This window comes from Microcoleus sp. PH2017_09_SFU_O_A (assembly GCF_020738625.1).
Taxonomy (GTDB): domain Bacteria; phylum Cyanobacteriota; class Cyanobacteriia; order Cyanobacteriales; family Microcoleaceae; genus Microcoleus.
Window position 1 is genome coordinate 64,725 of the sequence record NZ_JAEQCF010000003.1, and the last position, 57,671, is coordinate 122,395.

Here is a 57,671-nt window from a genome sequence, read left to right on the forward strand (position 1 = left end):
AATCAAGAGCGCTTAAGCGCAACTACATACCTAAATCAAGAGCGCTTAAGCGCAACTACATACCTAAATCAAGAGCGCTTAAGCGCAACTACATACCTAGAAATTAACCTCGCAGAAGACTGCAAAAGTTAAAATTCGATCGCCAGCCCAACTCCTCGATCGCGCCATGCCGATTTATCCCCTCAACCACCCAGCAGCCGCCGAAATTTTCAGCAAACCTCGCCTGCGAACAGTTCTGATTGTTCCCTTTGTGTTGCTAACAGTCAGCGCTGTCGGGCTAGTGGGTTATCTTTCTTTCAAAAGCAGCCGGGAATCCGTCGAGGATCTAGCACAGCAGTTAATGGAACAAGTAGGAGAGCGAATTGGCGATCGGCTCAGCAACTACCTCAACGCCCCCCAGAATGCCGTAGCAGCCAACCGTCTAGCAGTAGAACAAGAAATGCTGAACCTCAACAACACTCAGCAACTGCGACAGCAACTTTGGCAGCAAATAATCTTCAACCCCGCTCTGCAATCGAGCTTTTTTGTCAATGAGCGAGGAGAACAAATTGGGTACGGGCGCCTGATGAGCGAGGAATTTGTGCAACAAGTCACAAAAGAGACAGGGGAGAAATTCTCAATCGGTACGCGTTTTTTTTGCAGTATGAAAAGTACCGACTTGGGTAAAATGCAATACTACTCGGTTGACTCCAAAGGCAATCCCCTAAAACTGCTCTATAGCATCCCTATGGATAACCGCGAAACAGTTTGGTTTCGCCAGGCCAAAGCCTCCAACAAACAAACTTGGTCGCCAATTGTTGTTTTCAACGCTATGCCGACGTTAGGAATTTTTGCGGTGTCTCCCATCAAGGATGCTGGCGAATGGCGGGGGGTTTTTACTTCAAATTATGCGCTGTCGGCAATTAGCAGTTTTCTCGATCGCCTCTACTTCTCTAAATCGGGACAGACTTTTATTATGGAGCGATCGGGCAATCTGGTTGCTACATCCACCCTAGAAACACCCTTTGTCAAGCAAGAAAAACAGCCACCCACGCGATTGCTAGCCACCAACAGCCAGGATACCCGCACCCGAGACATTGCTCGGCAACTCACCAACCGCTTTACCAACTTAAGTTCGCTGGATAGAGCTCAGCAATTTACCATGACGAGTAATGGATCTCGGCAGTTTGTCAGCGTCGCTCCTTATGGAGATGCCTATGGCTTGGATTGGTTGATTGTGGTGGTGGTACCAGAGTCGGATTTCATGGCTCGCATTGAAGCGAATACCCGCAATACATTGGGGTTGTGCGTCGGTACGCTGGTGTTGGCGATCGCGATCGGATTGTTGACTGCCCGTTGGGTAATAAAGCCAATTCTGCGCTTGAATACCGCCGCCAAAAATCTAGGAAAAGGAGAATGGCATCAACCTTTAGAAATTAGACGCTTCGATGAACTCGGAGACCTCACCAATTCCTTCAATCTGATGGCAGAGCAACTGCAACAGGCTTTTTCCGAACAAAAATCTTTAACAGAAGCTTTAGCGCAAAGCGAGAGCCAACTCAAGCAATTTTTAGAAGCCATACCAGCCGGGATATCTATCCACGATGCCTCGGGTAAAGTCGTCTACTTAAACGAAACTGCCAAGCGTTTGAGCGGCGTACAAAATATTCCCGATGCGACTTTAGAAAAAATGGCAGAAGTTTATCAAATCTACCACCAAAACCAGCTTTGTCCAACTGAAAAAATTCCTGCCTTCCGAGCGCTGCGGGGTGAAACGGTACTTGTTGAGGATTTAGAAATTCATCGAGATGGGGAAATTATTAAGCTTGAGGTGCGCGCCACACCAGTTTTCGATGCAGGCGGCAAGATTATTTATGCCATCAATGCTTTTAGTGACATCTCAGGGCGCAAACAATCTGAAAAACTATTAACTGACTACAATAGCACTTTAGCCACCAAAGTTGCAGAACGTACTGCTGACCTAGCTCGTGCTAACGAACTATTACATGAGGAAGTTGCCGAACGCAAATTGATAGAACAAAAACTTGACAGTTCTACTCAAAGAATTCTAAAAATATTTGAGTCAATTGCAGATATTATACTAATTTTAGAATTGCCAGAAAAAACAATTCAAGTTATACCAACTAGGGGAATTTTTCAAGACTACACTCAGACAGAGCAGCTCGACTCTATCCTCGAACAAATTTTTAGTGAGAGTTCCCAAGACATTTATTTCACTCAAGTTCAAGAGGCATTAGAAACCCAGCAAACTATAAATTTTGATTACAGGATGCAGATTAACAACCAAGAAGTTTGGTTTGCTGCTAAAATTTCGCCATTGTCCGATCGCTCTGTGGTTTGGGTAGCCAGGGACATTAGCGATCGCCAGTTGGCCGAAGCCCGACTGCTGGAAGCCCAAAAAATTGCCAGGATTGGCAGTTGGGAATACGATATAGGCCAAGCAACAAGCACTTGGAGTGAAGAACTCTATCGTATGTTCGAGATCGAACCGACTCAAAAACCCGTAGCAACCCCAGAATTAGTCGATCGTTTTCATCCCGAAGATCGATCGCCCTATCTAACAATGCTTCAGGAGCGATCGATCAGTAAAAAAAGCTTTGAACTCGCTCTGCGCCTGATCCGCAGAGATGGCTCGCTCACTTACATGGAAGTCAGAGGGAAACCCGTTTTTGATAAAAAAGGGCAGTTGCTCCGTTGGTTTGGCACTGTCTTGGATATTACCGCTTACAAACAAGCCGAGGCAGCTTTGCGAGAAAGCGCCCAGCGGGAACAAGCAATCGGGCGATCGATCGATCGCATCCGTCAGTCCTTAGATATTGATACCATATTCCAAACCACAACCTCAGAATTGCGAGAAACACTCAAATGCGATCGAGTCGCTATCTATCGTTTTAATCCAGATTGGAGTGGCGAATTTGTTGCCGAGTCAATGGGGGAGGGCTGGATATCTGTGATACAACAATTGGACGAACTTAATTTACCAAACAATCTCGCCACCGACTTTCGCTGTGCGGCGACAAACTTACAAGCCTGCGGTGAAGGAGTACGAGATACCTACCTACAAAAAAATCAAGGCGGTATCTACGATATAGGTGTTTGTTACCGCATGGTTGAAGACATATACACTGCTGGATTTACTCCTTGTTACGTGGAAGTGTTAGAGCAATTTCAAGCCAGAGCCTACATTATTTGCCCCATATTCTGCGGCAGTCAACTTTGGGGTTTGCTCGCCAGCTATCAAAATTCTGGGCCCCGCACTTGGCGCGCAGCAGAAATCAATATCGCGCTGCAAATTAGCACTCAACTCGAAGTCGCTTTACAACAAGCTCAATTACTCGAAGCCACTCAACAGCAAGCCGTACAGCTCCAACAAGCCGCCTTAGCAGCAGAAGCAGCCAACCTCGCGAAAAGCACTTTTTTGGCCAACATGAGCCACGAATTACGCACCCCTCTTAACTCAATTCTGGGATTCTCCCAATTGATGCAGCGATCCGCCAACCTCAACCGCGAACAACAGGAAAATATCGGCATCATCAACCGCAGCGGAGAACACTTGCTAACTCTGATCAATCAAATATTAGATTTAGCCAAAATAGAGGCAGGACGCATTACACTCAACCCAACAGACTTTCAATTAAGCAGACTGCTAAACGAGGTGGAAGAGATGTTCCAACTTCAGGCGCGCGAGCAACAATTGGAGTTAATATTTAGCTACTCTAGGAATATTCCAGAATATTTGCACGCCGATCAAGTTAAGTTGCGCCAAGTTTTAATTAATCTGCTTTCTAACGCTATTAAGTTTACGAAGGAAGGAGGCATTGCAGTAAGAGTAAGTTCGGTAATTGAACAGGAAAATCAGCAATTACCAATCAATTACAAATTACATTTTGAAATAGAAGATACAGGCTGCGGCATGACTCCCGATGAGTTAGACCAGCTTTTTCAAGCCTTTGTCCAAACCAAAACAGGAAAAACATCTCAGCAGGGAACCGGTTTGGGGCTGGCCATCAGCCAACACTTTGTCAAGCTGATGGGCGACATCATTACTGTACGCAGTAAAGTAGGACACGGGACCACCTTCGCCTTTGATATCCCCGTCAGCGCAGTTGAGGCGGCGGCGATTGAACTGGTACAGCCGTCGCGTCGGGCGATCGCCCTAGAATCCAACCAACCGCGCTATCGTATATTGATTGTGGACGATCGCGAGGACAACCGCCAACTACTGCTCAAAATCCTTGCAACCTTTGACTTTGAGCTCAAAGAAGCCTGTAATGGTGTAGAAGCCATTGAAGTGTGGACGAGTTTTGAGCCGGACTTAATTTTTATGGATATGTGGATGCCCGTAATGGATGGAGGTGAAGCCACGCAACGCATTAAAGCCACCGTTAAAGGTAAAACTACCGTCATTATTGCCGTGAGTGCCGCCAACGCCGAGGAAGCCCGAACCGTTACTGTATCAAATAATTGGGATGACTTTATCCACAAACCCTTTCGAGAGACAGACATCTTTGCCACCCTCCACAAACATCTCGGAGTGCGTTACATTTACGATGAACCGGAGAGTGTGCCGGAGCCAACTCAAATCGAGGCTCCGACTCCAGAAAACGTTGCAGCTTTACCAACGGATTGGCTGACAGCTTTAGAAAAAGCCACTATTGAGTGCGATTTAGAGCTGATTCTCAGTCAAATAGAGCAAATTCGCGATCGAAATGACCCATTAGCTACCGCTCTCGCCGCCTTAGCTAACGAGTTTCAGTTCAATCAAATACTAGCTCTCATCCGTCCCTCAACCAAATAAAAATGATATTAGATCGGGTTCGTAGTGAGGACTTTAGTCCTCATCAAACTTTGAGGACTAAAGTCCTCACTACAAACCTACAAAGGTTATTTTACCAGACTAGATATGAATTACGAAGCAACTCCCGTCTTAAAAGGGAATATTTTAATTGTTGATGATGTTCCGAATAATTTGCACCTTCTAGCTAAAATACTATCGAGGCATGGCTACAAAACACGCACTGCACCCGACGGTCAACTAGCCCTAAGGTCGATCGAATCAACACCTCCTGACTTGATTTTGCTGGACATCATGATGCCCAGTATGGACGGCTACAAAGTCTGCGAAATTTTAAAAGCTTCTGCCACCACCAAAGACATTCCCGTCATTTTTATCAGCGCTTTAAATGAAGTGTTAGATAAAGTCAAAGCCTTTGAAGTTGGCGGTGTAGATTATATCACAAAACCTTTTCAAGAACAAGAAGTTTTGGCGCGCGTCTCAAATCAACTCTTGCAGCGCCAGTTGTTGCAGCAAACACAATCCTACGCGCAGCAACTCGAAGAAACTTTAACTGAACTCAAGAAGACTCAATCTCAGTTAATACAGAAGGAAAAAATGGCTTCTTTAGGGCAACTAGCCGCAGGGATTGCTCACGAAATCAACAATCCAGTCAACTTTATCTCCGGCAATATTACTATGGCTGCTGACTATGCACAAGACTTGGTTCGCCTCATAAAATTATACCGACATTACTACCCGCATCCCGTGGCAGAAATTGTCGGCGAATTGGAAAAAATTCAACCCGAATTCATTGCAGATGATTATCCAAAACTGCTAAGTTCGATGAAAGAAGGTACTTCTCGAATTAGCGAGATTGTGCTGTCTTTTCGCAACTTCTCCCGCCTGGGCCAAGAAAAGTGCAAGCCAGTGGATATTCATGAAGGCATTGACAATACTTTAGTTATTTTGCAACACCGCCTCAAAGGAGCCAACAATATCGGTGAGATTGAAGTGAGAAAACACTACAGTAAACTGCCAAAAATCACCTGTTATGCCAGTCTATTAAATCAGGTATTTATGAATCTGCTAATCAATGCTATTGATGCGCTGGAATCTCAACCTTATCCCCGAAAAATTACCATCAGCACTTCAGTAAGTTCAGATTCAGAACCTGCGTTGTACAATCCAAATTCAAACTTGGCAACTCAAAAGTTTCAGTCCGTTATGATTTTAATTGCCGATAACGGTTGCGGGATTTGCGAGGCAGTGCGCCACCGGATATTTGACCCATTTTTTACTACCAAGCCTGTCGGCCGGGGTACTGGATTGGGCTTGGCAATCAGTCACGATATTATAGTAGAAAAACATGGAGGTAAAATCAGTTGTATTTCTGCTCCCGGCGGGGGGACAGAGTTCATTTTGCAGATTCCGATATCTGTTATAGCAGTTGACAGTTGACAGTTGACAGTTGACAGTTGACAGTACGGGAATCAAATCATTTCTGCTTGACGGATATCGGCTCTATTCATTAGGTTATTTGTGTCCGCACCCGATGTGGCGGTTGCTATAAATCTTAAAATGTTATAAGTTCGCAGTCAGGGCTTTAGTCCTTAGATAAAAAAGTTAATTCCTCACTACAAAAAGGTTCGTAGTGAGGACTTTAGTCCTTAGATAAAAAGTTAATTCCTCACTACAAAAAGGTTCGTAGTGAGGACTTTAGTCCTTAAAGAGAGGACTGAATTCCTCACTACAAACAGGGTTTATTGTGGAGAATTAACCTGAGAGCATATTTACTTCAAATCCAGCAAGCCGCTAGTTTTTAGCTTGGGATTAAACCGGATTTCTTCAGTTACACCGCGAGATTTGAGCAGCGCTAAAATTTCATTTTCTACGCGGCGCGCTACATTTTTCAACAATTTATCTTTGGCAAGTTCATCGGCGACTATACCTTCATAATTTGCTACTTCTTGCGAAGTCATGACAGTTTTGGTATCGATGGGATCGTTCCACTTGGTAGCATCGGTACCATTGCCCTGGGGCTGGGAACCGTTTTCGGCAATCCAACTCGCTCGGATGCTTTCTAGAATAGTGCGGCTGGGCTTGTCGATAGTTTGGACTTTTAGCCAGTAGCAATGTTCGGGTTGGCGTACTAAATGCTGTTTGAGGCTGAGGTAAGTATCCCGAGAATAGCCGACAAATTGCAGCATTTTATCGTTGTCGAAAATCGCATAGACGCCGATTTTACCCTGGACAAATTCAGGCAGTTTCCCTTCGGAGTCAATGTATGGTATGAATTGTAAGCTGGCGAGAGGCTGAATGTCTTCTGTCATCCGATTTTAGATTTTAGATTTTAGATTTTAGATTAAACCACAGATTAACTAGCCTTTAGCTAACTTTGGAAAACGCGATAAATGGCACAGAGGCGGCTGGGTTTAAATATTTTGGCTTGAAACATGAAATTAGGCGGGACGTTGACGATCGCAAAATCGATCGATTCGTGATACTTTTCAAATTCCGCAGGCATTCCCTTGGGCGTCTCGCTGCTGTAAGGGACTGGCTGAAAAAGTAACTCGGCAAACTCAATCCGCGAGCACTGCAATTGCATCGCTACTTGTTGGAGAAAGCTTTCACCTGTTAGTGAATGGAAGAGTGCGGCTTTAGCATCCGGTTCCAGGACAAAACTGCTATCGTAGCTTTCAATAATCTTGAGACCCATTTTCTGTATACTCCTGACAGACGGCGGTTAACGGTTGTCGGTTAACTTTTAGGCGATCGACATATCCTGAATTTTACCTGAGACTGGCCGTGTTGAAAGCAAAAATTATTCAGCAGAGCTGCCGATAGAAATATGATAATCCCGAAATTTTGACCAGAAAACTAGACGCAAGCCCCCGGCTTGAGACGTGGGGATTAGTCGGTCTGCGGTTTTAACCGCCAGTAAATATTGTATTTGGGGACTAAGCATGGTAATGTAATTGGGTGAGTATGAATAACCGTCTGCGCGTTGAATCATCCTAGTACGGAGAAATCCCGGCAACTCAGATATCCGGCTAGAACCGGAATACTTAGAAAGGGCAAATAATGGCAGGTTGAGGAGCGTACCTATCTGGCTTGTGATGGACTCCCAAAGCAAAAGAAAAACTAAAAGTAAGCCCAACTGCAACACCTCTAGTATTGGTAGTTGATTTGAAGGGTCTAGGGGGATATTTGCCTATCCCTTCCAAGTTCGGCTTGGAGAATCCCCCGGCGACAGCCGTGGGGAGTGTCAAAAATAGCCCTGATTTATTTGCCGATCGCTCTTATCATGTCGGTATCGCAATCTATCAGACTACGACTAAAAGGCTATGCAGAAGATCGAAGACGCATCATTCCCCACGATGAGAATTTCCCCAAACCAGCAGAATTGGCTAGAATTGGCAGAATACGCCTCTATTGCCGGTTCAGCGATTGGTACCATTGCTGCGGGATTGTCGGGGCAAATTCTCTACGCTGCCGCCCCGCTAACCGCAGCACTCTCGCTGAATCTCGCCAATCGCCAGCGTTTTGAGCAAAAAATTCAACAAAAGGCAAATTCTGCCATCGCAGAGGTACAGGCCTCCGCAGAAGCTCGATCGCAGCAAGTTCAGAAACTACCTGGAGAACTTACCAAACTTGATTCTACCGTCTCCGACTTAAAACAAAAACTCGGTATTTTGGAATCCGGCGCCATCGCCGACATACAAGCTGCGGTAGCCGCACTCGAACGCCAAGCGCAGGCACTTCCTGCCGATTCTCAAGAACTCTACAGCATCCTGTCGGATTTGCAGGAAAAACTCCGCATTCTGGAAAATAGCGCCCTCAGAGAGCATGATTGGGAAAATGTCAACGTCCGATTTTTGTTGCTAGACGAGAAGTTAACTGAGGTTAGAACTATTACAGCAGAGTTGCAGGAGCGATCGAACGAAGTAGACTTGGATCGAATCCAAGGTTCTCTGAAGCAATTGCAGGATTTGCTCGATCGACCGACAATAGATACAGCGACGCTGCAAACCGAAATTCAGCACTTGCAGGAGCAAGTTTCCGAGTTGCAGCGACAAAATCAAGAAATTGTCAAGCCTTATTTGCTGCGCTTGACTCGCGCCGTCAAGAAACTCAGTCAGTAGTCATTGGTTATTGGTTATTGGTTGTTTGTTATTGGTTGTTTGTTATTTGCCTTGTCTTGTGGCTTTGCTGCCAATAACCGATCGCAAGTAATCTCAGATCCGCTCAATTACCGATAAGAAAAAATGTTTTTAGTGAGGACTTTAGTCCTTGATTTATGAGGACTTTAGTCCTCACTACGAACTAATTTTATAGTCTGATAGCGGAGACTATCTAACCCTTGCAAATAACTAATAACTAATAACTAATAACTAATAACGAAATTTTTGCCAAGCTTGCCAGAAAATATAGATTGATAAAATTGCTAAGAGCGATCGAAAGGCTAAACTAATAGTGCGATCGGACAATCTCGGCAAAAACCTGGTGCTGATTTGCGCGCCCAACAAACCGCCACACCCAAGAATCAACCCCACAACCCACAAAACATTCCCGCGCGCCGCGTGTCCCGCCGTCGCCGAAATTGCCGTAATCACGATGACGCCCAAACTCGTTTGAATTGCCTTTTTAATGCTTTCCCCTAACAGCAAAATTTGCAAGGGAACCATAATCACACCACCGCCTACACCGAACAAACCTGCCAATAAACCGGCAGCACTGCCAGTCGCAATTTTAGCAAAAGTTGGATTAAATAGAATACTTGAATTGTTGGGTAATTGGTGATTGGTAATGGGTAATTGGGAATTGGTAATGGGTAATTGGGAATTGGGAATTGAGCCAGATTCTTTCGTGTCTTCCCCTTCCCCTTCTTCTTCCACTTTCTTAGCAGTCAGGCGCTTGCGAACTTCAATCAAATAAATATTCAGCCACAGCAACAACCCAAAAGTAACTAACAGCAAATAAGGAGGAAATATCCCCGCCAAATAAGCACCAATTTGTGCTGTGATGACGGCGGGAAATCCGATGCCTGCGACTTGACTCAAGTTGAGATAGCCCATGCGCCAATTCTGGATGCTGCCAGAAAGAGCCGTAATTACGATCGACAAACCGCTAGTAGCAACCGCTTGCACCGGAGCATACTTGAGAGCCACCAACAACGGCACGAGCACCGTACCGCCGCCGATACCCAAAAAACCAGCTAGAATACCGGCAAACAGTCCGGCAGCACCCAGAATCAATAATTCGCTAACAGTCATTAGTTAATAGTCATTAGTTATTTGTTATTTGTTATTTGTTGTTTGTTACTCGCTTGGGGCTGCTAATAACCAATAACCAATAACCAATAACATTAATCAATACTCACAACTCAAGATTATTGAGAGTCATTAGTAGCCCCGTCAGGCATAATTGCCCGCCTCAAATCTGCATCGCGGAAGTTAGTTCGATTGAGATTAGCATCAATCAAAACAGCTTCCACCAAAACAGCCCCGCTCAAATTAGACCAACACAGCTTCGCCCGGTACAAATTAGCACCGCTCAAGTTAGCACCGCGCAGAGTTGACCAACTCATATTGGCAACTCTCAAATTAGCATTGCTCAGATTAGCTTCGCTGAGATTAGCTCCAACCATCGTGACTTGACGCAAGTCTGCACCAGTCAGGTTGGCCCTGCTCAGCATCGCCCCACTGAGAATTGCCTGAGTCAGATTGGCTCTTTCTAAAAGCGAATCGCTGAGGATAGCATTTGTCAGGTTTACAGCTTTGAGAGTTGACCAACTCAAATTGGCCTTCATCAAATTAGTGCGAATCATACTAGCTTCGGTTAAGTTAGCCGCAAACAAATTCGCTTCGGTAAAGTTGGCTTCTGTCAAATTTGCTTCCGTCAAATTTGCCTTAGTCATGTTGACTTCTCTCGCCATTGAGCCGCGGAGGTTTGCTCCCACCAGGTTAGCCCCGCTGAGATTGGCGCGGGTCAAATCGGTACCGATGAGATTGGCTTCGGTGAGGTTGGCTTCCGTCATGTCCACCCCACCCAATTTCACCTCGCGCAAGTTCGCTCCCGTTAGGTTAGCGCCTTTGAGGTTTGCGTTTTGGAAATTCGCTCGGGTAAAATTAGCCTCGCTGAGGTTTGCCCCTTTTAAGTCGGCTCCCGCGAGGTTAATCTCTCGAAAAGTTCTTTCTCCGGCCGCATATTGCCTCAGAATTCGATCGGCCTCCATGTCATTCGCCTCGCAATTTTTGTTTCAAACGTTAGAGTGATCGGTTTTACACATCATCCCAGATAACCACGGTATTCACCCTGTACGCTTCAGTATCTGTAGAATTTTGGCACTGCTGTGCGAATCTATTCTAGACGGTCTCCTAAAGGTCAGCGATTCTGAGAGAATTAAAAATAGAGTCAAGATATCAGAAAAACAGACAACTGAAACAACAGACAAAGGAAGTTTGAGAATGCCTGAGAATTTAAGAAGCCAAGCGGTGACTGGGGGCGTGCAGCGTTCGCCCAACCGCGCCATGCTGCGCGCCGTGGGTTTTGGCGACGGCGATTTCACTAAGCCCATTGTGGGCATTGCCAACGGCTACAGCACGATTACGCCCTGCAATATGGGATTGAACGACCTCGCCTTGCGGGCCCAGGCGGGTGCAAAAGAAGCCGGCGCCATGCCACAGATGTTCGGTACGATTACTATCAGCGACGGAATCTCGATGGGAACCGAAGGGATGAAATATTCTCTGGTGTCGAGAGATGTGATTGCAGATTCGATTGAAACGGTTTGCAATGGCCAGAGTATGGATGGGTTGCTGGCTGTGGGCGGTTGCGATAAAAATATGCCGGGGGCGATGATTGCGATCGCCCGCATGAACATTCCTGCTATTTTTGTCTACGGTGGCACGATCAAACCGGGACACCACAACGGACGCGATTTAACTGTCGTCAGCGTTTTTGAAGCAGTCGGTCAATTCAGCGCCGGCAAAATTGACGAAACAGAGCTCAACGCAGTGGAACAAAAAGCTTGTCCCGGCGCTGGTGCTTGCGGCGGAATGTACACGGCAAATACGATGTCCAGCGCTTTTGAAGCTATGGGGATGAGTTTGCCCTATTCTTCGACAATGGCTGCTGAGGATGCTGAAAAAGCCGACAGCGCTGCGGAATCTGCAAGAGTTTTGGTCGAAGCAATTCGCAAACAGTTGTTACCCAGCCAAATTTTAACACGAGCGGCCTTTGAAAATGCGATCGCGGTAATTATGGCGATCGGCGGTTCAACGAATGCGGTGCTGCATTTGTTGGCCATTTCAAATGCGATCGGCGTTGAGTTGTGCCTCGACGATTTTGAAACAATTAGAGCTAAAGTACCCGTATTGTGCGACCTCAAACCAAGCGGCAAATACGTAGCAACCGATTTGCACAAAGCCGGCGGCATTCCTCTAGTAATGAAAATGCTTTTGGAACGCGGTTTGCTGCATGGAGATGCGCTGACAATTACAGGTAAAACAATTGCCGAATCCCTAGCAGATATTCCCAGCGAACCCCGCGCCGATCAAGATGTCATCCGCCCTCTTGACAATCCGATGTACGCCCAAGGACATTTAGCAATTCTCCGGGGAAATCTGGCAACAGAAGGATCGGTTGCTAAAATTACAGGTGTTAAAAAACCGCAAATCACCGGCCCAGCGCGGGTATTTGAATCGGAAGAAAATTGTTTAGCTGCAATCTTGGCTGGCAAAATTCAAGCCGGAGATGTCATTGTCATCAGGTACGAAGGGCCCAAAGGCGGGCCGGGAATGCGCGAAATGCTAGCACCAACTTCGGCAATTATTGGTGCAGGTTTAGGCGATTCTGTGGGGTTAATTACTGACGGTCGCTTTTCCGGCGGAACCTACGGCATGGTTGTCGGTCACGTTGCACCCGAGGCGCAAGTTGGCGGCACAATTGCTCTGGTAAATGAGGGCGATTCAATTACGATTGATGCTAACAATCGCTTGTTACAGCTCAATGTTGATGATGCAGAATTAGAGCGGCGGCGCGCTCTTTGGCAAGCTCCTAAACCCCGGTATACTAAGGGTGTTTTGGCTAAATACGCTAAGTTGGTTTCTTCTAGCAGTGTCGGCGCTGTAACTGATTTGGGTTTGGGTTGAAGAAGAAAACCTAATTTTAACCGCAGATAAACGCAGATAAACGCAGATGAAATTCCATCTGCGTTCATCTGTGTTCATCCGCTGATATCTGCGGTTAAAAAAACGATCGCTCCGCTAGCTAACATACCTGACAAATTGCTAAAATAATCGAGATAAAACTGTCAAGAATAGATACTGCGATTGCTTCGTTCCTCGCTATGGCAATTCTCACCCAAGCGTATTGGTTTTTAAGTCGCGAGAATCCTATGGGACTGGACTGTTGGTCAAATGCTCGGTTGGCTGACCCCGTAGCGTAATCTGGATTTATGAATGATTTTTTTTACCACAGAGGCCGCAGAGGGCGCAGAGTTAGAGAGGAGAGGGTATGTTACGGATTTGGTTTGAGCGAATGTGCGGTCGATCGCCGATCGCACCATAACACTGTTTGAACAACGGGGCGCGATCGCATCCCCGTCTCCGCTTTCGCTGAATCCCTGAATCTGACTGTTGGTCAAATGTTCAGTTGGCTGACCCAGTAGCGTAACCTGGATTTATGAATGATTTTTTAACCACAGAGGGCGCAGAGGGCGCAGAGTTAGAGAAGAGAGAGTACCTTACGGATTTGCTTTGAGCGAATGTGCGATCGATCGCTTATACTAGAATATCTGGTTGTGTGCCCTTCAAGGACGAAACAGGACTGAAGTCCTCACTACAAACTTAATTATGATTATTTAATCGGACTTGATATCAACTCTCAGTTAACCGCTAACTACTAACAACTAAGTACAAAAAACGTTTCTGAACAATGGAAGCAAAATCCTACAAAGACACCGTAAATTTGCCCAAAACCAAGTTTGATATGCGCGCCAACGCCACCAAACGCGAACCAGAATTGCAACAATTTTGGGCAGATCAAGCTATCTACGATCGCCTTTCGCACAATAACCCAGGGGATTTGTTCGTCCTCCACGACGGCCCGCCCTACGCTAACGGACAACTCCACATCGGCCACGCCCTCAACAAAATTCTTAAGGATTTTATCAACCGCTACCAAATGCTGCGCGGTAAAAAAGTCCGCTACGTACCCGGTTGGGATTGTCACGGATTGCCGATCGAACTTAAGGTATTGCAAAACATGAAATCGGACGATCGGCTAAATCTTACTCCGATCGATCTCCGCCGCAAAGCCTCCGCCTTCGCCCAGGAAACAATGGCGCAGCAGCGCACATCCTTTCAGCGCTACGGCGTTTGGGGCGACTGGGAACACCCGTATTTAACCCTGAAACCCGAATACGAAGCGGCTCAAATCGGCGTTTTCGGTCAAATGGTGCTCAAAGGCTACATCTTCCGCGGCTTCAAACCCGTGCACTGGAGTCCGAGCTCGAAAACAGCCCTCGCTGAAGCTGAATTAGAATATCCCGAAGGCCACGTCTCGCGCAGCATCTACGTCGGCTTTCACGTGAGAAAATTGTCAAAATCCCTGCAAACGAAGCTCAAGCGCTATATGCCGAGCCTCTGGGCGGCGATTTGGACGACTACCCCCTGGACGATTCCGGCTAACTTGGCGATCGCAGTTAATCCCGAACTGATGTATGCAGTGGTGGAACCGCCGGCAAATTCCCACATTGCACAACAATTTATGTTAGTTGCTGTCGATGCGGTCGATCGACTGTCGGCAACTTTGAATACTGAATTAAAAATCCTGGCTACCTTCCCAGGTAAAGATTTAGAAGGTTCCACCTACAAACACCCGTTGTTCGATCGCGAAAGCCCGATCGTTGCCGGTGGCGACTACATTACCGCTGACTCAGGAACCGGATTGGTGCACACTGCACCCGGCCACGGACAAGAAGACTTTATCGTCGGAAAACGCTGCGGTTTGCCAGTTTTAACGCCCGTCGATGAGAACGGAAATTTCACCGCCGAAGCTGGACAGTTTGCAGGTTTAAATGTCCTCGGAAACGGCAATGCCGCAGTCATTGATGCCCTTGCGGAAGTAAATTGTTTGATTAAAGAGGAAGCTTATCCTCACTCCTATCCTTACGATTGGCGGACTAAAAAACCGACGATTTTTCGGGCGACTGAACAGTGGTTTGCATCCGTTGAAGGGTTCCGCGATGAAGCGTTAAAGGCAATTTCCGGTGTGAATTGGATTCCCGCCCAAGGGGAAAATCGGATCACGGCTATGGTTAGCGATCGATCGGATTGGTGTATTTCTCGCCAGCGGACTTGGGGCGTGCCGATTCCGGTGTTTTACGACGAAGAAACCAACGAACCTCTGTTAAATGAAGAGACGATCTCGCACGTGCAAGCTATTTTTGCCGAGATCGGTTCCGATGCTTGGTGGGAAATGTCGATCGCCGAATTGCTACCGGAATCATACCGCAATGACGGCCGCACTTACCGCAAGGGCACAGACACGATGGATGTGTGGTTTGACTCGGGTTCTTCCTGGGCGGCTGTGGCGAAAGGGCGATCGGAATTAAACTATCCTGCTGATATCTATTTGGAAGGTTCAGACCAACACCGCGGCTGGTTTCAATCGAGCTTACTTACCAGTGTAGCAACTAACGGCGTCGCTCCCTACAAAACAGTTTTGACTCACGGTTTTGTACTCGATGAAAAAGGCCGTAAGATGAGCAAATCTGAAGGCAATGTCGTCGATCCGGCGTTAGTAATTAAGGAATATGGCGCCGATGTTTTGCGATTGTGGGTGTCTTCGGTAGACTACTCCGCCGACGTGCCTTTGGGCAAAAACATTCTCAAACAGCAATCGGATGTTTACCGCAAGATTCGGAATACAGCGAAGTTTTTGCTGGGGAATTTGCACGACTTCGATCCGGCAAAAGATGCCGTTGCTTTCGAGGATTTGCCGGAACTCGATCGCTATATGTTGCACAGAATGGGCGAAGTTTTTGCGGAAGTTCAAGAAGCTTTTGAAAGTTTCCAATTTTCCCGATTCTTCCAAACAGTTCAGAATTTCTGTACCGTGGATTTGTCTAATTTCTACTTGGATGTTGCCAAAGATCGACTTTACATCAGTTCGACAGATGCGCGCCGCCGCCGCAGTTGTCAGACGGTAATTGCGATCGCAGTCGAAAATTTAGCACGGGCGATCGCACCTGTGTTGTGTCACATGGCTGAGGATATTTGGCAGTACATTCCTTATCAAACACCGTACAAGTCAGTATTTGAGGCTGGTTGGGTGCAACTAGATGCTAAATGGCACAATCCAGAATTGGCGACTCGCTGGCAGTATTTGCGACAAATACGCGGCGAAGTTAACAAGGTTTTGGAACAGGCGAGGACTGAAAAGGCGATCGGTTCTTCTTTGGAAGCTAAGGTTTTATTGTACGTTCCCGATGTCGCCAAAAGAGCGCAATTGCAAGCTTTGAATCCCAGCAGCGAAGGATTGATGGATTACGTGCGATCGCAAAATGCAGCCATCCAACTAGCAGCAGAGGAGAAAGCCAAAGCAGTACAAGACAAACAAGAATCACAAGCAGCAAGTGTTGCCAAAGTCTTGACAGAAAAGACAGTTCATGTTGAGGAAGAAACTGTCGCCAAGGGCGATGCAGCTTCTGAGATTGTAGAATATTCTGCCCCAGAAGCATCTGCTTTAGATTTGCAGGAAATGTTAGATAAAAGCGCCCAGTTTGTGGCGGATTTGCCTAACTATGCCGGCAACTTTTTCACAGAATACCAAACATTGCTGGTAACACTTGGGCTGTTAGCTTCTGTGGTGATAACGGGTAGAGTCACCCTGGCGGTTTTGGATACAATGAATCAGATTCCGCTGCTGGGTGACTTGTTTGAAGTCATCGGTATCTTGTTTACAATCTGGTTTGCTTTCCGTCACTTGCTGTTTGCAGAAAGCCGCCAAGAAATGGCACAAACAATTGATTCGCTGACAGCAGATGTGCTTGGAAAGTCAACGGCGCTGGTACTGGTAGAAACACAGGAGATTGTGCTTTCACTTCCAGTAGAGACAGCCCTTGTACCAGTACAGGCGATCGCACAAACAGCCCCAGTCGAACAAGTGTTTGCAGAAACACCCGAAATCCCGACAGCAGAATTAAGTGCGATCGCGCCCCAAGCAGAAATTCCTGCGGAAATAGCTGTACACCACCATTCTGCAAGTGGTAGCAACGGTGTAGACGAACTGCGCTACTTGTTCATTACTTCGGAAGTGGAACTGATAGAATCGAATGCAGTGATGCAGGAATTGCCGTACAGTTACCAATCTCCAGAGTTGGCGATTGGTGTAGTTAAAGCAGACGGCCAAAAGTGCGATCGATGCTGGAACTATTCTACTCATGTCGGAGAGTCGATCGAGCATCCGGTAATTTGCGAACGCTGCGTGTCAGCAGTTGACGGGAAATTCTAACCCTCGCCTCCAACCCCTCTGAGCTCGGGTTTCGTTTGTGCAGACGCGGTTTCAACCGCCGTCTCCAACTCTTGTGGGATGGGCTTCTCCAACTCTTGTGGGATGGGCTTCTAGCCCGTCCCAAATATACAATTCAAATTGTGTATAAAAAATCAAAAACCTCTTGTGGGATGGGCTTCTAGCCCGTCCCAAATCCACAATTTAAATGCGAAAAACCCTAACAATATTGAGTCTTAAAGATTCATTTCTGATTATCCTCATCGCCTTCTGTAACTCTACATTTCCTCCAGAAATTCAAACAGAGAATTACAGCAAAAGGCACGAAAAATACAACTGCTGGAACTATCCAAAAAGCACCACCGCCAATCAGAATATCGCCATCTGGCGTGATACAGCTAGAATTAGCAGCCTCGATACAATCCCGCCATTTCCAGTACCGCACATAAAACAGATAAAAGAAGAATGAAGAGCAAAACAGACAGACACTCATTATAATATAAGACATCTGATTACAACAACAAGAGTTGATTGAAAAAGTTTTCTATTTCCTATTGAAAAAACGGCAGACAAATTCACCAGGATTGTTTTGTCCAAACGCCAAAACCGTGCCATCTTGCTTAACTGTACTGTGGCTGCGGCAATTGTAGACTTCCAGAGGCTGCTTGACTCCATCAACACTCAGAATTACCCTGTATTCCCAGTAGTTTTTCGCACTGCGCTTGATATCGACAATGCAAATCTCGCGCCCTTGATAGTTGCGACAGACAGAAGCCTCAGCCGGAAGCGCGACGCAGAAAAAACAGATTAATAGCAACAAGTAGCAAGCATATTTCATCATTCGCGATCTATTCTACTGCATAACCAGTAAACTTTCGCATAAACGGCGGCTGAAATCCCCACACAATGTCCTCCTTGGGAACTCCGGCTATGACTAAATCTTCAGCAATATCATCTTCAGTCGCATTCCATTGCAGCCAAATTTTCCCGCCCTTGATATCAATGTGAATGCTACAGTGATGCACTCTAGTCTGTTTGTCCCAGCCCACATAGAAGATTTGGTAATGATCTCGTTCTGTATCAAGAATTGTCTCGACTTCAATATCTCCGTGGGCAGGTTTGCGGTTGCCGTACTCCATTAACATTTGCTGTACAATTTGCCGATATTTGATTAGTTTTTCCATTTAACAATTACCTCAATTGCTGTATCATAAACTATCATTTTTAGCTGATTTTCCTCCACTCTTGCTTTCGGAAAATCTAGTTGAAAGAATTCTTCGTAAGTTATTAATGGCACAGCCAAGTACAAAATGCGATCCGGTTCTTTTTCTTTCAGTGCAGCTCGGTAATTAATGAACTGCCCCAAAGCTCTGTGGAATTCGGAGATTGCCGACGATTTTGTCAAAAAGCTTTTAACTTCAACGGCAATTTTTTCGCCTTGCCTTTCTGCTGCAATCAGCCTTTCTGCTCCCAGATCGATCGACATATCGACACCGCCCACACTAATCGGAAACGGATCGTGGGTAATATGCCAGCCTTCTTTTTGCAAAGCTGTTTTGACAACTTCATCAAAAACATCTTTGGCCGACATAATCAATTGATAAATAACTTACTTATTACTATCATACCTCTTAACCGCTAAATACAATAGGAATGATGCACTCTGAATAAAGAAACCGGGTTTTCAGCGAATTTGTGGGTTGGAACGAAGTATTTCGTAAAAAACCCGGTTTCTGGGCCATATTTACCGTGCTGACGGTAGCTGGATTTCAATACCCACTTTTTGACCTAAATCGATCGCACTACTAGCAAAATCAGTCATCCCTGCGATCGGAATCGCGATCGCAGTACCCGCCGCAATCATCGCAGTCAAGCTCTTCTTTAATCTAGCTTTACTCCATTGATTTTCCGGTTTCTTAATTTCAGTTTCGACATCTTCAATATCAATAATTATCCCATCGCGAATGTCTTCAGGAAACTGCGTCGCGGTTTCACGCATCGATGAAATTAGTTTGATAATTTCCGCCGTATTCGCGTTATTGATTTCAATGCCACCAGAGGCTGTTTGTTGGGCGTTGTCTTTCACTTCATTCGCAAGCGCCATGCTGCCGATGTGTGCGCCGGAAAAGTCGTTGCTTTGAGGAGAATTTTGAGTCATAACTTTAGCTTCTGCTTTATTAATAATTGGTCTACTAACTGCTAGTTTAGCGATATCTACAAGGTCATCATATTCTCTTCCATATTTGTCATCGCCCCTTTGCCTGATGCGCCGAAGTTCGATCGACTCATACCCATCCAACAAAGGCCGCAAATCCAGTTTAAGTTTAAGTTTCCCGACACGCACCGTATTCTCTCCCATCTCCTCCAATCCTAGCAACTCCTCGTAATCCAGCGGATCGGCATCGGGATAACCCGGAACCGGCACCCATTGACTGATTTCCAGATTCGCAAAAGAATTGTGGATTTTGGTAAACGTATCGCGAATCATACTCAGAAAAGAACGGCGCGTCGATTCCCGCCCGCTAACCGCGATCGAGATTTTCTCATCTTCCGGGTCAGACTTAATTCGGGCGATATTGTACACTTCAGCGCCTTCGGTGTACTCCAGCATTACCCCCGTGCGCCAGTGGGTGCAGTTGTGGATTTTCTCGTGCATGAGGACGATGAAACGCGAGAGGATGCTGTCGGGGAGAATGCGGTAGTGATATTGAAATTCCAGGGTTTCGCCTTCGAGTTTGGTGTTTTCCGGTTCTTCTTTCGGCAAAATGCCGGGGATGAGGAAAGTCCGTGGGGTGCAATGGCTGAGGGGGAAACAGAGTTGAAATTCGCCCATCAACTCGGTGAGACAGTTGTAACGGTGGCTGGGATATTTAGTTGAGTCGAGGATGCGGCTGAGATCGGCGTAGGTGAGAATGCCTTTGGTTTTGACTTTGAGTGCGTCGTCGCTGAGAAGGGCATAGATGCCTTCAGTCACCCAGTGGGGATTGAGGATGTTGGTGGATTGCAGGATGGGGTGTTCGCGGAAGTTGAGGACAATGCCCAGGTTGTGCAGCAGTCCGATGAGTTGGGTTTGGTCGGTTTCTGCGAGGATGTTTTCGGTGGCGCAGATGGTGGCGTATTCGCTGATGCTGATGAAGTCTTTGTCGAGGTTTTCCAGGCGCTGCTTGACTTGGAACCAGCTTAGCGGCAAAAGGTCGTAGACTTCTTTGAGTTGGGAGATTTCGGTGTGGATGGCGCTGCGGAGTTCGTCGATGCCGGTGCCGCTTTGGCAGGAAGTTTCGATAATCGCTTTGATGTTGGGATATTTATCGCGCAAGGCTTTGCGGTTGAGATCCAGGGGTTGTTCGTCGCATTTGTTGCCGACGAGGATGACGGGGGAGGCGTCGCCGAAGCTTTCGATCAGTTTCAGCCAGTATTCGAGGCGGTTTTCGTCTTCGCTGGTGCGGCAGTTGGAGACGAGGAGGTAGAGGCTGCGTTTGGTGAGGAAAAATTGGTGGGTGGCGTGGTAGATTTCTTGTCCGCCGAAGTCCCAGACTTTGAGTTTGACTGGTTTGGTGTTGACTGTAATTTGCCAGTTTGTGATGTTTAGTCCGTCGGTTTGGGGCTGGTTGGGGTTGTATTGGTTGTGGGTGAGGCGGTTGATGAGGGAGGTTTTGCCGACGCTACCTTGGCCGACGAGGAGGACTTTGGCTTCGTTGAGGGGGAGGACTTCGCCGCTGCGGAGTTGGCGCAGGTAGTTGAAAATGGCGGCTGGAGTACCGGGGTTTTCTGTGTCGCCTAGAACTTCTGGAGAAATGGGCAGGGGATTGTTGCGGAGGTCGAGTTTTTCAAGTTTTGGGAGTGTTTCTAAGCATTCGGGAATCTTTTCAATTTGATTGTTACTGAGGGAAAGTTCTGTCAGATTGAAAAGTTGGGCGATCGCTTCTGGGATTACTGTAATCTGATTGTTCCAGAGGTAAAGCTCTGTCAGATTGGATAATTGAGCGATCATTTCTGGGATTACTGTAATCTGATTGTTATAGAGGTAAAGGTGTGTCAGATTGGACAGTTGCCCAATCGCATCGGGGATGGAGGTAATCTGATTGTAAAAGAGGTGAATATTTGTCAGATTGGATAGTTGCCCAATCGCATCGGGGATGGAGGTAATCTGATTCTGACTGAGGAGAAGCTTTGTCAGATTCGACAGTTGCAAAATCGCCTCTGGGATGACCGTAATTTGATTTCTCCATAAAAAAAAGTCTGTCAGATTCGACAGTTGCCCGATCGCCTCTGGGATGACGGTAATCTGATTGTCACTGAGGTTTAACCGTGTCAGATTAGACAGTTGCCAAATCGCATCGGGGATGGAGGTAATCTGATTTTTAGGAATCAAAAGTATTTTTAAGTTGGTTAATTGAAGAACAACATCAGGAAACTCAGTTAACTTATTCCCAACCCATTTTCGTTTCTCCTCATCGAACTTCCCCAACACCAACGACTCAAGCTGCGTGCACTTGCCAATCTCCGGCGGCAACTCCTCCAACCCCAACCCCGCCAAATCCAATTCTGTCTGGCCCTCATCAGCCGCTTTGTCGATTAACTGCAACAACTCTTCTCGCGTCATATCTTTTGTCTCCCCGTAGTCTTCATTTGATTGTGACAGGATTTTTTGGTTGGTGGGGAAAGAATCGCGCATCGTCATCTAAGAAACCGGGTTTTTATGGTTTTCTGGGCTATCACCAACAATTCTCGTAAAAACCCGGTTTCTGGCCACCCGCGACCATCTAAGAAACCGGGTTTTTTTGAGTTTCTGCGCTATCACCAACAATTTCCGTAAAAACCCGGTTTCTGGCCACCCGCGACCATCTAAGAAACCGGGTTTTTTTGAGTTTCTGCGCTGTCACCAACAATTTTCGTAAAAACCCGGTTTCTGGCCACCCGCGACAATCTAAGAAACCGGGTTTTTTCCCATATCTAGGGCTGTCACCAATAATTCTCGCAAAAACCCGGTTTCTGGCCCCCGCGACAATCTAAGAAACCGGGTTTTTTTGGGTTTCTGCGCTGTCACCAACAATTCTCGCAAAAACCCGGTTTCTGGCCACTCGGTTTATGTTAGCGGGAGATGGACAATCCGATCTTGGTATTCATCATCGAATGAACCATCAGCAATCAAAATTAATTCCTCAATATTTTGCCCAATACTTAAATCTGAGTTGAGAATGAAAATCCCTGGAATATGTCTGCCTTCAGCCATATTATCTGCCAGATGAACTGGCATTGACTTGCGGTTGTTCGTCACTAAAATAAAACGATTATCTTCACACCAAATCAAAATATCCGGATCGAGCGTACTTTTCGGAGGCGTACCAATGTCGCCCACTGCCCAAACTACTAGATCGGGGCGTTTCCGGCGAAGTTGTGTCGCATAAATTGGCGTAACATTCTCATCCATCAAATATTTAAGCGCCATTTCTCTCAAGCACCCTGAATCGCAGTTTGTCTTTCCCGTTCAGCCTTCAATTTTCGCAATCTTTCCGCAGCCGGATGGGGATTTGCTGCTTGCATTTTTCGCTGCTGATGTGACCATTCCAACCAATCTTGTATATATCGACTTACTGATTCCTTGTTAAGCAAATAATACAAAATAGTTGTGTAAACTTCTGCTAAAGTTAGAGATGGATAGAGTTGCTGAATTTCTTCGGCGGTGCGTTCCCGATACAAATACTCATACAGCACCGTCTCAATCCCGATGCGATGTCCTTTAATGCGAATATCATCCGCTGCTAAGAAATCAAAATACTCATTCAGTCCCATATCTAAAATCCCTCTTTTAGCTATCTACTATTCTACTATTCGGTTTGATGGGAAACTATAATGCGATCGATTTCTGCGCGATGGCGATCGCTCCAACCATCATATCAAATTTCCCCTAGAATCGGATTTCCCCGCAAATCGAGTTTTTCTAGATTCTCCATGCTGTCGATCGCCCTTGGGATTGCTGTAATCTGATTATCATTCAGGTAAAGCTGTCTCAGATTCGGCATTTGGGCGAGATTCTCAGGAATTTCTGTAATCTGATTGCTGCTGAGGTAAAGCTGTGACAGATTCGAGAGTTGGGCGAGATCCTCTGGAATTGCTGTAATCTGATTGTATCGGAGGTAAAGCTCTGTCAAATGCGACAATTGGGCTAGATCCTCTGGGATTACTGCAATCTGATTTTTACTGAGATTGAGCTGTGTCAAATTCGCTAATTTTCCTAGCGCCCCTGGGATGGCTGCAATCTGATTGTGCGTGAGGTAAAGCTTTGTCAAATTCGACAATTGGGCGAGAGAGTCGGGGATTTCGGTAATCTGATTATTATACAGGTCGAGGTCTGTCAGATTCGACAATTGGGCGAGAGAGTCTGGGATTTCGGTAATCTGATTGTAACTGAGATCGAGCAGTTTCAGCTTTGACAGTTTTCCGAGTGCTTCTGGGATGACAGCAATCCGATTATTATAGAGGTCAAGGTCTGTCAGATTGGATAGTTGGGCGATAAAATCTGGGATAGCTGCAATCTGATTGTAACTTAAGTCAAGCACTGACAGATGAGAGAGTTGGCAGAGAATTTCTGGGATTTCTGTTAAGCCAATACCGCTTAAATCTAAACTTTCAAGCTGCGTACATTTGCCAATCTCCGGTGGCAATTCCTGCAACTCTAATCCCGACAAATCAAGTTTTGTAATTTTTTTATCAGTAGCTAGATTAATTCGTCGTAGTGCTTCATCGCGCGTCATATCCTGAGTCTCCGCGTGTGTTTCCCCGCCATCTTGTTTCTATTCAGGCAGGAATTTGGAAGATCCGGAAAAATTGGCAAATTGAGATGAGCAACCGGGTTTCTATTATAAATAAACGTCCGCAATTGTCATTACGAGGCACGAAGCAATCGCCAAGACTAAGATTGCTTCGTTCGTCGCAATGACATATATCAGTTGTTTACGCAGGGAGCGAGAAACCGGGTTTTTATTAATCTTTGGTTAGGTGATGATAAATACGGAAAGAAACCCGGTTTCTGAGGTCTGTGTTACCAAGAGAACTGAAATGATGGTAGGCTTGGCATAGAAACTTGTTTGTTTATGAATCAAATTAAACGTGTTGCCATAGTGGGAGGAACCCACGGAAACGAACTCACAGGAGTATACCTTGTGAAGAAGTTCGATCGCGCGCCAGAGTTAATTGGGCGATCGACTTTTGAAACAATCGCCCTGCTAGCCAACCCCAAAGCCTGCGAAATTGGGAGACGCTACATCGATATCGACCTCAACCGCTGCTTTCGCCAGCAAGATTTAGAAAATCCCCACCTCTCCAGCTACGAAGCCCAGCGGGCGAAAGAGATATACCACATTTTTAGCTCAAAAAACACCGAGCAACAAAGCTTAATCATCGATTTGCACAGCACCACATCGAACATGGGGCTAACATTTATTCTCGCCAGCCAGCATCCCTTTAACCTGCAACTAGCAGCTTATTTAACCTCTATCTATCCGCACCTCAAGTTACTGGCTTCGCCAAGCAATCATCAAGATAGTCCTTTGTTGCGATCGATTTCTGAGTTAGGCGGTACGCTGGAAGTTGGCGCAGTCGCGCAAGGTGTTTTAGATGCGTCTTGGTTTCAGCAAACCGAGCAAGTTATCGGGACAATATTAGATTGCACAGAAGCCTACAATCTAGGCACAATGCCCGTTGTCAATAATTCCCTGACTATTTATCAAAGCATTCGGGCGATCGACTATCCGAGAAACAACTCTGGAGAAATTCAGGCAATGATTCATCCTCAGCTACAATCGAGAGATTATGAAGCATTGAATCCGGGCGATCCGATGTTTTTGACCTTTGAGGGCGAGTCGGTCTTGTATGAAGGTAAATCAATTGTTTATCCAATTTTTATTAACGAGGCGGCTTACTACGAAAAAGGAATTGCCATGTGTTTTACCCAAAAGCAAATTGTGGTTATGTAGCGTACATCAGGGCTGAATTTGGCAACCACTTACTCAATAATTTCCCCCTGACCAAGAATTTCAAAGGTGGTATAGCGGTTGTCAGAAAGATGAGGTACGTTGTTGGGCTTCAGCCCTCTTAGTCGAAGGGTTGTGTGGGCTGCCAGTCATACCTCATCTTTTTGAGAAAGGCTATATAAGCCCCCGGATTTATCCGTGGAATCAATCCCAAATCGAAAATCAAAAATCCTCTCTTCCCCCGGATTTATCCGTGGAATTAATCTAAAATCTAAAATCTAAAATCGATTGACGCACCGTAGCAATTACAATTATTAATTCCATAGAAATTATCGGTTATTTGCATAACTCCCCGCCGGAAATAGCCCTGCCGTTTCCCTACAGATGAAATCCTCTAAGCAATATTGTTCATAATTCGTATTGCCACAAATCTAGGAAACAAAAACACCCGATCGATCGTCTAAATTCCTGAGCAACTGTATTTTGAATGATTAATTGATTTTTCACTACCCACCTCAGCTTTACATCCCACCGGCGAATGATTTTACTATCAAAAAAACAGATTTCTACAATTTTGTTGACCGTGGGGTTGACAACTATTTCTAGCTGTGGTAATAACACGGGAGTTAATGCGCCGATCGCCCAAGCCAACTCGATCGCCCAACGCCTCGTCTCCTCAGCAGTCGCCCAACAGCCCAACAGCCCGAAATTCGGTCAGCCGATCGCCTGTACCCTAGGAAAAGACTGTTTTGTCATGCACTATTTCGATCGCGATCCAAGCCCTGGCGCCGTTGAATTCGGCTGCGGGCGCCAAACCTACGACGGGCACGACGGCATAGATTTTGCCATTCCCGACGCCAAAGCAATGGCTAAAGGAGTCCCCGTTGTCGCCTCCGCTGCGGGGAAAGTTTTGCGAGTGCGAGATGGTGTAGTCGATCGGCGTTTGCAAAACCAGACAGACAAAACCAACGTCGCAGGTACAGAATGCGGCAACGGTATGGTAATCGATCACGGCAACGGCTGGGAAGCCCAATATTGCCACCTCCGCCAAAACAGCCTTGTTGTCAAACCGGGAATGCAGGTACAAAAAGGCACTGTTTTGGGCATGGTGGGCAACTCTGGCTTAGCCTCTTTCCCCCACGTACACATCACTTTTCGCTATCAAGGCAAGCCCGTAGATCCGTTTGTGGGGCCAGACGCGAAGTTAGGCTGCAACATTGCCCGCAATCCAATTTGGGACAAGCCGATCGACTATGTTTCTACCGGTTTAATTCGCGCCGGTTTTGCCCCCAAGCCGCCGGATGAGAATACTGTCTGGGCGGGACAATTTTCGGAAACTCAACTACCTGTCAACAGTCCGGTTTTATTGTTTTGGGTGCAGAGTTACGGAGTCCTCAAGGGCGATCGCGAACAATACAAAATATTTGCACCCGATGGCAAAACTATCGTCAACGACAGCAAGGAAATTCCAGCCCCCAGCCGCACTTGGTTGCGTTATGTCGGCAAAAGAAACAGCACAAATTCTCCCCTGACTCCCGGAGTGTGGCGCGCTGAATATCGGTTGACGCGGGGCGATCGGGTTTTAGCAGAAGTTAAGCGAGAAGTTGAATTGCGTTAGTGGCTAAGCCTTATAAACTTTAATATCCCTTTATTTCTTAGTCCGCGGAGGCGGACATCGTTTGTGTAGATGCGGTTTCAACCGCCGACTTTTATTTAGATTTAGTTCCCGATCGCACTTTTAAAAGAATGTCATACAGTCAATTCATCAACCTAGAAATGATTGAAACCAACTTTGGCATCACCATTGCTGACAAAGTTGGTATTTTTGCCAATTTACCCAAATCCGAGTATAGCGACCTTCTCAGTCAAACCCTGCAAGAAAATATCTCTTTAGCTTTAGCAATTAATACCGAAAAAGCTCGCTCAGAATTAATTGTTACACCTATTTTAGTAGAACTGAGAAAGCAGTTTAAGTATCAAATTAGCTTGTTTTCAGGAAAAGAGTTTAATGTAGATTTAGAAAAAGGATTGACTGGTTTTTGTGATTTTCTAATTAGTCGTTCTCCAGAACAACTTTTAATTAAAGCCCCGGTTGTCGCCTTAGTAGAAGCTAAAAATGATGATATCCAAGCTGGATTGCCACAATGTATGGCAGAAATGATTGCAGCTCAAATTTTTAATGAAAGACGAAACAATAATATTTCCGAAATATATGGAGTGGTCACAACCGGAACAAACTGGAAATTTTTACGACTTAGCAATCAAATTATGGAAGTGGATTTAAATGATTATTTTATTGATAATATCAGTCAAATTATTGGCATATTAAAATACTTAATAAACGCAGCTAACCTGTGAAACTCAAACTATCTTGAAAGTCATCTGCGTTTATCTGCGTTTATCTGCGGTTTCCCCAATCAAAGATTTATGCCATAAGTCTATAATTTTTGCACGATCGCCAATTCTACCGGACAATGTAGCTGTCATCAGCTTATTGTCCCCGGCTCGATCGCACTGGCGAATGCTTCTGATTTTGACAATTTAGGGCAAATTTTCCCAAGCTTGAGCCACAATCTCACTCAGCCAGCGCCTTTGAGTCAAATCGAGCAGATTGTCGTCCGCCAGTACCTCAGCCTTTAACTCATCCAAAGACTGCGATCGCGATCGGGCAATCTGAACCACACCCACGATCGCAGATGCCACCAATTCTTCATTCAGCGGCTGCTGTCGCAAAGCAATCATTTCTTGAGGATTCGTAGGAATGGGATAATTCATGAAATTGCATACCGAAGAAAGTAGATATTCAGCCACTGCGGGGTTTCCAGCCAATTAGCTAAAAATCTGAGAACAATGTAAACTTATTTAAAACTAAATAAGTATTTGGGAGTATAGCCTACTTTGCTCCCTTGTCAACTCCCCCATCTTTATGAATTTATTGAGAATTGAGACATTAAAATGCAAGAAATTCTTTATTTAGAAGTCCCGACACCCGATACAGCAGCCGTCTGCACTTGGTTGCAACAGGAATTCGATCCCGGAATCGGAGAAAAAATTATTACTCCTGACGGTTTTCGCCTGCTTTCCAACGTAACAGCAGCCGAATTGGTCAAATCTGGATCTCAAAATGCTAATCTAAAACCGACATTCGCCTATAGCAATTCCGAAAACCGCAATTCGCGATCGACAGAACTTTCCACCTTTGTCTGGTCAGTCCAGCGCACAACTTATTTAAAAGTCTTTCGTATCGAAGACGCACCCGCTGGAGAAAGAAAGTTCCTGGAAACTTTGAATCTGGCTGTAAGAAACAAGTTTCCAGAGCTATACCCCCAACCCCCCGTTATAGACCTCTCCAAACAGTCAATTTTTGAAGCTCTTGCCCCCTATTACCCCCTTACCGTCAAATACTTCAAAAAAATGCCCAAAGGCGAATACGACCTCCAGCGCGTCTACTGGTGGGAGCAGCGCTGGCGTGAAGGTACTCGCAATCCTCAAGCGCCAAAGCAAGTAGTGTTTTTGAAGAAGGAAGAAGTCCGAGGGAAGTCGGAAGAAGGAAGAGGGAAGAGGGAAGAAGGCACAGTTTCGGTGTCGGATGTTGGGGATAGTTTTAAGGAAGAAGGAAGAGGGGAGAAGAAAGAAGGCACAGTTTCGGTGTCGGATGTTGGGGATACTGTTTACGACTTGATTTATATTGGCGGGGCGTTGGGGGTAATTCACGCCGCAGTCATGGCGAGATTGGGCTACCGAGTGCTGCTGCTGGAAAGAATGCCTTTCGGGCGGATGAATCGCGAGTGGAATATTTCGCGGGATGAAATTCAAAGCTTAATTGATTTGGGTTTGTTTACGGCTGCGGAAATCGAAACTTTGATTGCTAGAGAATACAAAGATGGCTATAACAAGTTTTTTGATGCTAACAATCCAACCGTTGCTCAAGCCCCAGTCTTGCACACGCCGAAGGTGCTGAATATAGCCTTAGATGGCGAAAAATTGCTGTATTTGGCGGGAGTTAAGCTAACAGAAGCTGGTGGGGAAATTTGGGACGAAACTGAATTTGTTAGAGCCGATGTTGAAGCAAAAAAAGTAGTGGTTCAAGCCAGCCACTTGCCGACAAAAGCCGATCGCACAACCTCCGCCCGACTGCTCGTGGATGCCATGGGTTCAGCTTCTCCCATCGCTTGGCAATTGAACGGAGGACGGGCGTTTGACAGCGTTTGCCCCACCGTCGGAGCTGCCATTGACGGAGGATTTGAGCCTGGAGTTTGGGATTCTGACTACGGGGATGTTCTCTACAGTCACGGCGACATCTCCCGGGGGCGCCAGCTCATTTGGGAACTGTTTCCCGCTGCTGGTGGAGAACTGACAGTTTATCTATTTCACTACCACCAAGTACATCCCGAAAATCCCGGTTCTTTGCTAGAACTGTACGAGGACTTTTTCGCTATTCTGCCGGAGTACCGTCGCTGCGATATCGACAAATTGGTGTGGAAAAAGCCGACTTTTGGTTATATTCCGGGGCATTTTAGCAGCAACAGCAGCGATCGCGCCGTGGCAGTCGATCGCCTAATTGCGATCGGCGATGCAGCATCTTTGCAATCTCCCTTAGTATTCACCGGTTTCGGCTCCCTCGTCCGCAATCTTTTCCGCTTAACTGACCTTTTGGATACAGCATTAAAACACGATTTATTAAGTGCCAATCACTTAAACCAAATTCGCGCTTACCAGAGCAATGTGTCAGTAACTTGGCTGTTTTCTAAAGGGATGATGGTTCCCACCGGCCGCAGTTTGCCGCCCCAGAGAATTAATTCAATTCTCAATACCTTCTTCGGCATTTTGGCAGGACAAGAACTCACCGTAGCCGAAACTTTTATCAAAGATAGAGTCGATTGGTTAACATTCAATCGATTGGCGATTGAAGCAGCCGGAAAAAATCCTTCTCTCCTGCTGTGGATTTTAGATTTTGTCACCTTGGGGGATGTTTGGCGCTGGTTGGGGAGTTACTTGACTTTTACTCTGTTGGCTTTAGCTAGTTGGCTGTTCGGATGGCTACCCAGTTTCGCCCGCAAGGTACAGCCTTGGTTGGAACCCAGATATCCGGGTGTTTGGCTGTGGCTGTTGGCTACCAGCTATGCTCTCACCTACGGCATGGGAAAGGGGAAAAAAGAGTTTTCAGTTGATAGCTGAGTGCGAGCGTTTCGCTGACGTTGAACACGCGAGGATCTCGCTGACGTTGAACACGCGAGCGAGACGCTCGCACTGCACTCGGAATAATATTTTTCCGGTCAAAACCCAAACGACGATCTGTCTTTTTGGTAATTGGTAAATTTGAGCAATTACCAATTACCAATTACCAATTACCATAAAGAATTGGTTTAAAGCCGGAACCCTGATCGGGAGAAATTAAAAGAAGACGATTGATTACTCCAATCCTCTTCCTTCTTTTGTCAACTATCAACTGTCAACTGTCAACTGTCAACTGTCAACTGTCAACTTGCGTTTGCTATCGAAAACTCGGCAATTCAATTTCAGCCAGCGATCGACGTTTTTTAGAAGCCCGCAACGGATTGGAAATCAAGGTCAGCCACTCGGGTTGTCCGGCTGCTGTAGGTTTGACCGCACTCGATCGCACTTCCTGAAGGCCAAAGGTTTCCACTGAATTCAAAATTTGAACCGCCTTAGCCAATTCTTGGCTGCCTAAGGTGGGCGCAGCAGTTTCTGGTTCAGGTTCAGGCTCAGCCGCCGGCAGTTGAGGTTCCGCAACCCCAAGGGGCGAGTTTGTTGCTGGCTCAAACGGCTGGTAGGTTTCGGTCTTCTGCAATTGAATGCCGGATGCTTGGGCTAATTTGTTAAGTTCCATATTTGCGATCGACTCAGGGTCGATCGCATATTCAGCAAGCGCTGCCTCTAGATGCTCTTCGGGATCTGACCAAGCTTGGACAGGGGCAGCGTTGAAGGCTGGTGGCAGGGGACTCTGAGAGCTTCTGACTGCCGCTAGCAAGGATTCTAATTGCTTGTGGGCGCTATCTTCCGCCTCGTCAGGTGGCTCAATAATTGGAGATTTCTGTGGCCTTTCCAGACTTTTTTCCAAAGCAGCTTTAAATTGCAGAGTGTGGCGCTGCTGGCGGTGCAAGCGCGATCGCAATTCCCTGCAAACATTTTCGGTAGCTACTAGCTGGTGAAACTGTTCGTTGTAGCGCTGCACAGTAGACGCACATTCTCGCTCCACAATCGCTAACCTGGTTTGGCTGGTTGTCAACTGACTGCTTAAACTTTCCACTAAAATTTCTTGACCTTGCAGAGTTTGATGGGAAACTTCCACTTTCCCAAACAGTCGCGTCAATTGTTCTTGAATGCTTTCTAGTTCAGCAGTCCGCTGTTCTAGTAACGTTTCGCGATTCTCCAATTTGTTGTGGGACTCTTCGAGGGCTGTTTCTAGCTGAGCGATTCGCTGCAAAAGGTCGCGGTTGCATTCGTGCAGCGCTTGCATGAGGGTAACTGGTGTCGATCCTTTGTTCTTAGCCTGTTCGGCATTCCCAAGCAGATTTTTGAGATTGTCTGAAATCACGGGCGATCCCACCTCTGGCGGCTGTGTCTGAGATGGCAAATTGTTCGGGGAGGGTGTTGTGGGAATTGCATCTACGCTGATCGCGTTGGGAAAATCTAGTGTTTGCCAGTCTTCTTCTGGCTGTTGGGGCACCGTTGCGGGAGTATCTGTCGGACGGGGGGCGATCGGCTCAAAACCCCCAGCAGCAGCAAAATTTGACTGCAATCCTTCGTTCTCGGATCGAACAGCAGGGTGGGGTTGGTGCTGACTGGCTCGAAGATCAGCTTCTGACATGGCTTTTTATCCCAATAGTCACAGGGTCTCAGATACAGTCTATCCTTATAGATTATCTAAAAGAAAGCCCCTAGTTATTGGTTATTGGTTATTGGTTATTGGTTATTGGTTATTGGGCAAGCAGGGCAAGCAGGGCAAGCAGGGCATTGGTCACAAGCAAAATTCTCCGATTGGGGACTCCGACATTCGGGCATTCCGAGATTTCCTGCGATCGGCTAAACTTTAACAACTGCAAAATGTTTGTCAACAATTGCTGGAACTTCTGCCGGTTTGATGCGACTGTAGCGAGTTTTGTCCGGCATCACCACTATATTTGGCCCTGCTTTGCACTGTTTGAGACATCCGGTTCCCTGAACAGTCACTTGCTCTTCTAAACCCCGTGCATTCAAAGCATTTTCTAAAGCTTTACAGACTGCTGCGCCGCCCCGCTTCTGGCAGTCAGATTTTTGACACACTAATATTTTGGTTTGAGTTTTTGCCGCAGCTTTGACAGTTTGAGCTGCTGTGGGAGTGGTGACTTCGGTTTTGCCGATCGCGCCAACGGATGTCAGTACCCCAGCAGGTACGCTGGTAGAGTCGAGGTGTTCGAGCGATCGATCGTTGTGGCCCCGAGCCAGAGTGAGGCTGTGAGCTTTCAGTTTTATTTTACCGTTTTTCAAATTGAGTTCTTTCTCACCTGCAACTTGAACTCTCAACCCAGGAGTCAAAACAGGCGCTAAAAATGACCGCAATTCCTTGGAAAGTTTAACAAGGTATTCTACTTTGCGATCGCTGCTAATACGCAAATATTTAAGTTTATAACCATCTTCAATAATCAGGCTGAGGATTTCTCCCTCTAGGCTGAATTCAGAAACTTGCTTGCCAGACTTATACATTGTCATAACTCCTGGGTTGACTGTTCGGTGAAAATTATCAAACTTGACAAGAAAACGTCGCCAGTGAAGGTATTTATGCGTTGAATCGCATCATTATTTTTACTTCTTCCGTCTTCCTTCTTCCGTCTTCCGTCTTCCTTCTTCCTTCTTCCTTCTTCCTTCTTCCTTCTTCCTTCTTCCTTCGGGCTTTATCCGATTTGCCAGCAGCACTCCAGCAACTGAACCAGTTCGCGCCGAGGGGCACTAACTTGCCTCAACACGCTCATTAGCTGAGCAGCTTGTCTGACAGTGTTGACTTTTGCCCGCAAAGGTTGGTCAACCGCACACCAGCAGGGGATTTCGAGTTCTTGCAAGCGTTTGTAAACTTGCCACCTGTCTAGCCAACTAACTTGCACAATCTCACAAACTTCTAACTCTCGATCGGCTGGATTCATCTTGTGACAACAATAATAATTTGCATTAATTTTTACCCGGACTGATAGCGAGCAGAAGTTAAAAGCCAGATTTCAGAAGAGAATCAAGGATTGTCAAAAGCCCTTTCTGAAAAATTTAGCCTTTTGCCTGCTGCTTTCTGCCTTCGGAGGATTCGCCCCACATTCAGGAAGCACTCAGAACGAGCATCTTTTTCCAGCATAACGCAACTGCTAATAATTCTCAATAGGTTTACAAAAAAATTTTCCTACTCTCGAAACTCTATCACTATGAAGCCAGACCCTGCTTGACTGCTAAATTTAGGATGCTAGACTAACTCTATTGGCAACAATCACTGCCTATTGAGAGGAAAACACTAATGGCCCAGATTCAGAGTGCATTGAGACCGTTTGGTCACATAGCTGAAAACCCAATTTTGTTAGAACATTCAGTCACAGCACCGATTTGTGAAGGAATGAACGCCCTGCTGGCGAGTTTTCAGGCTCTATACCTGCAATATCAAAAACATCATTTTGTCGTGGAAGGAGCAGAATTTTACTCCTTGCACAAATTCTTTGAAGAAAGCTACGGAGAAGCTCAAGATAGCGTCCACGAATTGGGCGAACGGTTGAACGGATTGGGCGGCATACCCGTAGCTAGCTTTAGCAAGTTAGCCGAGATGTGCTGTTTCGCTCCGGAAGCCGACGGCGTGTATTCGTGCCGCCAAATGCTGGAACACGATTTGACTGCCGAACAAGCTATAATCGGTTTGTTGCGCCGTCAAGCAGGACAAGCAGAAAGTTTGGGCGATCGAGCTACGCGCTACCTCTACGAAAAAATCCTGCTAAAAACAGAAGAGCGAGCTTACCACATTTCCCACTTCCTCGCCCCCGACACCTTAGTGCAATTGAACTTGAACTAACCCAAAAAAAGGACTGTCCCTAAATCGGAAAAAAGCTTAAAATCCCCTCCCAATTCAAAATTGGGAGGGGATTTCCGATTGAGCAGCTTATCTGTAGGGATACAGCACTGCTCATTCCTGTCAACTGAAGCCTGAAAGCCTTGATAAATCTCGCTGATCCCCGAGTCTCGATCCCCCTAAATCCCCCTTAAGAAGGGGGACTTTGAGAATATTCCTGTCCCCTCATCGCAGCGGAACTTTCAGAATACTCATGTCCCCCCCTTCTTAAGGGGGGCTAGGGGGGATCTCCGGATTATTATACAAAGTGTGATAACTCGCCAGAGATTAAGGCGCCAAAGCACTACCGCGCAACAAGCTACCAATGGTTTTCGCAGTAATCTTCATCTGAATCAAGGGATTAGCCGGTACTACAGTCTTATACAAGTAGCTATCGAATGTGAGTTTCTGCACATCGCGATCGGCACACATTTCCACAAAAGCTTCGCGAGTAGCATCGGAACGGTAGAACACGCGCTGCAAAATGTCAAGCACTTTGTAGGTAATACCGTAAGCCTTATCCCAGCGCTTCAGATACAGCTTAATTTCTTGTTCAGTCGGAATCCGCGCGCCCTTATTGGAAATTTCCACAATAGTTTCAGCGCACATCCGGCCAGACTTAGCCGCAAAATAGATACCTTCGCCCGAAGACTTGGTAACATAACCAGCAGCGTCGCCTACGAGAGCAACTCGGCCGACAACCCGGCGGGGACGCGGATGTTCTGGGATGGGGTGAGCTTCCACTTTAATGATCTCACCGCCCATGAGTTTTTTGGCAGCGCGGGCGCGGACTCCGGCTTGCAGCTTTTTGATATCAGCTTGATTGACTTTCATCGTGCCGGTACCGACGGCTACGTGGTCGTATTTGGGGAACACCCAGGCGTAGAAGTCGGTGGAAACGTCGTCGCCGACGTACATTTCGGCTAGACCTTCGTAGTAAGCCATTTTATCTTCTGGGAGGCGGATGCGCTCTTGGAAGGCGATCGCATAATTGTAGTCACCAGCATCAATCGCCTTTGCTACGCGGGAGTTAGCGCCGTCAGCCCCGATTACCAAATCCACTTTCAGGGTTTTCTGAGTTCCCACAGCGGTGCCGTTGGAGTGGTCGGCGTAGTGGAGAATGTAGGGGTCGGTGTTGTTGCCTGGAATTTCTAAGGTGTGAACAGTACCGTTAATCAGTTTGGCACCTAAGGAAGCGGCCCGATCGCGCAAAAAGCCATCGAGGACTTCGCGGCGGCACATACCGATGTATTCGTGTTCGTTTTCGATGTTGATATCCACCTCTACATTGGAGGGGGAAATCATTTTCATTTTTCTGACTTGGCGATCGATAATACTTTGTGGCAAGTCAAATTCTTCAACCATGCACAGAGGAATTGCCCCACCGCAGGGTTTAGCGTTGTCTAATTTGCGTTCAAATAAATAAGTTTCGATGCCTGCTTTTACCAATGTTTCGGCGGCGCAAGAACCCGCTGGCCCCGATCCAACAACTGCAACCCGTAGTGTCAAAGCTTTTCTCCCAATTTTTTCTATAAGTCTTTACCAGTCAGATGTGATGGTATCACGGAGTTTCTCTGCTGTGGGGTGAGAATGGGAGATTTAAATGAAATGCAACAGAGCTTAACAATTGGATACAAAAATGGGGTTTTTGATGCTGGTTTCTATGGAAAATCTTAAATTTTTTATGGTAGATGAATGCGGATGGACGCTAATGTGCGATCGAATGTTTAGCGGTATTTTTAAGAACAGGCTTTTCGGCTTGTTCCACAAGAGATAAATTAACTGGTTCCCAGGCTGGAGCCTGGGAAGCGAGATCTAGAGGCTCTGCCTCGTCAGTGTGTAAAATGGAGGCTCTGCCTCCGGATCTACGTTACCAGGCTCCAGCCTGGTAACGAGTAGAACGAGTTGACAATGAATTTTCTTGTGGGGTGGGCTTCTAGCCCGCCCGATCGAACTCCATGCAATTACGTTACATTTAAGTTAAGTAAAGCTCCTATATAAAATTTCAAATTGCTATGCTAGGTAATTTTCAACAAAGCCAACTGCGGATTGAGGTTGAAGCTTCGGAGACTGCGATTCGAGACAGTTTGGTGCGTCCGGTGCAGTTGCAGCAGTGGCTGTGGCCTCAGCAGTTTTCTCAGGGTTTGCCCGAATTGCTCGATCGCGAATTGACATTCACAAGTTGGATTGGCCCGGTAGCGGTGCAGCACTATGTGGAGATTGCAGAGTCAAATTGTCTGCGACTGTTGTTGAGTCAGGGAATTGACGGGTTTCACGAGTGGTATTGGGGCGACGGTTGGGTGCAGTCTCGGTTGGAGGGAGTGTCGCTGCTACCGCTGAATTTGGGACAAACCGCTAGTTTGTTGCGGCTGCGGGAGTTTTTGACTGGGAAGGGGAAGTAGGGCTAGGGGGCGTTGCTTAATCGGAGGATGAAAAAGAACCAGGCAAAAATCCAGAAGCTTTGTTGACAATGGTTTTTAGGATTTGCATATTTAGCCCTTCATACTGTAAGTCAGCAACGCCGGCTAGGGAAATCGATCGCCCGATCGACTCAGCACAAATGGGATGAATCAAATCCATCATCATCACACGCTCTGACGGCGAAAATGTAGCCTTAATTGCCGCTGACGAATTGGCAAGCTTAATAGAGACAGTATATCTGCTGCGATCGCGTGTTGATTACTTATGAAGCATTTGGTCTTATTTCTTATCTAGTAATCAGCTTACCTTGATTTCTTGCTGCCGTAATTACATTGCGGTTAGCAGTAAAAACTTTGATACCAGGAACAGTCACATAATCACCATCATCAGTAATTACTTGAACTACCCCTGCTTTATCCATTGCTTCGAGAATTAGCAGATCGTAGCCATCTAAAAGTTGAGTTTGAAATCTGGTTAAAGATGCGTTAGTTGTAGTTTCATCAATAGTCACATCAGTCGATACAGCAATAGATGTTACCTGACCCCAAGCAGCTAGAACTTCAGCTACTACGTTAGCTCTTTCTGTTGGCTCGTTATGGCGATATTCTTTTGTGTTTAATGTAGCCGAAAAAATTGCTCGTTCTGCCTGTTCAATATTATGTGCTAACTCTGCCAAAGAAAGCCCACAATATAAAAGCAATCCTTGAGCAGAAATAATTTTTGTTAAATAAGCAGGATAATCATTTATTTGATAGCTTTTCGCAGAGGTACTGGCTGGAGTGTAAGTCAGCCAGTACCAGACATTAGTATCTACCAGAAAAATGTCATCTTTTTGAGGTGTGTCAAACTGGATATTAACTACCTCAGCCTTGACTGTATATTGGATTGCCATTATACATTTCCCACCTGTTGGCTGACAATTTCATTGATTGCATTGCGGGTTGCATCATCTGCTGCGTAGTAGCGTTTTGAGTTCTTAATCACCTGTTTGAGTATTTGATTGCCTACAGTATTAAGATGAGAAAATGTCAGCAGACGGTTTAAAGTGTCTGGGGAGATATCCCTAAGTAGCTGTCCAATGGCAAAATTGAAGAACGGAGATGCAAAAATCTCTACACCAGCAAAGTCAAGCTCTACAGCGTGCTCTGCCCGTAGTTCGGGGTATGTCAACTCATACACCTTCATACCGTCATCGGGTGTCATGCAAGTTTTCCCAATCAAAGTGCCAATCTTGTAAGATTTCATATTTCAGAAGTTCCCTCAGAAAAGTGGGGCGTCGCCGTCGGTGTCAGAAGCCAGCACATAAATGGCTTCATCACATTGGAGAGTAATGTTAACCAGTGTCCCTCCGAAAAAGGTTGGGCGATTTTGGTAAGTTTCCTCATCTTTGTTAATCAGGACATACCCATTGTGACTGAAAAACTCCAATTTTCCTCCATTCATCTTTACAAATCTTTTCAGAGAGTCAAGTCCAACACCCCCAGCAACATCACCGCGCCTGGTTGTAGTTCCTGCTTCAAATGCCCATTTTAGGGCTTCGTCTGCTGGTAAATCCGAGAGTTTTCGGAATAGGCGCACATTTTGGGGAATCCCAACACCGAAGTCAATCACAGTGAGTTTTAGTTCCTTTTTTTTAGGGTAGTGCTGTCCACAGCTAAAGACTCCGATTTCTGTTTGCCCATGCTCAAAGGCGTTAGCGTATATCTCCCAAACAGTTCCTACGATGACGTTTTGCAATTTTTGACCAAAAAATTGGGATACAAGCCCTGTCCTTCTAGGACGGCTTTATGTTAGAATTTAATTGGTTGAAATTCCCACCTAAGATTGCAGCGATATATACTCATTCCGAGTTGAAACCGAGACTGATCCAGTAATAGGGAAAGACTGAAGGGCAATGGTTAAAACCCAACCTGGAAGCAAAATAAAAAGTATTGTTATGTTTTCAAACGAAACGATACATATAGTCGGGATAGGGCATTGCCACGACTCTAAATGGGCGCAGAGACAGAGTAAGACTACGACCGTAGCGTCAGTCGATGAAGCGTCAAGAATCACCGCTGCTTCAGCACGGTGAGTATGTCAATTATATCAACCCAGTCTCGTCCTAGCCATTTTTCTGCTAGGTAGTCAACCAAGCCATCTTTATCTTGTTTTTTATCTTCTCGATAAGGGATAGAATTACCCTGCCAAGGTTCTTTATTCTCACAAAAAGTATACATGAATCCGTTTTGTTCAAGATTCATTTTTATGTTCTTATGAATACTATCCCAATTAATGTTTAATTTTATCGAGCGGGATTGAATGATACGAATCAATCCTCCCAGAAAAGCTACGGCATTTTGTCTGAGAAAAAAACATTTAGAAAAGTCAATAATTACTTCTGAGCAATCCTCATTTAGTTGCTCCGAAAGCTGAAACAGATTGTCAAAATCGTTCAGATTATCATTGATTGTAGGGATGTTAAGAGTCACGCTCATAATTATTCTATGGAAGGCTTGATCCAGAAAGAAATTTAGTAAAATATCAATCAGCCTATGATCGCACTGTCCATCCCTGCGGTTCAATTCCCCCTACTTAGCCCGCACAACCAGCACCGAACAAGGAGCCTCAGCCACAACCTCAGCACTCACCGAACCCTCCAAAATCCGCTTCAAACCAGTCAAACCCCGACAGCCGATCGCAATTAAATCCGCTTTATAAATATTCGCCAAACGCAAAATCTCCTCGGCCGGTTCCCCCGCCACAATCTCCAACTCACTCTGGCAAGGCAACATTTCCTGATAAGATTGCAACAACTTCTCTACTTCTCGATAAGCAATCTCATTTCCCTGAGCGTGAGGTCGATCGACCACCGCATCAAAATCCAGCGTATCAGAACTCACAACATGAACTAAAATCACCTTCGCCGTAGGTTCTAGTTTAAACTGCCCCACAGCTTGCAAAACCTGTGCTGCAAACTCAGAATTGTCGATCGCCACCAAAAGAGTATCCAATATAATGCACCTTTAAATCTCAGATATTAGACTTTAAACTTCTCATTGATAGTCGCCTACTTTCCACAATTTAGCGCTTCCCACCAACAGCATCATTACTACACAGAAACCCGGTTTCTTAACATAATTGCGTCATTTACGCAAGATAAGCTGTCCTACATTTAAATTGTATGTCAAAAATCACTTAAAAACTCTTGTGGGATGGGCTTCTAGCCCGTCCCGAATATACAATTTAAATGTGCAACAGCTTATTGAAAGAAACCGGGTTTCTTAAGCCCGAAGTGCGTAAATCTCGATCGCCAACCTCAACTCTACCATCTAAAACTCATCACCCTCCCTCATTTTCAGTCCGCAAGCGCACCGAATCGGCATGAGAAGGTAAACCCTCAGCTTCCGCCAACACATTAATCGCCCTACCCACCTTCTTAAGTGCAGCCGGCGAATATTGAATCAAACTCGAATGCTTCATAAAAGTTTCCACACCCAGCGGCGAAGCATAGCGCGGAGCACCAGATGTCGGTAAAGTATGATTCGGGCCAGCCAAATAATCGCCCACAGCTTCGGGTGTTGAACAGCCCAGGAAAATCGCCCCAGCGTGCCGAATTTGGTCGAGCAGGGCCCAGGGATCTGCCACTTGCAATTCCAAGTGTTCGGGAGCAAACTCGTTAGATAGTTCCGCCGCCGCCTTCAGAGACTCAACTACTACAACTAAACCGTAATTGGCGATCGCCTTTTCCGTCAAAGTCCGGCGCGGGTGATTTACCAATTGTCTGTCAACTTCAGCCACCACCTTTCTAGCCAACACCGAATCCGCCGTCAGCAAAATCGCCGACGCCATCGAATCGTGCTCGGCTTGAGCCAACATATCCGCAGCTACGTGTACAGGATTCGCCGTAGCATCAGCAATAATCAGCACCTCCGACGGCCCCGCCAGAGAATCGATCCCGACTGTTCCGTAAACCAGTTTTTTCGCCAGCGTGACGTAAATATTCCCCGGCCCGGTGATTAAATCTACCTTGGGAATACTTTCGGTACCGTAGGCCAAAGCTGCGATCGCCTGGGCCCCGCCAACCCGATAAATCTCATCAACTCCCGCCTCCTGAGCCGCTACCAGCACCGCAGGATTCATTTTCTTCTCCTGTCCGGGGGGAGTACACATCACCAGTTTCGGCACCTTGGCGACCTTCGCAGGCACCGCATTCATGATCACCGAACTCGGATAGGACGCCTGACCGCCAGGGATGTAAATTCCCGCGCGATCGACTGGCGTGTAGCGCTTACCCAAAACAATCTCGTCATCACCAAACTGCACCCAAGATTTGGGCACACGCTGTCGGTGAAACGCCTCTACCTGTTTACAAGCAAGCCGGATCGCATTTAATAATTCTTTCGATATTTGCTGATAAGCAGCATCCAATTCGGCGCCACTCACGCGCAAATCTGTCGCATTTAGGGTGATGCGGTCAAATTCAGCAGTATATTGCAGCACAGCCTGATCGCCTTTGCGTCTTACAGCTTGCAGCACCTCGCGCACGGTGGCTTCTTTGTGAATAACAAGTTCGTCGTGGGTGCGATCGCAGATTCGTCGCAGTTCAGCTTGCGCCTCAACCCACTGAGTAATAATTCGCAGCATGGAGATTAGGAATGCCGTCAATAATTCACTAACATTTGCTTGACAATTGGGGATTTTTGTGGCTATCTCCTGGACAAGTCAGCCACCACCAGCCCACAAGCTTAAACCGCGAGACTCGCGGGAGTTTCTAAGGCTTCAGTGCAGCGTTATAAATCTCTGTCGATGATTTTGCAACACTGAGAGCTTTTCTAGAAATTGCTCGCCAGAGAATCGGGTGCGGAGGGAGAGGGGGAGAGGGGAGAGGGGGGAGAGGGGGGAGAGGGGGAGAGGGGGAGAGGGGGAGAGGGAAAAATCTTCTGCCCTTTTCCTTCTGCCCTTTTCCTTCTTCCTTCTGCCCTTTTCCTTCTTCCTTCTTCCTTCTTCCTTCTTCCCTCTTCCTTCGACGAAGCCCAAATAACCCGTACTCTTTGTTATAGCTTAACTTGGATTTTTCAGGGAATGGGATTTTGAGCCGAATCGATGCTATATTAGTTTTTTCGACACCTGATAATTTTTTATAAAAAAACGCCAAGTTATTGTATACTTGAAAATTGCGCGCAATAAACCGTGAATTTAACTCGTGACGGTGGAAACCCCGCAAGACGCCTCGATCGCACCCTTGTCATACCTTTGGGTATCGTCAGAGGTAAAAAAAAAGGCAGTTAAATGAGTCAATTAAAAATTATTGCGCGATCGCCCTTGAAAAAGTAGCCCCAGGCTCAGCTTGAATCCGATCGATCGGCTCATGGCTGACTCAGCTTTAAAAAAATCAAGCTTTTTGTGGCTCCCACCCGAAAAGATTGTCCCTCAAAATCTCCGTGTCTTGAGACTATCTTGAGACTATGATGTATCAATCAATACCTACTTCCACAAACTGAACTATGGCAAATATTAAGTCCGCCGTCAAACGAGTCAAAATCGCCGAGCGCAACCGCTTGTACAACAAGTCGTACAAGTCAGCGGTAAAAACTTTGATGAAAAAGTATTTTGCAGCCGTCGATAAATACGCCGCATCTCCGACACCAGAATTAATGCAAGAAGTCCAGCAGCGGATGTCTGAGGCCTACAGCAAAATAGACAAAGCTGTGAAAAAAGGTGTACTGCACCGCAACAACGGCGCTCGCAAAAAGTCCCGCTTGGCAAGAACCATCAAGCCACACGAAACACAAGTAGCATCCTAAGACAGAAGAAGGAAGAAGGAAGAAGGAAGAAGGAAGAAGGAAGAAGGAAAAAAGCAGCAGGAAGTAAGAAGGAAGAAGAAGAAAAAGTAGCAGGAAGAAGGAAGAGAGAAGATTTTCCCCCTCTCCCCCTCTCCCCCCTCTCCCACTCTCCCCCTCTCCCCCTCTCCCACTCCCCCCCTCTCCCACTCTCCCCCTCGTCTACTCTCTCACTCTCCCATTCCCCCATGCAGCTCATCGATACTCACGTTCATATCAACTTTCAGACTTTCAAGTCGGAGTTAGAAGCCATTCGAGAACGCTGGCGCGAAGCTGGTGTAGTTCGATTGGTTCATTCTTGTGTAGAACCCGAAGAGTTTGCTGGAATTCAAGCAATTGCCAATCAGTTTGCAGAAGTCTCTTTTGCGGTGGGGCTTCATCCCCTAGATGCCGCCAAGTGGAAAGACGAAACTGCAAGCCTGATTAGGGAATTAGCAAGTTCTGACTCTCGGGTAGTGGCGATCGGCGAAACTGGACTAGACTTTTTTAAGGCTGACGATCGCGAACACCAGTTTAAAGTGTTTGAGGCACAGCTTGAAATTGCCCAGGAACTTGACAAACCAGTCATTATTCACTGTCGCGACGCCGCCGCCCCAATGGCCGAAATGCTGCGGAACTTTTGGGAAAGACGCGGCCCAGTACGCGGGGTGATGCACTGCTGGGGAGGCACGCCCGAAGAAACCCAGTGGTTTTTAGACCTGGGTTTCTACATCAGTTTTAGCGGCACAGTCACCTTTAAAAAAGCCTTGCAAATACAAGAATCAGCTTGTATGGTAAATAGCGATCGCATCCTAGTCGAGACAGATTGTCCTTTTCTCGCGCCCGTACCCCAGCGGGGAAAACGCAACGAACCAGCTTACGTCTACTACGTAGCCGAGCAAGTTGCTAAATTGAGAGGAGTTTCTCTCTTGACTTTGTCCCAGCAGACAACCGAAAATGCCTGTCAGCTATTCGGGTTGTCACTTTAGCTACTAGCGCATAGAGAAACGAGGAAAACAGGTGGAGTTCGGGGGAAAAGATAGGAAAAATCCCATCTATATCCTGATACAAAAACCGGATTCATCCTTAATCTCAGATTCTTTGGGAGTTGCCGTAGTGCGATCGGATTTGCGTCCTATAATAATAAAAAGAACCGACCGATCGGGCGATCGCTTGCTTGCGGGCGCCGTCGCAGTCGCCGAACTGCTAGCTTGGGCGAGGGCGCGCTAATCTTCCGGACAGACAAAAACGTCAAGCAATACCTCAAACTTACACTCAATTTTACACATTACAAGCAACTTGGAACCTCAGCAATTTGGCAATAGCTGTAAAGTCAATTTTAGGAGTCAAATGTGTAAGGGATTTACCCTGGAGTACCAAGAGATCGGAGCTAAAAGAATCTCGATCGCAGCCAGAACCCGCACAAAAATAATGCGAGCAACCAATAAAAACAACCGTTGCAGCAGTTGGTAGGCGATCGAAAACATCATATAAATTCTCTCACACAATCCATCAAAAAAACGCAACAAGGTAAAAACGCCAAGCCTTGGCGCCATGTAAAAAGCTAGAGCCACTGCGGAAAAAGGACACCCATGACGACTAAAGATTACACAGAATTCGCCTTCACCTTGCCCGACTTGATCGAAATCCAGCGGGCAAGTTTTCGCTGGTTCCTAGAAGCCGGACTGATTGAAGAACTAGACAGCTTCTCCCCGATTACAGACTACACGGGAAAGCTGGAACTCCACTTCATCGGCAAAGACTTCAAACTCAAGCGCCCAAAATACGATGTAGACGAAGCTAAGCGCCGGGACAGCACCTACTCGGTGCAAATGTACGTCCCCACCCGCTTGATTAACAAAGAAACAGGCGAAATCAAAGAGCAAGAAGTCTTCATCGGCGATTTGCCTTTGATGACCGAACGCGGCACTTTCATCATCAACGGTGCGGAACGAGTCATCGTCAACCAAATCGTCCGTTCCCCTGGCGTCTACTACAAATCAGAAACCGACAAAAACGGCCGCCGTTCCTACAACGCCAGTCTCATCCCCAACCGAGGCGCGTGGCTGAAATTTGAAACAGACAAAAACGATCTAGTCTGGGTGAGAATCGACAAAACCCGCAAGCTGTCGGCCCAAGTTCTGCTCAAAGCCCTAGGCTTGACAGACGGCGAAATCTACGACAGCTTGCGCCACCCCGAATACTTCCAAAAAACGATCGAGAAAGAAGGACAGTTCGGCGAAGAAGAAGCTTTGATGGAGCTCTACCGCAAACTGCGTCCGGGCGAACCCCCCACCGTAGCCGGCGGCGAACAGCTCCTCAACTCGCGTTTCTTTGACCCCAAACGCTACGATTTGGGCCGAGTCGGCCGCTACAAACTCAACAAAAAACTGCGGTTGACAGTCCCCGATACGATGCGGGTACTGACATCCCAAGATATCTTGACGGCGATCGACTATCTGATCAACCTGGAATTCGACATCGGCTCAACGGATGACATCGACCACCTAGGTAACCGTCGCGTCCGCAGCGTCGGCGAACTGTTGCAAAACCAAGTGCGCGTCGGATTGAACCGCCTAGAACGGATTATCCGCGAACGGATGACAGTTTCCGACGCCGACTCCCTCAGCCCCGCTTCCCTGGTCAACCCCAAACCGCTGGTAGCAGCAATCAAGGAATTCTTCGGTTCCTCGCAGCTATCCCAGTTCATGGATCAAACCAATCCCCTAGCAGAACTGACCCACAAACGCCGGCTTTCCGCCCTCGGCCCAGGAGGCTTGACTCGGGAACGCGCCGGTTTCGCCGTGCGGGATATTCACCCATCCCACTACGGCCGGATTTGCCCCATTGAAACACCAGAAGGCCCCAACGCCGGACTCATCGGCTCTTTGGCAACCCACGCCCGCGTCAACCCCTACGGCTTCATCGAAACTCCTTTTTACCCAGTTGAAAAAGGACAAGTATTGCGGGACAAAGCCCCGGTTTACATGACAGCCGATGAAGAAGACGACTTGCGCGTCGCCCCCGGAGACATCAGCCTCGACGAAAACAACAACCTCTTGGGCGAAACCGTAGCCGTGCGCTACCGCCAAGAATTCACCACCACCACCCCGATGCAGGTGGACTACATGGCGATTTCGCCAGTGCAAATCGTCTCCGTCGCGACATCGCTGATTCCGTTCTTGGAACACGACGACGCCAACCGAGCTCTGATGGGATCGAATATGCAGCGGCAAGCTGTGCCGCTACTGAAACCAGAACGTCCCCTTGTGGGTACGGGCTTGGAAGCTCAAGCCGCCCGAGATTCCGGGATGGTGGTAGTTTCTAAGGTCAACGGCGAGGTAATTTACATCGATGCCACCCGGATTATTGTCAAGCCCCTAGCGGTAGATGCCGAGTCGAATTCCAGCGAAGAACATTTCATGATTCGCGAATACGACGAGCTCAAAACCAAGCAGCCCTCGGTGTGGAAGCAAAAATATGCCGGCTGCATCGAACACGAATTGCAAAAATATCAGCGATCGAACCAGGATACCTGTTTAAACCAGCGTCCTTTGATCTATGAGGGCGATCGCGTCGTAGCCGGTCAAGTGCTCGCCGACGGTTCCTCCACCGAAGGCGCCGAACTCGCCCTGGGCCACAACATCCTCGTAGCATATATGCCCTGGGAGGGATACAACTACGAAGATGCCATGCTCATTAGCGAGCGTTTGGTGTACGAAGACGTATACACCTCGATTCACATCGAGAAATACGAAATCGAAGCCCGCCAAACCAAACTCGGCCCCGAAGAAATCACCCGCGAAATTCCCAACGTCGGCGAAGACGCGCTGCGCCAGCTAGACGAACAGGGCATCATCCGCAAAGGTGCTTGGGTAGAAGCCAGCGACATTTTGGTAGGGAAAGTCACTCCGAAAGGCGAATCCGACCAACCGCCGGAAGAAAAACTGCTGCGGGCAATCTTCGGCGAAAAAGCCCGAGACGTGCGCGACAACTCCCTCCGCGTCCCTAACGGCGAAAAAGGCCGCGTGGTGGACGTGCGCGTGTTTACCCGGGAACAGGGCGACGAACTGCCCCCCGGCGCCAACATGGTAGTCCGCGTCTACGTAGCCCAAAAACGCAAGATTCAAGTCGGCGACAAAATGGCCGGCCGCCACGGTAACAAAGGTATCGTCTCCCGGATTCTGCCGATGGAAGATATGCCCTACCTGCCCGACGGGACTCCGGTTGACATCGTACTCAACCCCTTGGGCGTACCATCGCGGATGAACGTCGGTCAAATCTTCGAGTGCTTGCTGGGCTGGGCGGGCGAAAATTTGTCGATGCGGTTCAAGATGGTGCCGTTTGACGAAATGCACGGCGCTGAAAAGTCGCGGGAAACCGTTCACGGCAAGTTAGAGGAGGCGCGCGAAAAAACTGGCAAACCTTGGGTATTTAACGAAAAACACCCAGGCAAAACTATAGTTTACGACGGCCGCACCGGCGAACCGTTCGATCGCCCCGTCACAGTCGGCATCGCCTATATGCTCAAACTCGTCCACTTGGTAGATGACAAAATCCACGCCCGGAGCACGGGGCCTTACTCGCTGGTAACGCAGCAGCCTTTGGGTGGCAAAGCGCAGCAGGGGGGTCAGCGGTTCGGAGAAATGGAAGTTTGGGCTCTCGAAGCGTTCGGCGCAGCTTATACTTTGCAAGAGTTGCTGACTGTCAAGTCGGACGATATGCAGGGTAGAAATGAAGCCTTGAATGCGATCGTCAAAGGCAAAGCCATCCCGCGCCCCGGTACGCCGGAATCGTTTAAGGTGCTGATGCGAGAGTTGCAATCTTTGTGCTTGGACATTGCCGTGCACAAGGTGAATACGAACGACGAAGGCAGCGAGCACGTAGAAGTTGATTTGATGGCGGATGCTGGTGGGCGGCGATCGCCCTCCAGGCCTACTTACGAATCGCTTTCTCGCGACGAACTCGACGAGGATTAGGGATTAAAGATTTTAGATTTTTTGGCAACATTCAATCTAAAATCTTTAATCGATACTCTCAAATGAAAATGCCTCAACAGTGTTCGTACCACTGTTGAGGCGAATCAACGCTCTAAAAAGGAGAGACGCTGACATGACTATTGTAACAGTTATCCCTGGAATTGAAGGAGAATTAGACCTGGCGACAGGCTGTATTAATTGGCAAGGCAGTAAGTTTGGTAACGGTTACGGGCGTAAGTGGATCGATGGCAAAACGGTATTAGTCCACCGATTAGTCCTCGAATCGAAAATAGCAGGATTCCTCGATTCCAGTTATTTTGCTTGCCACACCTGCGACAATCCCGGCTGCATCAACCCGGAACATCTCTTAGCTGGGTCTGCTGCTGAGAATACCGGACAAATGATGGGGCGCTATCGCAAAACTCCTAGACGAAAAAGTATTGCGGGACTTGATAAATTGTCGATCGCACAACTGCGGGAAATTCAGACTAAATATTTATCTGGAAAAGTCAAGAACCACCTAGCAAAAGAGTATGGGGTACAACATGAAACTATTACTAAGATCGTTCAGACAAATATTCCCGATAACTTCACCACAGTTTCCCCACGTTTTCTAGGAGAAATTCAAGACAACGGCTGCATAATTTTCCAAGGCGCAAAAGATGGTTCAGGCTATGGTAGGTACTTCAAAAATGGCAAGTTAAAATCAGTTACTCGTGCTGTTTTAGCAGAGAAATTAGGATGTGAAGTTCCCACCTATATGGATGCTTGTCATACTTGCGATACTCCCAGTTGTATTAATCCAGAACACCTCTGGGCTGGTACTCGCACTCAGAATTTATTAGATGCTTCCCAAAAAGGACGCACCCAAGGAAAAAGTCATCCCCTTTCCAACGCCAAATTAGACTGGGAAAAAGTGCGAGAAATCCGGCAAAAACTAGCAGCAGGAGAGAGAATGAAGGATGTAGCTGAAGCATACGGCGTAACTCCCTCAACTATACACACTATTAAGTATCACCTGACTTGGAAGGAAGAAGGCGAAGAGGTTCCAATTCCTCGCAGGGGTGGATATATCGATCGCAAACTGACTTTTGCTCAAGCACAGGATGTGCGAGAACGAATTAAAGCTGGAGAATCCATTGCTAAAATAGCTCTGGAATTTGCAGTATCGACAAGTGTCATTTATGACATTAAAAATAATGTCACATATAAAGGAGTCTGACATTGATTTAATTGCAAAACAATCAATCAAAACAGATAAATTACAGCAAACAATTTCAAGTAAATCATCGAGTGGAGTCAAGAATGGCTAAGATAGAACAACGATTTGATTACGTAAAGATTGGGTTAGCTTCACCCGAAAGAATTCGACAATGGGGAGAGAGAACTTTACCCAATGGTCAGCTTACCGGTGAGATCATAAAACCAGAAACAATTAATTACCGTACATTAAAACCGGAAATGGACGGATTGTTTTGCGAGCGCATTTTTGGGCCTGCAAAAGATTGGGAATGTCATTGTGGCAAGTACAAAAGAGTCCGTCATAGAGGCATTGTGTGCGAGAGATGCGGTGTGGAAGTCACTGAATCTCGTGTCCGCCGCCACCGCATGGGATTTATCAAATTAGCAGCTCCAGTGGCTCACGTTTGGTATCTCAAAGGCATCCCCAGTTACATGGCAATTCTGTTAGATATGCCCCTGCGAGATGTCGAACAAATTGTCTATTTCAATGCCTATGTTGTGCTGAATGCTGGTAATGCTGAAAAGCTCCAATACAAGCAATTGCTCACCGAAGATGCTTGGCTGGAAATAGAAGATGAACTTTACAGCGAAGATTCCACGCTGACAGGCGTAGAAGTAGGCATTGGTGCGGAAGCTTTGCAAGTTTTGCTGCAAAATATTCCGCTAGAAAGCGAAGCGGAAAAGCTGCGGGAAGATATTGCTAATGCTAAAGGTCAAAAACGCGCGAAGTTAATTAAACGTTTGCGGGTAATTGACAACTTTATCGCTACGGGTTCTCATCCCGATTGGATGGTACTCAATGTGATTCCGGTGATTCCCCCAGACTTGCGGCCGATGGTACAGCTAGACGGTGGACGTTTTGCAACCAGTGACCTTAATGACCTTTATCGGAGAGTTATTAACCGCAATAATCGCTTGGCCAGATTGCAAGAAATTCTGGCGCCGGAAATTATCATTCGCAACGAAAAGCGGATGTTACAAGAGGCTGTGGATGCGCTAATTGATAACGGCCGCCGTGGCCGGACTGTGGTGGGCGCAAACAACCGTCCGCTGAAGTCGCTGTCGGACATTATTGAAGGGAAACAAGGTCGTTTCCGGCAAAACTTGCTGGGTAAACGGGTTGACTACTCTGGACGTTCGGTAATTGTGGTGGGGCCGAAACTGAAGATTCATCAGTGCGGTTTGCCGAGGGAAATGGCGATCGAGCTTTTCCAGCCCTTCGTCATCCACCGCCTGATCCGCCAAGGACTCGTCAACAACATCAAAGCAGCCAAAAAACTGATTCAACGCAACGATCCCAGCGTTTGGGACGTGCTGCAAGAGGTAATTGAAGGACACCCTGTCATGCTGAACCGGGCTCCTACGCTGCACCGTTTGGGGATTCAAGCTTTTGAGCCGATTTTGGTGGACGGGAGGGCGATTCAGCTTCACCCGCTAGTCTGTCCGGCTTTTAACGCTGACTTTGACGGCGACCAAATGGCGGTACACGTGCCTTTGTCTCTGGAATCTCAGGCTGAAGCGCGCTTGCTGATGTTGGCTTCTAATAACATTATGTCGCCGGCAACTGGAAGACCGATCGTCACTCCTTCTCAAGATATGGTGCTCGGTTGCTATTACTTGACAGCCGACAATCCTAACGGTCAAAAAGGAGCAGGTCATTACTTCTCTAATCTTAATGATGCGGTTGTAGCTTACGAACAAGGAGTCGTGGACTTGCACTCCTACGTGTGGGTGAGGTTTCAAGGCGCGATCGAAAACACAGAACCCGAAGGTGAACCGCTGAAGGTGGAGCGATCGACTGACGGTACTGTGACGAAAGAATACAAGTTCCGCCGCGTTCGGGAAGATGCAGAGGGTAAGAGGATCAATCAGTTTATTCGGACTACTCCGGGCAGGATTATTTATCACCAAACGATCGAATCGGTAATTAACAATTAGGAATTGGGTAATTGTTCAACAGTTGACAGTTGACAGTTGACAGTTGACAGTTTGAGAGCGACCTTTACCTAGAAGGAAGAGGATTGGAGTAATGAATAGTCTGATTTTAATTTCTCCCTCAAAGACTTGGGGCTTTCAACCAATTCTTTCTGGTAATTGGTAATTGGTAAGTCCTAAAGGCGAAAAAAATGAGGTGCGACTTAGCGGCAAGGTAGACAAAGCAAACCCTAAATATCGATGTTAGGCTGCTGAAATTCTATTAATTACCAATGACCAATGACCAATGACTAATGACAAGGTTCGCGAGCTCTTAAGCTCGCACTTCTGACCAATGACTAATGACAAGGTTCGCGAGCTCTTAAGCTCGCACTTCTGACCAATGACTAAATTACTAACAGCAGAAAAATGACAGAAAATAAGGAAAATAAGGAAATTGTTTTTCGCAATCGAGTTGTTGACAAAGGTCAGCTCAAAAAATTAATCTCTTGGTCATTCATGAACTATGGAACGGCCCGCACGGCGCAAATGGCCGACAAACTCAAAGACTTGGGTTTTCGGTTTGCGACCAGAGCGGGAGTTTCAATTAGCGTAGACGACCTGCAAGTACCGCCAATCAAACGACAACTGCTCGAAGCAGCCGAAGAAGAAATCCGAATCACCGAACAAAAATACACCAGAGGCGAAATCACCGAAGTCGAACGCTTCCAAAAAGTAATCGACACCTGGAACAGCACCTCAGAAGACCTCAAAGACGAAGTAGTCAAAAACTTCCGAGCCACAGACCCGCTCAACTCGGTGTACATGATGGCCTTCTCCGGCGCCCGGGGGAACATCTCCCAAGTGCGGCAGCTCGTCGGAATGCGCGGATTGATGGCAGACCCCCAAGGGGAAATCATCGACTTGCCAATTAAAACCAACTTCCGCGAAGGACTCACCGTTACCGAATACATCATTTCGTCCTACGGAGCGCGCAAAGGCTTAGTAGATACCGCCCTCCGCACCGCCGACTCGGGCTACCTGACTCGTCGGTTAGTCGATGTATCCCAAGATGTCATCGTGCGCGAAGTAGACTGTGGCACCCAACGCGGGATTCGTGTCCGCCCCATGACCGACGGTGCGACCGTGCTCATCCCCCTGAAAGATCGGCTGCTGGGGCGGGTGTTGGCCCGAGATGTGGTCAATCCCAAAACCAAAGAAATCGTGACTTTTGAGAACGAAAGAGCCGCCCGCAACCAGCCGATTACAGAAGAATTGGCAGGGGAAATCGGTAAGTCTGGAGTGCCAGAAGTTTATTTACGATCGCCCCTAACCTGCGAAGCCACCCGTTCCGTTTGCCAGTGCTGCTACGGTTGGAGCCTCGCCCACCTGAAAATGGTGGACATGGGAGAAGCGATCGGGATTATTGCCGCCCAGTCGATCGGGGAACCAGGAACCCAGCTCACCATGCGTACCTTCCACACAGGCGGCGTATTTACTGGAGAAGTCGCCAAACAAGAACGCGCACCATTTCCCGGCGTCGCCAAGTTTAAGAACTTACGCACCCGCGCCTTCCGTACCAGACACGGTGAAGAAGCCCTCGTCGCCGAAAACAACGGCAAACTCGTATTCGAGGGCGAAGGCTACGAAGAAGGCAAATCCGGCGCCAAAAATCAGAAGCTGAAAGTAGAATTCGCGATCGTCCAAGGTTCGACCCTGATGGTCAAAGACGGACAGCGCGCCATCCCCGGTCAAGTATTGGCAGAAGTGCCGATCGTCGGACGCGCCGCCCGCAAAACCACCGAAAAAGTCACAACAGACGTAGCCTCCGACTTGGCCGGCGAAGCCAAATTTGCCGACCTAGTACCAGAGGAAAAAACCGACCGTCAAGGAAACACCACCCGCACCGCCAGCAGAGGCGGACTGATTTGGATTCTCTCGGGTGAAGTCTACAACTTGCTCCCGGGTGCCGAACCAGCAGTCAAAAATGGCGATCGCATCGCAGCCAACAGCGTCATCGCCGAAACCAAACTCGTCTCCGAACACGGCGGCGTAGTCCGCATCGCCGACGAGCGAGAAATCGAAATCATCACCGCTCAAGTGCTGCTAGACCAAGCCATCGTCCGCGCCGAAAGCGCCGGCGGCCGCGAACACTACATCATCGAAACCGCCTCCAACCAAAGGTTTTCGCTCAAAACAGCACCAGGAAGCAAAGTCATCAACGGCGAAGTCGTCGCAGAACTGCTCGACGACAGCTACCGCACCGCCACCGGAGGCATCGTCAAATACGCCGGAGTCGAAGTCCACAAGCGCGGCAAAGCCAAACTCGGCTACGAAGTCGTCAAAGGCGGCACCCTGCTGTGGATTCCCGAAGAATGCCACGAAGTCAACAAAGACATCTCCCTACTCCTAGTAGAAGACGGCCAGTACGTCGAAGCCGGCACCGAAGTCGTCAAAGATATTTTCTGCCAAACCAGCGGTGCGGTAGAAGTTACCCAGAAAAACGACATCCTCCGGGAAATCGTCATCAAGCCTGGAACCCTGCACTCGGTCGATCGCCCGCCGCTCACTTACGGCGAAGGTCAAATAGTCAGTGCCGGTCAAGAAATCTTCCCCGGCTTAATTGCCGAAGAATTGGGCTATGCCGAATACATCGAAACCCCCGAAGGCCCAGCATTGCTGCTGCGCCCCGTAGTCGAGTACCCCGTACCCGACAAACCACCCATACCTTCCCAAACAGCCCTCAACGAGTCGATCGCCCTCAAAGCAGTCCAACGCCTCCCCTACAAAGACGGAGAGCGCGTCAAATCAGTCGAAGGACTCGAACTGCTGCGGACTCAGCTCATCTTAGAAATTGGTTCCGGCGCGCCGCAACTGGCAGCAGATATCGAACTCCTGCCCGACGATGGGGACGCCTTAGCTTTTGGAGCCGACGGTTCCGGCCCAGCTTGGGTTGGCTCAGAAGCGGCGGTGGCGTCGCAAGAACTAGCTCTCGTCGAAGGCGAAGAAGTCCCAGCGCCGTCTCGGATTTTCCGCTTGCAGTTAGTGATTTTGGAATCGCTGGTAATTCGGCGGGACGTATCGGCAGATCCCACCCAAGGCAGCACCCACACCAGACTATTGGTAGAAGACGGACAGTCGATCGCCCCCAGCGCAGTAGTCGCCCGCACCGAGATTCTCTGCAAAGAAGCCGGCATCGTCCGGGGCATCCGCGAAGGGCAGGGCGAACCCATCCGCCGATTGTTAGTCATGCGGGATGCCGATTCCGTCACAGTTTCAGTAGCGGGTACGCCCGAGGTGAGTCCCGGTCAATTACTCGTAGCCGGTACAGAAGTAGCGCCGGGAGTGATTCTGGAAGAGTCCGGTCAAGTCGTGAAAGTTATACCAACCTCCAATGACGGAGAAGAAGCCAAAATAGTATTGCGCGTAGCCCGTCCCTACCGAGTTTCCGGGGGTGCGGTGCTCCACGTAGACGACGGCGACTTGGTGCAACGCGGCGACAACTTAGTCATCCTCGTATTCGAGCGAGCCAAAACTGGGGACATCATTCAAGGTTTACCCCGGATTGAGGAATTGCTCGAAGGGCGGAAACCGAAGGAAGCTTGCATTTTAGCCAAGCGCCCGGGGACAGCTCAGGTAGTCACCGACGATGATGTGGTGGAACTCGCCGTAGTCGAGGATGACGGCCGAATCGAGCAATATCCTTTATTACCAGGCCAAAACCCGATCGTCTCCGACGGACAGCGCGTTGGCGTCGCCGAAGCCTTAACCGACGGCCCCGCCAACCCCCACGAAATTCTCGAAGTATTTTTCCAAGTCCTCAAAGAGCGCCAACCTACCTTCGAGGCCGCTTTGGAGAGTTTCCAGCAGGTGCAGACTTTCCTCGTCAACGAAGTGCAATCGGTGTACCAGTCTCAAGGCGTGGATATTTCCGACAAACACATCGAAGTAATCGTCCGCCAGATGACCAACAAAGTCCGCATGGAGGACGGCGGCGACACCACCATGCTCCCCGGCGAGTTGGTCGAACTGCGGCAAGTCGAACAGGTGAACGAAGCCATGTCGATTACTGGCGGCGCCCCCGCCGACTACACCCCGGTGCTGCTGGGGATTACCAAAGCTTCGCTCAATACCGACAGCTTTATTTCCGCAGCTTCCTTCCAAGAAACCACAAGGGTGCTCACCGAAGCTGCGATCGAAGGCAAATCCGACTGGCTGCGCGGCCTCAAGGAAAACGTGATCATCGGCCGCCTGATTCCTGCTGGAACTGGGTTCAATGCCTATGAGGATGCCAGCGTTCAAGATGCCGGTTTTGAGGGTGCTGTCTTTGACGACGACATCCAGGATTTGCAGGAAGATGTCGTGTTGGACGATCGCACTGCCCGCCGCAAGTATACGATCGAGAGTCCTTTTGATGTCGGCCGCGCCCCTGATGTTGACTCCGAGGAGGATTTTGAGGAAGTTGAGGTTGATGAGGACGATTTTGTCCCTGATACTGATGATGATTCCTTAGGCGCGATCGCCGATGATGATGATGATATCGGTTACGACTTCGACGAGGACGAAGACTAAAACGAGTGTTTTGAGATAGATTGCCGCGCAGCCAGCGATCCTGAACTGCGCGGCAATTTTTGAGAGATCCTCCCAACCAACAGGCGCAAGCGTTGGTTGAAAAATCTTAAATTTTTGGTTTCAAAACTTAAAATTCAAAATTCACAGGCGAAAGTGCGATCGGCACATCAAATCGCCCGAAAAAAGAAGGCAGAAGATATTCAGCCGCAGGCATAAATCAGAATTCATTGACACTCTCAGCGCTAAAGCGACTGAGATTCTTAAGACATTGCGGCCTTAATATCCTGATTGCTCAGGTTCCCAAACTCACCACGTTTGCTCTGCGAGCGTGGTGATATTTTTTGGGCGTTTAGGTGTTGAGCACCTAGTTTCGCGTCCTGGCCCACGTACCATTCTCAAAGCTCGATCTCTAATCGTTTTTGCAGCGCCAATATCGGCGTGTTCGTGATATCCGCACTCAACACAGATGAATTTTTCTCCATCTCTGTTGGATTTATCGATCTGACTGCAATTCCTGCATTCCTGACTAGAGTGTTTAGGATTAACTTTGATTACGATTTTTCCTTGCTTTGCAGCCAGATACTCAATCTTTAATCCCAAATCGCCCCAACCTGCATCAGACATAGCGCGATTCAATCCCTTTTTTCTGGATTGCCCATTCTTCAGAAACCTCCCAGTTTTCTCGTCACTTTTTACTTTACATCGGCGCATCATCCCTGAAATATTTAAATCTTCTGTGGCAATTACATCAACGTTACGAGATACTATTAAATTTGCAGTTTTCCATTGATATGCTTGACGCTTATCGCTAATCTTTTGATGGAAATTCCCAACTTTAATAGCTGCTTTTTTGCGATTTTTACTACCCTTAATTTTGCGACTAACCCGTCTCTGTCTGATTTTTAGAGTCCGCTTAGCTTTTTTGTTCGTCGAAAACTTGGGATTTTTGATTTGGTATCCATCAGAAAGGTGAACCAGTTTAGTGATTCCTAGGTCGCAACCTATTACTTTGGGGTTATCGCCAACAGGAGTAGCGCTGTATTCAGGTACAGATTTATCCTCTATTCTAATAGAAACATACCAGCCATTCTGGCGTTTTCTAACCGCGCAAGCCTTGATGGTAAACCCATCTGGGATTGAGCGAGAGTTGTAAAACCGCATCCAACCCAGTTTGGGTAGGTAAATTTTATTACCCTTGATTTTTACTCCCATCACGAAAGTAAAAGATGTGAAGTTGCTGCGGTTTTTAAATTTAGGAAATCCCCTACCTTCAAAGAAGTTTTTGTAGGCAATGTCTAAGCGTTTAACATTCTGTTGTAAAACTGTTGAGTCAATTCCACTATACCAAGGTCTAGCCATTTTTAACTCAGGTAATGCTGTAATCTGAATGTCACCAGCACTTCGACGAGGATTTCTAGCTTTGCCTTCTTTGTCAGACTTAGAATCTTTCCAAGGATTTCCGGTTGCGCCACTTTTACTTACGAAGCAGGTCAATGGTGAAGCTTCGCCTTTCGTTCTAATGTCACAGTAATTGCCTTGGATAAACTGCTGGCTGTACTGACAGATTCTGTCATTTAAGCACCAATTATACTGGCTTCGCAGCATATCTATCCAAGCAGACATTTTTGATGATTGTGTTTGATTGGGTCGCAACTTATAAACATAGTTTATTATCAATCTAGTTCACCTCCCTGGCTTGTATTTTAACATCTTTCTTTGGTTTTAAGTATTAAGAATCAAAAAAGATTCACGGCGGTTGAAACCGCCCGTGTCGCTTGCATCTCAGGTCTAAAGACACTGAGTTTTCCGCTTACCGAATGTTTTTTTATAAAACTTGAAAATTAAAATTTTTAATTGTTTGAATCAAACTATAAATAAAATTATTTCTTCCTTATAATACCAATTTTCAAAATTAATACAACATTAGTTGTAGGCTGTGGATCCACGAAAAATTCGTAGCTATATATCGACAATTTGACAGAGCCGCACCTGACCACAATGGTACAAGCGACCAAACAAAACATTTATTATGTCGCAATCTTTTGTCAAAATGGTATTATAAACACGCTCGCATTATTCAAGCCAGTCTGCGAAAATAACTATTTGTTCTGATGTGGGTTTAAGCACGAATTCGTAGGTTAGATTGAACACTAGGTCTTTAAGAAATATCAAGACTTTTCTTAAAAAGTCGATCAAATAAAAGCCGTCCTAGAAGGACGGGGCTGAAGAAGCCAAGTTTTCGGTAAAAGACCGCTAACCCAAGCGTATTAAACTACAAACTTCGTGGCTTCCCTCCGTTACATTTGTTACATCCGACAGCCGACGAATCCGTTGCTGAACTTCCTTCTTCAAATATGGTGCGCTCACTCAGGGAGCAAAGCCTTGATCCGATCGACAAAC

Annotated in this window: 46 protein-coding genes and 1 pseudogene (1 of these 47 only partly in view); 19 read left to right on the forward strand and 28 right to left on the reverse strand. The window is 47.2% G+C overall.

Annotated elements, in window-relative coordinates:
- The first annotated feature begins 166 nt into the window (after positions 1 to 166).
- Together JGK16_RS01590 and JGK16_RS01595 are read left to right on the forward strand one after the other, a co-directional pair.
- Positions 167 to 4,798, forward strand: a complete 4,632-nt coding sequence (locus JGK16_RS01590) for an ATP-binding protein (protein ID WP_293189414.1) — start codon at positions 167 to 169, stop codon at positions 4,796 to 4,798.
- 105 nt (positions 4,799 to 4,903) lie between these two features.
- On the forward strand, positions 4,904 to 6,235 hold the full coding sequence (locus JGK16_RS01595) for a response regulator (RefSeq protein WP_293183408.1): 1,332 nt from the start codon (positions 4,904 to 4,906) through the stop codon (positions 6,233 to 6,235).
- A gap of 332 nt (positions 6,236 to 6,567) precedes the next feature.
- Here JGK16_RS01595 and JGK16_RS01600 read toward each other — a convergent pair whose 3' ends face one another.
- Together JGK16_RS01600 and JGK16_RS01605 are read right to left on the reverse strand one after the other, a co-directional pair.
- A complete protein-coding gene (locus JGK16_RS01600; protein ID WP_293183410.1) occupies positions 6,568 to 7,107 on the reverse strand; it encodes a GIY-YIG nuclease family protein in 540 nt (179 codons plus the stop codon).
- A gap of 59 nt (positions 7,108 to 7,166) precedes the next feature.
- Positions 7,167 to 7,493: a hypothetical protein gene (locus JGK16_RS01605; protein ID WP_293183411.1), complete on the reverse strand. Its 327-nt coding sequence runs from the start codon at positions 7,491 to 7,493 to the stop codon at positions 7,167 to 7,169.
- 628 nt (positions 7,494 to 8,121) lie between these two features.
- Between JGK16_RS01605 and JGK16_RS01610 the strand changes: the two genes are divergently transcribed.
- Positions 8,122 to 8,919 (forward strand): hypothetical protein, encoded by a 798-nt coding sequence (locus tag JGK16_RS01610; RefSeq protein ID WP_293189413.1) that lies wholly within the window; start codon positions 8,122 to 8,124, stop codon positions 8,917 to 8,919.
- A gap of 249 nt (positions 8,920 to 9,168) precedes the next feature.
- Here the strand turns inward: JGK16_RS01610 and JGK16_RS01615 are convergent, their stop codons facing one another.
- Positions 9,169 to 10,050 (reverse strand): sulfite exporter TauE/SafE family protein, encoded by an 882-nt coding sequence (locus tag JGK16_RS01615; protein ID WP_293183415.1) that lies wholly within the window; start codon positions 10,048 to 10,050, stop codon positions 9,169 to 9,171.
- Positions 10,051 to 10,166: 116 nt separating this feature from the next.
- Positions 10,167 to 11,012 carry a pentapeptide repeat-containing protein gene (locus tag JGK16_RS01620; protein WP_293183417.1) on the reverse strand — a complete coding sequence of 282 codons (846 nt, stop codon included), beginning with the start codon at positions 11,010 to 11,012 and terminating at the stop codon, positions 10,167 to 10,169.
- 232 nt (positions 11,013 to 11,244) lie between these two features.
- On the opposite strand from JGK16_RS01620, the gene ilvD reads away from it, so the two are divergent.
- Both ilvD and ileS read left to right on the forward strand, forming a co-directional pair.
- The gene (gene ilvD, locus JGK16_RS01625; RefSeq protein ID WP_293189412.1) at positions 11,245 to 12,930 is read left to right on the forward strand and encodes a dihydroxy-acid dehydratase; all 1,686 of its coding nucleotides are present in this window, start codon (positions 11,245 to 11,247) and stop codon (positions 12,928 to 12,930) included.
- 784 nt (positions 12,931 to 13,714) lie between these two features.
- Positions 13,715 to 17,296 (forward strand): isoleucine--tRNA ligase, encoded by a 3,582-nt coding sequence (gene ileS, locus JGK16_RS01630; RefSeq protein WP_293189411.1) that lies wholly within the window; start codon positions 13,715 to 13,717, stop codon positions 17,294 to 17,296.
- Between the two features lie 241 nt (positions 17,297 to 17,537).
- Here ileS and JGK16_RS01635 read toward each other — a convergent pair whose 3' ends face one another.
- The 8 genes from JGK16_RS01635 to JGK16_RS01670 all read right to left on the reverse strand — a co-directional run bounded on the left by JGK16_RS01635 (position 17,538) and on the right by JGK16_RS01670 (position 24,048).
- Positions 17,538 to 17,801, reverse strand: a complete 264-nt coding sequence (locus JGK16_RS01635) for a hypothetical protein (protein WP_293189410.1) — start codon at positions 17,799 to 17,801, stop codon at positions 17,538 to 17,540.
- A 36-nt stretch (positions 17,802 to 17,837) separates the two neighbouring features.
- Complete coding sequence (locus JGK16_RS01640) at positions 17,838 to 18,134, reverse strand: hypothetical protein (protein WP_293189409.1); 297 nt, start codon at positions 18,132 to 18,134, stop codon at positions 17,838 to 17,840.
- Positions 18,135 to 18,141: 7 nt separating this feature from the next.
- Complete coding sequence (locus JGK16_RS01645) at positions 18,142 to 18,477, reverse strand: XisI protein (protein ID WP_293183425.1); 336 nt, start codon at positions 18,475 to 18,477, stop codon at positions 18,142 to 18,144.
- Positions 18,465 to 18,884: a XisH family protein gene (locus JGK16_RS01650; RefSeq protein ID WP_293189407.1), complete on the reverse strand. Its 420-nt coding sequence runs from the start codon at positions 18,882 to 18,884 to the stop codon at positions 18,465 to 18,467. The genes JGK16_RS01645 and JGK16_RS01650 overlap by 13 nt, the downstream gene beginning before the upstream one ends.
- 153 nt (positions 18,885 to 19,037) lie before the next feature.
- Positions 19,038 to 21,974: a COR domain-containing protein gene (locus JGK16_RS01655; RefSeq protein WP_293189405.1), complete on the reverse strand. Its 2,937-nt coding sequence runs from the start codon at positions 21,972 to 21,974 to the stop codon at positions 19,038 to 19,040.
- A gap of 405 nt (positions 21,975 to 22,379) precedes the next feature.
- Positions 22,380 to 22,742: a DUF5615 family PIN-like protein gene (locus tag JGK16_RS01660; protein ID WP_293189403.1), complete on the reverse strand. Its 363-nt coding sequence runs from the start codon at positions 22,740 to 22,742 to the stop codon at positions 22,380 to 22,382.
- A gap of 5 nt (positions 22,743 to 22,747) precedes the next feature.
- Complete coding sequence (locus JGK16_RS01665; protein ID WP_293178597.1) at positions 22,748 to 23,086, reverse strand: DUF433 domain-containing protein; 339 nt, start codon at positions 23,084 to 23,086, stop codon at positions 22,748 to 22,750.
- A gap of 104 nt (positions 23,087 to 23,190) precedes the next feature.
- Entirely contained in the window at positions 23,191 to 24,048 is an 858-nt protein-coding gene (locus JGK16_RS01670; RefSeq protein ID WP_293189401.1) for a leucine-rich repeat protein, read from the reverse strand.
- 339 nt (positions 24,049 to 24,387) lie between these two features.
- Here JGK16_RS01670 and JGK16_RS01675 point away from each other — a divergent pair, with 339 nt between their 5' ends.
- The 3 genes from JGK16_RS01675 (at position 24,388) to JGK16_RS01685 (ending at position 27,624) form a co-directional block, all read left to right on the forward strand.
- Positions 24,388 to 25,269 (forward strand): aspartoacylase, encoded by an 882-nt coding sequence (locus JGK16_RS01675; protein WP_293178591.1) that lies wholly within the window; start codon positions 24,388 to 24,390, stop codon positions 25,267 to 25,269.
- 535 nt (positions 25,270 to 25,804) lie between these two features.
- A complete protein-coding gene (locus tag JGK16_RS01680; protein ID WP_293189399.1) occupies positions 25,805 to 26,884 on the forward strand; it encodes a M23 family metallopeptidase in 1,080 nt (359 codons plus the stop codon).
- Between the two features lie 128 nt (positions 26,885 to 27,012).
- Positions 27,013 to 27,624, forward strand: a complete 612-nt coding sequence (locus tag JGK16_RS01685; RefSeq protein ID WP_293189397.1) for a hypothetical protein — start codon at positions 27,013 to 27,015, stop codon at positions 27,622 to 27,624.
- Positions 27,625 to 27,807: 183 nt separating this feature from the next.
- Here the strand turns inward: JGK16_RS01685 and JGK16_RS01690 are convergent, their stop codons facing one another.
- On the reverse strand, positions 27,808 to 28,041 hold the full coding sequence (locus tag JGK16_RS01690) for a hypothetical protein (RefSeq protein WP_293153381.1): 234 nt from the start codon (positions 28,039 to 28,041) through the stop codon (positions 27,808 to 27,810).
- A 180-nt stretch (positions 28,042 to 28,221) separates the two neighbouring features.
- On the opposite strand from JGK16_RS01690, the gene JGK16_RS01695 reads away from it, so the two are divergent.
- Positions 28,222 to 30,444, forward strand: a complete 2,223-nt coding sequence (locus tag JGK16_RS01695; RefSeq protein WP_293189395.1) for a flavin-dependent dehydrogenase — start codon at positions 28,222 to 28,224, stop codon at positions 30,442 to 30,444.
- A gap of 316 nt (positions 30,445 to 30,760) precedes the next feature.
- On the opposite strand, the gene JGK16_RS01700 is transcribed toward JGK16_RS01695, so the two are convergent.
- The 3 genes from JGK16_RS01700 to JGK16_RS01710 all read right to left on the reverse strand — a co-directional run bounded on the left by JGK16_RS01700 (position 30,761) and on the right by JGK16_RS01710 (position 33,407).
- Complete coding sequence (locus JGK16_RS01700; RefSeq protein WP_293178579.1) at positions 30,761 to 32,098, reverse strand: hypothetical protein; 1,338 nt, start codon at positions 32,096 to 32,098, stop codon at positions 30,761 to 30,763.
- Positions 32,099 to 32,313: 215 nt separating this feature from the next.
- Positions 32,314 to 32,979, reverse strand: coding sequence for a (2Fe-2S) ferredoxin domain-containing protein (locus JGK16_RS01705; RefSeq protein WP_293178576.1), 666 nt, complete (start codon positions 32,977 to 32,979; stop codon positions 32,314 to 32,316).
- 182 nt (positions 32,980 to 33,161) lie between these two features.
- Positions 33,162 to 33,407, reverse strand: coding sequence for an Asr1405/Asl0597 family protein (locus tag JGK16_RS01710; protein ID WP_293178573.1), 246 nt, complete (start codon positions 33,405 to 33,407; stop codon positions 33,162 to 33,164).
- Positions 33,408 to 33,763: 356 nt separating this feature from the next.
- Here JGK16_RS01710 and JGK16_RS01715 point away from each other — a divergent pair, with 356 nt between their 5' ends.
- Positions 33,764 to 34,306, forward strand: coding sequence for a Dps family protein (locus JGK16_RS01715; RefSeq protein ID WP_293178570.1), 543 nt, complete (start codon positions 33,764 to 33,766; stop codon positions 34,304 to 34,306).
- A gap of 324 nt (positions 34,307 to 34,630) precedes the next feature.
- Here JGK16_RS01715 and chlP read toward each other — a convergent pair whose 3' ends face one another.
- Complete coding sequence (gene chlP / locus JGK16_RS01720; RefSeq protein ID WP_293178567.1) at positions 34,631 to 35,851, reverse strand: geranylgeranyl reductase; 1,221 nt, start codon at positions 35,849 to 35,851, stop codon at positions 34,631 to 34,633.
- 506 nt (positions 35,852 to 36,357) lie between these two features.
- Between chlP and JGK16_RS01725 the strand changes: the two genes are divergently transcribed.
- Positions 36,358 to 36,744: a hypothetical protein gene (locus tag JGK16_RS01725; RefSeq protein ID WP_293189393.1), complete on the forward strand. Its 387-nt coding sequence runs from the start codon at positions 36,358 to 36,360 to the stop codon at positions 36,742 to 36,744.
- Positions 36,745 to 36,760: 16 nt separating this feature from the next.
- On the opposite strand, the gene JGK16_RS01730 is transcribed toward JGK16_RS01725, so the two are convergent.
- The gene (locus JGK16_RS01730) at positions 36,761 to 36,928 is read right to left on the reverse strand and encodes a hypothetical protein (protein WP_293189391.1); all 168 of its coding nucleotides are present in this window, start codon (positions 36,926 to 36,928) and stop codon (positions 36,761 to 36,763) included.
- Here JGK16_RS01730 and JGK16_RS01735 point away from each other — a divergent pair.
- Positions 36,921 to 37,013 (forward strand): annotated as a pseudogene (locus JGK16_RS01735) (prevent-host-death protein); the annotation flags it as partial. The gene JGK16_RS01730 and the pseudogene JGK16_RS01735 sit on opposite strands and share 8 nt — an antisense overlap.
- A 36-nt stretch (positions 37,014 to 37,049) precedes the next feature.
- Here JGK16_RS01735 and JGK16_RS01740 read toward each other — a convergent pair.
- From JGK16_RS01740 to JGK16_RS01770, 7 genes are all read right to left on the reverse strand, one after another.
- Positions 37,050 to 37,655 (reverse strand): hypothetical protein, encoded by a 606-nt coding sequence (locus JGK16_RS01740; protein ID WP_293189389.1) that lies wholly within the window; start codon positions 37,653 to 37,655, stop codon positions 37,050 to 37,052.
- Positions 37,655 to 38,008 (reverse strand): STAS-like domain-containing protein, encoded by a 354-nt coding sequence (locus JGK16_RS01745; protein ID WP_293189387.1) that lies wholly within the window; start codon positions 38,006 to 38,008, stop codon positions 37,655 to 37,657. Before JGK16_RS01745 ends, JGK16_RS01740 begins: the two co-directional genes overlap by 1 nt.
- Positions 38,009 to 38,023: 15 nt before the next feature.
- Positions 38,024 to 38,500, reverse strand: a complete 477-nt coding sequence (locus JGK16_RS01750; RefSeq protein ID WP_293189385.1) for an ATP-binding protein — start codon at positions 38,498 to 38,500, stop codon at positions 38,024 to 38,026.
- A 314-nt stretch (positions 38,501 to 38,814) separates the two neighbouring features.
- Positions 38,815 to 39,240, reverse strand: a complete 426-nt coding sequence (locus JGK16_RS01755) for a hypothetical protein (RefSeq protein ID WP_293189383.1) — start codon at positions 39,238 to 39,240, stop codon at positions 38,815 to 38,817.
- 93 nt (positions 39,241 to 39,333) lie between these two features.
- Positions 39,334 to 39,759, reverse strand: a complete 426-nt coding sequence (locus JGK16_RS01760) for a universal stress protein (RefSeq protein WP_293189415.1) — start codon at positions 39,757 to 39,759, stop codon at positions 39,334 to 39,336.
- Positions 39,760 to 40,084: 325 nt separating this feature from the next.
- Positions 40,085 to 41,389 (reverse strand): histidinol dehydrogenase, encoded by a 1,305-nt coding sequence (gene hisD, locus JGK16_RS01765; protein ID WP_293178546.1) that lies wholly within the window; start codon positions 41,387 to 41,389, stop codon positions 40,085 to 40,087.
- Positions 41,390 to 41,516: 127 nt separating this feature from the next.
- Positions 41,517 to 41,900, reverse strand: coding sequence for a hypothetical protein (locus tag JGK16_RS01770; RefSeq protein WP_293202700.1), 384 nt, complete (start codon positions 41,898 to 41,900; stop codon positions 41,517 to 41,519).
- A 349-nt stretch (positions 41,901 to 42,249) separates the two neighbouring features.
- Here JGK16_RS01770 and rpsT point away from each other — a divergent pair, with 349 nt between their 5' ends.
- The 3 genes from rpsT to JGK16_RS01785 all read left to right on the forward strand — a co-directional run bounded on the left by rpsT (position 42,250) and on the right by JGK16_RS01785 (position 43,794).
- On the forward strand, positions 42,250 to 42,549 hold the full coding sequence (gene rpsT / locus JGK16_RS01775; RefSeq protein ID WP_293178540.1) for a 30S ribosomal protein S20: 300 nt from the start codon (positions 42,250 to 42,252) through the stop codon (positions 42,547 to 42,549).
- Positions 42,550 to 42,773: 224 nt separating this feature from the next.
- Entirely contained in the window at positions 42,774 to 43,553 is a 780-nt protein-coding gene (locus tag JGK16_RS01780) for a TatD family hydrolase (RefSeq protein WP_293178537.1), read from the forward strand.
- Positions 43,554 to 43,584: 31 nt separating this feature from the next.
- Positions 43,585 to 43,794, forward strand: a complete 210-nt coding sequence (locus JGK16_RS01785; protein ID WP_293178534.1) for a hypothetical protein — start codon at positions 43,585 to 43,587, stop codon at positions 43,792 to 43,794.
- Positions 43,795 to 43,910: 116 nt separating this feature from the next.
- Here the strand turns inward: JGK16_RS01785 and JGK16_RS01790 are convergent, their stop codons facing one another.
- Positions 43,911 to 44,054 carry a hypothetical protein gene (locus JGK16_RS01790; RefSeq protein ID WP_293178531.1) on the reverse strand — a complete coding sequence of 48 codons (144 nt, stop codon included), beginning with the start codon at positions 44,052 to 44,054 and terminating at the stop codon, positions 43,911 to 43,913.
- Between the two features lie 102 nt (positions 44,055 to 44,156).
- On the opposite strand from JGK16_RS01790, the gene rpoB reads away from it, so the two are divergent.
- The 4 genes from rpoB to JGK16_RS01810 all read left to right on the forward strand — a co-directional run bounded on the left by rpoB (position 44,157) and on the right by JGK16_RS01810 (position 55,271).
- On the forward strand, positions 44,157 to 47,543 hold the full coding sequence (gene rpoB, locus JGK16_RS01795) for a DNA-directed RNA polymerase subunit beta (RefSeq protein WP_293178528.1): 3,387 nt from the start codon (positions 44,157 to 44,159) through the stop codon (positions 47,541 to 47,543).
- A gap of 133 nt (positions 47,544 to 47,676) precedes the next feature.
- Positions 47,677 to 48,765: an HNH endonuclease gene (locus tag JGK16_RS01800; RefSeq protein WP_293189381.1), complete on the forward strand. Its 1,089-nt coding sequence runs from the start codon at positions 47,677 to 47,679 to the stop codon at positions 48,763 to 48,765.
- 83 nt (positions 48,766 to 48,848) lie between these two features.
- On the forward strand, positions 48,849 to 50,723 hold the full coding sequence (locus tag JGK16_RS01805) for a DNA-directed RNA polymerase subunit gamma (protein WP_293189380.1): 1,875 nt from the start codon (positions 48,849 to 48,851) through the stop codon (positions 50,721 to 50,723).
- Between the two features lie 405 nt (positions 50,724 to 51,128).
- On the forward strand, positions 51,129 to 55,271 hold the full coding sequence (locus JGK16_RS01810; protein ID WP_293178519.1) for a DNA-directed RNA polymerase subunit beta'': 4,143 nt from the start codon (positions 51,129 to 51,131) through the stop codon (positions 55,269 to 55,271).
- Between the two features lie 306 nt (positions 55,272 to 55,577).
- On the opposite strand, the gene JGK16_RS01815 is transcribed toward JGK16_RS01810, so the two are convergent.
- Both JGK16_RS01815 and JGK16_RS01820 read right to left on the reverse strand, forming a co-directional pair.
- Positions 55,578 to 56,894 carry a transposase gene (locus tag JGK16_RS01815; RefSeq protein ID WP_293189379.1) on the reverse strand — a complete coding sequence of 439 codons (1,317 nt, stop codon included), beginning with the start codon at positions 56,892 to 56,894 and terminating at the stop codon, positions 55,578 to 55,580.
- 740 nt (positions 56,895 to 57,634) lie between these two features.
- Positions 57,635 to 57,671 carry the final stretch of a response regulator gene (locus JGK16_RS01820; RefSeq protein ID WP_293153459.1) on the reverse strand. The gene runs 359 nt beyond the window's last position, so only the last 37 of its 396 coding nucleotides appear in the window; its start codon lies beyond the right edge, outside the window; it ends in the stop codon at positions 57,635 to 57,637.

What these genes read in the sequence shown, in the direction of transcription:
- JGK16_RS01635 (WP_293189410.1), bottom strand. Translation starts at nt 17,801, where the DNA reads ATGTCTTATATTATAATGAGTGTCTGTCTGTTTTGCTCTTCATTCTTC.
- JGK16_RS01675 (WP_293178591.1), top strand. Translation starts at nt 24,388, where the DNA reads ATGAATCAAATTAAACGTGTTGCCATAGTGGGAGGAACCCACGGAAAC.
- JGK16_RS01755 (WP_293189383.1), bottom strand. Translation starts at nt 39,240, where the DNA reads ATGAGCGTGACTCTTAACATCCCTACAATCAATGATAATCTGAACGAT.
- JGK16_RS01650 (WP_293189407.1), bottom strand. Translation starts at nt 18,884, where the DNA reads ATGTCGGCCAAAGATGTTTTTGATGAAGTTGTCAAAACAGCTTTGCAA.
- JGK16_RS01590 (WP_293189414.1), top strand. Translation starts at nt 167, where the DNA reads ATGCCGATTTATCCCCTCAACCACCCAGCAGCCGCCGAAATTTTCAGC.
- JGK16_RS01645 (WP_293183425.1), bottom strand. Translation starts at nt 18,477, where the DNA reads ATGGAAAAACTAATCAAATATCGGCAAATTGTACAGCAAATGTTAATG.
- JGK16_RS01665 (WP_293178597.1), bottom strand. Translation starts at nt 23,086, where the DNA reads ATGGGACTGAATGAGTATTTTGATTTCTTAGCAGCGGATGATATTCGC.
- rpsT (WP_293178540.1), top strand. Translation starts at nt 42,250, where the DNA reads ATGGCAAATATTAAGTCCGCCGTCAAACGAGTCAAAATCGCCGAGCGC.
- JGK16_RS01715 (WP_293178570.1), top strand. Translation starts at nt 33,764, where the DNA reads ATGGCCCAGATTCAGAGTGCATTGAGACCGTTTGGTCACATAGCTGAA.
- JGK16_RS01740 (WP_293189389.1), bottom strand. Translation starts at nt 37,655, where the DNA reads ATGGCAATCCAATATACAGTCAAGGCTGAGGTAGTTAATATCCAGTTT.
- JGK16_RS01705 (WP_293178576.1), bottom strand. Translation starts at nt 32,979, where the DNA reads ATGACAATGTATAAGTCTGGCAAGCAAGTTTCTGAATTCAGCCTAGAG.
- JGK16_RS01800 (WP_293189381.1), top strand. Translation starts at nt 47,677, where the DNA reads ATGACTATTGTAACAGTTATCCCTGGAATTGAAGGAGAATTAGACCTG.
- JGK16_RS01810 (WP_293178519.1), top strand. Translation starts at nt 51,129, where the DNA reads ATGACAGAAAATAAGGAAAATAAGGAAATTGTTTTTCGCAATCGAGTT.
- JGK16_RS01655 (WP_293189405.1), bottom strand. Translation starts at nt 21,974, where the DNA reads ATGACGATGCGCGATTCTTTCCCCACCAACCAAAAAATCCTGTCACAA.
- JGK16_RS01620 (WP_293183417.1), bottom strand. Translation starts at nt 11,012, where the DNA reads ATGGAGGCCGATCGAATTCTGAGGCAATATGCGGCCGGAGAAAGAACT.
- JGK16_RS01730 (WP_293189391.1), bottom strand. Translation starts at nt 36,928, where the DNA reads ATGATGATGGATTTGATTCATCCCATTTGTGCTGAGTCGATCGGGCGA.
- hisD (WP_293178546.1), bottom strand. Translation starts at nt 41,389, where the DNA reads ATGCTGCGAATTATTACTCAGTGGGTTGAGGCGCAAGCTGAACTGCGA.
- JGK16_RS01685 (WP_293189397.1), top strand. Translation starts at nt 27,013, where the DNA reads ATGTCATACAGTCAATTCATCAACCTAGAAATGATTGAAACCAACTTT.
- JGK16_RS01680 (WP_293189399.1), top strand. Translation starts at nt 25,805, where the DNA reads ATGATTTTACTATCAAAAAAACAGATTTCTACAATTTTGTTGACCGTG.
- JGK16_RS01610 (WP_293189413.1), top strand. Translation starts at nt 8,122, where the DNA reads ATGCAGAAGATCGAAGACGCATCATTCCCCACGATGAGAATTTCCCCA.
- JGK16_RS01670 (WP_293189401.1), bottom strand. Translation starts at nt 24,048, where the DNA reads ATGACGCGCGATGAAGCACTACGACGAATTAATCTAGCTACTGATAAA.
- ilvD (WP_293189412.1), top strand. Translation starts at nt 11,245, where the DNA reads ATGCCTGAGAATTTAAGAAGCCAAGCGGTGACTGGGGGCGTGCAGCGT.
- JGK16_RS01600 (WP_293183410.1), bottom strand. Translation starts at nt 7,107, where the DNA reads ATGACAGAAGACATTCAGCCTCTCGCCAGCTTACAATTCATACCATAC.
- JGK16_RS01605 (WP_293183411.1), bottom strand. Translation starts at nt 7,493, where the DNA reads ATGGGTCTCAAGATTATTGAAAGCTACGATAGCAGTTTTGTCCTGGAA.
- JGK16_RS01710 (WP_293178573.1), bottom strand. Translation starts at nt 33,407, where the DNA reads ATGAATCCAGCCGATCGAGAGTTAGAAGTTTGTGAGATTGTGCAAGTT.
- JGK16_RS01660 (WP_293189403.1), bottom strand. Translation starts at nt 22,742, where the DNA reads ATGGCGCTTAAATATTTGATGGATGAGAATGTTACGCCAATTTATGCG.
- JGK16_RS01725 (WP_293189393.1), top strand. Translation starts at nt 36,358, where the DNA reads ATGCTAGGTAATTTTCAACAAAGCCAACTGCGGATTGAGGTTGAAGCT.
- JGK16_RS01815 (WP_293189379.1), bottom strand. Translation starts at nt 56,894, where the DNA reads ATGTCTGCTTGGATAGATATGCTGCGAAGCCAGTATAATTGGTGCTTA.
- JGK16_RS01695 (WP_293189395.1), top strand. Translation starts at nt 28,222, where the DNA reads ATGCAAGAAATTCTTTATTTAGAAGTCCCGACACCCGATACAGCAGCC.
- JGK16_RS01745 (WP_293189387.1), bottom strand. Translation starts at nt 38,008, where the DNA reads ATGAAATCTTACAAGATTGGCACTTTGATTGGGAAAACTTGCATGACA.
- JGK16_RS01595 (WP_293183408.1), top strand. Translation starts at nt 4,904, where the DNA reads ATGAATTACGAAGCAACTCCCGTCTTAAAAGGGAATATTTTAATTGTT.
- JGK16_RS01805 (WP_293189380.1), top strand. Translation starts at nt 48,849, where the DNA reads ATGGCTAAGATAGAACAACGATTTGATTACGTAAAGATTGGGTTAGCT.
- JGK16_RS01790 (WP_293178531.1), bottom strand. Translation starts at nt 44,054, where the DNA reads ATGATGTTTTCGATCGCCTACCAACTGCTGCAACGGTTGTTTTTATTG.
- JGK16_RS01780 (WP_293178537.1), top strand. Translation starts at nt 42,774, where the DNA reads ATGCAGCTCATCGATACTCACGTTCATATCAACTTTCAGACTTTCAAG.
- rpoB (WP_293178528.1), top strand. Translation starts at nt 44,157, where the DNA reads ATGACGACTAAAGATTACACAGAATTCGCCTTCACCTTGCCCGACTTG.
- JGK16_RS01700 (WP_293178579.1), bottom strand. Translation starts at nt 32,098, where the DNA reads ATGTCAGAAGCTGATCTTCGAGCCAGTCAGCACCAACCCCACCCTGCT.
- JGK16_RS01615 (WP_293183415.1), bottom strand. Translation starts at nt 10,050, where the DNA reads ATGACTGTTAGCGAATTATTGATTCTGGGTGCTGCCGGACTGTTTGCC.
- JGK16_RS01690 (WP_293153381.1), bottom strand. Translation starts at nt 28,041, where the DNA reads ATGAATTATCCCATTCCTACGAATCCTCAAGAAATGATTGCTTTGCGA.
- ileS (WP_293189411.1), top strand. Translation starts at nt 13,715, where the DNA reads ATGGAAGCAAAATCCTACAAAGACACCGTAAATTTGCCCAAAACCAAG.
- JGK16_RS01640 (WP_293189409.1), bottom strand. Translation starts at nt 18,134, where the DNA reads ATGATGAAATATGCTTGCTACTTGTTGCTATTAATCTGTTTTTTCTGC.